General features: G+C 59.8%; 49 protein-coding genes and 6 pseudogenes (1 of these 55 running past the window's edge). 36 read left to right on the top strand and 19 right to left on the bottom strand.

Translation table 11 applies throughout. From position 1 onward, the window contains the following. Both AXW79_RS05715 and metK read right to left on the bottom strand, forming a co-directional pair. Positions 1-126: the 5' portion of a SprT family zinc-dependent metalloprotease gene (locus tag AXW79_RS05715; protein ID WP_005316946.1), read on the bottom strand. 408 nt of this gene lie to the left of the window's left edge; the window shows 126 of its 534 coding nt (coding positions 1-126); the start codon lies at positions 124-126; its stop codon lies beyond the left edge, outside the window. Between the two features lie 68 nt (positions 127-194). Next, positions 195-1,346 carry a methionine adenosyltransferase gene (metK, locus tag AXW79_RS05710; RefSeq protein ID WP_005316943.1) on the bottom strand — a complete coding sequence of 384 codons (1,152 nt, stop codon included), beginning with the start codon at positions 1,344-1,346 and terminating at the stop codon, positions 195-197. Between the two features lie 342 nt (positions 1,347-1,688). Between metK and tkt the strand changes: the two genes are divergently transcribed. Both tkt and AXW79_RS05700 read left to right on the top strand, forming a co-directional pair. After that, positions 1,689-3,680 (top strand): transketolase, encoded by a 1,992-nt coding sequence (gene tkt / locus AXW79_RS05705; RefSeq protein WP_005316941.1) that lies wholly within the window; start codon positions 1,689-1,691, stop codon positions 3,678-3,680. A gap of 568 nt (positions 3,681-4,248) precedes the next feature. Continuing rightward, positions 4,249-4,452, top strand: coding sequence for a hypothetical protein (locus AXW79_RS05700; RefSeq protein ID WP_151287688.1), 204 nt, complete (start codon positions 4,249-4,251; stop codon positions 4,450-4,452). A gap of 93 nt (positions 4,453-4,545) precedes the next feature. Here the strand turns inward: AXW79_RS05700 and AXW79_RS05695 are convergent, their stop codons facing one another. The 3 genes from AXW79_RS05695 to AXW79_RS05685 all read right to left on the bottom strand — a co-directional run bounded on the left by AXW79_RS05695 (position 4,546) and on the right by AXW79_RS05685 (position 9,316). Continuing rightward, positions 4,546-5,811 (bottom strand): RidA family protein, encoded by a 1,266-nt coding sequence (locus AXW79_RS05695; RefSeq protein WP_005316936.1) that lies wholly within the window; start codon positions 5,809-5,811, stop codon positions 4,546-4,548. Positions 5,812-6,623: 812 nt separating this feature from the next. Then, a complete protein-coding gene (locus AXW79_RS05690) occupies positions 6,624-7,745 on the bottom strand; it encodes an anhydro-N-acetylmuramic acid kinase (RefSeq protein ID WP_005316935.1) in 1,122 nt (373 codons plus the stop codon). A gap of 248 nt (positions 7,746-7,993) precedes the next feature. Then, complete coding sequence (locus tag AXW79_RS05685; protein ID WP_005316934.1) at positions 7,994-9,316, bottom strand: peptidoglycan DD-metalloendopeptidase family protein; 1,323 nt, start codon at positions 9,314-9,316, stop codon at positions 7,994-7,996. A gap of 110 nt (positions 9,317-9,426) precedes the next feature. Here AXW79_RS05685 and tyrS point away from each other — a divergent pair, with 110 nt between their 5' ends. Beyond that, positions 9,427-10,626, top strand: coding sequence for a tyrosine--tRNA ligase (gene tyrS / locus AXW79_RS05680; protein ID WP_005316933.1), 1,200 nt, complete (start codon positions 9,427-9,429; stop codon positions 10,624-10,626). Positions 10,627-10,975: 349 nt separating this feature from the next. Here the strand turns inward: tyrS and AXW79_RS05675 are convergent, their stop codons facing one another. Genes AXW79_RS05675 through AXW79_RS05660 form a run of 4 tightly spaced genes read right to left on the bottom strand, consistent with a single transcriptional unit; the run spans position 10,976 to position 14,155 of the window. Beyond that, positions 10,976-12,151 (bottom strand): hypothetical protein, encoded by a 1,176-nt coding sequence (locus AXW79_RS05675; RefSeq protein WP_005316932.1) that lies wholly within the window; start codon positions 12,149-12,151, stop codon positions 10,976-10,978. Continuing rightward, the gene (locus tag AXW79_RS05670) at positions 12,151-12,522 is read right to left on the bottom strand and encodes a GtrA family protein (RefSeq protein WP_005316930.1); all 372 of its coding nucleotides are present in this window, start codon (positions 12,520-12,522) and stop codon (positions 12,151-12,153) included. Before AXW79_RS05670 ends, AXW79_RS05675 begins: the two co-directional genes overlap by 1 nt. After that, positions 12,519-13,553 (bottom strand): glycosyltransferase family 2 protein, encoded by a 1,035-nt coding sequence (locus tag AXW79_RS05665; RefSeq protein WP_005316928.1) that lies wholly within the window; start codon positions 13,551-13,553, stop codon positions 12,519-12,521. The genes AXW79_RS05670 and AXW79_RS05665 overlap by 4 nt, the downstream gene beginning before the upstream one ends. A 56-nt stretch (positions 13,554-13,609) precedes the next feature. Beyond that, positions 13,610-14,155: a hypothetical protein gene (locus AXW79_RS05660; RefSeq protein ID WP_005316926.1), complete on the bottom strand. Its 546-nt coding sequence runs from the start codon at positions 14,153-14,155 to the stop codon at positions 13,610-13,612. 326 nt (positions 14,156-14,481) lie between these two features. On the opposite strand from AXW79_RS05660, the pseudogene AXW79_RS05655 reads away from it, so the two are divergent. From AXW79_RS05655 to AXW79_RS05640, 4 genes and pseudogenes are all read left to right on the top strand, one after another. Then, positions 14,482-15,252 (top strand): annotated as a pseudogene (locus AXW79_RS05655) (substrate-binding periplasmic protein). Between the two features lie 80 nt (positions 15,253-15,332). Then, complete coding sequence (locus AXW79_RS05650; protein WP_005316924.1) at positions 15,333-16,817, top strand: L,D-transpeptidase family protein; 1,485 nt, start codon at positions 15,333-15,335, stop codon at positions 16,815-16,817. Positions 16,818-16,966: 149 nt separating this feature from the next. After that, complete coding sequence (locus tag AXW79_RS05645; RefSeq protein ID WP_005316921.1) at positions 16,967-17,512, top strand: DUF882 domain-containing protein; 546 nt, start codon at positions 16,967-16,969, stop codon at positions 17,510-17,512. A gap of 117 nt (positions 17,513-17,629) precedes the next feature. Continuing rightward, the gene (locus AXW79_RS05640; RefSeq protein WP_005316919.1) at positions 17,630-17,881 is read left to right on the top strand and encodes a hypothetical protein; all 252 of its coding nucleotides are present in this window, start codon (positions 17,630-17,632) and stop codon (positions 17,879-17,881) included. Between the two features lie 96 nt (positions 17,882-17,977). On the opposite strand, the gene AXW79_RS05635 is transcribed toward AXW79_RS05640, so the two are convergent. Next, the gene (locus AXW79_RS05635; protein WP_005316916.1) at positions 17,978-18,592 is read right to left on the bottom strand and encodes a trimeric intracellular cation channel family protein; all 615 of its coding nucleotides are present in this window, start codon (positions 18,590-18,592) and stop codon (positions 17,978-17,980) included. Between the two features lie 140 nt (positions 18,593-18,732). Continuing rightward, the gene (gene cysZ / locus AXW79_RS05630; RefSeq protein ID WP_011898471.1) at positions 18,733-19,497 is read right to left on the bottom strand and encodes a sulfate transporter CysZ; all 765 of its coding nucleotides are present in this window, start codon (positions 19,495-19,497) and stop codon (positions 18,733-18,735) included. Between the two features lie 108 nt (positions 19,498-19,605). Here cysZ and AXW79_RS05625 point away from each other — a divergent pair, with 108 nt between their 5' ends. The 3 genes from AXW79_RS05625 to ligA all read left to right on the top strand — a co-directional run bounded on the left by AXW79_RS05625 (position 19,606) and on the right by ligA (position 26,233). Continuing rightward, on the top strand, positions 19,606-22,980 hold the full coding sequence (locus AXW79_RS05625; RefSeq protein ID WP_005316912.1) for an AAA family ATPase: 3,375 nt from the start codon (positions 19,606-19,608) through the stop codon (positions 22,978-22,980). Between the two features lie 15 nt (positions 22,981-22,995). Continuing rightward, positions 22,996-24,138, top strand: coding sequence for a cell division protein ZipA (zipA, locus tag AXW79_RS05620; RefSeq protein WP_005316910.1), 1,143 nt, complete (start codon positions 22,996-22,998; stop codon positions 24,136-24,138). 100 nt (positions 24,139-24,238) lie between these two features. Next, positions 24,239-26,233, top strand: a complete 1,995-nt coding sequence (gene ligA / locus AXW79_RS05615; RefSeq protein WP_005316908.1) for an NAD-dependent DNA ligase LigA — start codon at positions 24,239-24,241, stop codon at positions 26,231-26,233. Positions 26,234-26,300: 67 nt separating this feature from the next. Here the strand turns inward: ligA and AXW79_RS05610 are convergent, their stop codons facing one another. Next, positions 26,301-27,272: an ABC transporter substrate-binding protein gene (locus tag AXW79_RS05610; RefSeq protein WP_005316906.1), complete on the bottom strand. Its 972-nt coding sequence runs from the start codon at positions 27,270-27,272 to the stop codon at positions 26,301-26,303. A gap of 443 nt (positions 27,273-27,715) precedes the next feature. Here AXW79_RS05610 and nrdD point away from each other — a divergent pair, with 443 nt between their 5' ends. The 4 genes and pseudogenes from nrdD to AXW79_RS22095 all read left to right on the top strand — a co-directional run bounded on the left by nrdD (position 27,716) and on the right by AXW79_RS22095 (position 30,915). Continuing rightward, positions 27,716-29,833: an anaerobic ribonucleoside-triphosphate reductase gene (gene nrdD, locus AXW79_RS05605; RefSeq protein WP_005316904.1), complete on the top strand. Its 2,118-nt coding sequence runs from the start codon at positions 27,716-27,718 to the stop codon at positions 29,831-29,833. A 54-nt stretch (positions 29,834-29,887) separates the two neighbouring features. After that, complete coding sequence (locus AXW79_RS05600) at positions 29,888-30,163, top strand: hypothetical protein (RefSeq protein ID WP_005316902.1); 276 nt, start codon at positions 29,888-29,890, stop codon at positions 30,161-30,163. A 2-nt stretch (positions 30,164-30,165) separates the two neighbouring features. Further along, positions 30,166-30,678, top strand: a complete 513-nt coding sequence (gene nrdG, locus AXW79_RS05595; protein ID WP_005316900.1) for an anaerobic ribonucleoside-triphosphate reductase-activating protein — start codon at positions 30,166-30,168, stop codon at positions 30,676-30,678. A gap of 100 nt (positions 30,679-30,778) precedes the next feature. Then, positions 30,779-30,915 (top strand): annotated as a pseudogene (locus tag AXW79_RS22095) (YqaE/Pmp3 family membrane protein). A 103-nt stretch (positions 30,916-31,018) separates the two neighbouring features. On the opposite strand, the gene AXW79_RS05590 reads toward AXW79_RS22095, so the two are convergent. The 5 genes from AXW79_RS05590 to slyA form a co-directional block, all read right to left on the bottom strand. Then, positions 31,019-31,378, bottom strand: a complete 360-nt coding sequence (locus tag AXW79_RS05590; protein WP_005316896.1) for an MliC family protein — start codon at positions 31,376-31,378, stop codon at positions 31,019-31,021. Between the two features lie 123 nt (positions 31,379-31,501). Further along, positions 31,502-32,260, bottom strand: a complete 759-nt coding sequence (locus AXW79_RS05585; RefSeq protein WP_005316893.1) for a substrate-binding periplasmic protein — start codon at positions 32,258-32,260, stop codon at positions 31,502-31,504. Positions 32,261-32,415: 155 nt separating this feature from the next. Beyond that, entirely contained in the window at positions 32,416-33,444 is a 1,029-nt protein-coding gene (locus AXW79_RS05580; protein ID WP_005316891.1) for a DUF2955 domain-containing protein, read from the bottom strand. Positions 33,445-33,454: 10 nt separating this feature from the next. Next, entirely contained in the window at positions 33,455-34,510 is a 1,056-nt protein-coding gene (locus AXW79_RS05575) for an HlyD family secretion protein (protein ID WP_005316888.1), read from the bottom strand. Position 34,511: 1 nt separating this feature from the next. After that, complete coding sequence (gene slyA / locus AXW79_RS05570) at positions 34,512-34,985, bottom strand: transcriptional regulator SlyA (protein ID WP_005316886.1); 474 nt, start codon at positions 34,983-34,985, stop codon at positions 34,512-34,514. A 320-nt stretch (positions 34,986-35,305) separates the two neighbouring features. Here slyA and AXW79_RS22090 point away from each other — a divergent pair, with 320 nt between their 5' ends. From AXW79_RS22090 to AXW79_RS05550, 5 genes and pseudogenes are all read left to right on the top strand, one after another. Continuing rightward, positions 35,306-35,497 carry a hypothetical protein gene (locus AXW79_RS22090; RefSeq protein ID WP_011898473.1) on the top strand — a complete coding sequence of 64 codons (192 nt, stop codon included), beginning with the start codon at positions 35,306-35,308 and terminating at the stop codon, positions 35,495-35,497. A gap of 556 nt (positions 35,498-36,053) precedes the next feature. Beyond that, positions 36,054-37,363: pseudogene (locus AXW79_RS05565) on the top strand (2-hydroxycarboxylate transporter family protein). Between the two features lie 10 nt (positions 37,364-37,373). After that, positions 37,374-38,924, top strand: a complete 1,551-nt coding sequence (gene maeA / locus AXW79_RS05560) for an oxaloacetate-decarboxylating malate dehydrogenase (RefSeq protein ID WP_005316880.1) — start codon at positions 37,374-37,376, stop codon at positions 38,922-38,924. Positions 38,925-38,941: 17 nt separating this feature from the next. After that, complete coding sequence (locus AXW79_RS05555; protein ID WP_005316878.1) at positions 38,942-40,510, top strand: ATP-binding protein; 1,569 nt, start codon at positions 38,942-38,944, stop codon at positions 40,508-40,510. 3 nt (positions 40,511-40,513) lie between these two features. Further along, positions 40,514-41,206: a response regulator gene (locus AXW79_RS05550; protein WP_043150928.1), complete on the top strand. Its 693-nt coding sequence runs from the start codon at positions 40,514-40,516 to the stop codon at positions 41,204-41,206. A gap of 106 nt (positions 41,207-41,312) precedes the next feature. Here AXW79_RS05550 and AXW79_RS05545 read toward each other — a convergent pair whose 3' ends face one another. Beyond that, positions 41,313-42,221, bottom strand: a complete 909-nt coding sequence (locus AXW79_RS05545; protein WP_005316873.1) for a LysR family transcriptional regulator — start codon at positions 42,219-42,221, stop codon at positions 41,313-41,315. Positions 42,222-42,317: 96 nt separating this feature from the next. On the opposite strand from AXW79_RS05545, the pseudogene AXW79_RS22085 reads away from it, so the two are divergent. The 16 genes and pseudogenes from AXW79_RS22085 to AXW79_RS05470 all read left to right on the top strand — a co-directional run. Continuing rightward, positions 42,318-43,061, top strand: a pseudogene (locus tag AXW79_RS22085) (aldo/keto reductase); the annotation flags it as partial. Between the two features lie 34 nt (positions 43,062-43,095). Beyond that, positions 43,096-44,079, top strand: a pseudogene (locus AXW79_RS05535) (sigma-54-dependent Fis family transcriptional regulator); the annotation flags it as partial. A 329-nt stretch (positions 44,080-44,408) separates the two neighbouring features. Further along, complete coding sequence (locus AXW79_RS23620; RefSeq protein WP_005316867.1) at positions 44,409-44,717, top strand: hypothetical protein; 309 nt, start codon at positions 44,409-44,411, stop codon at positions 44,715-44,717. Further along, entirely contained in the window at positions 44,671-45,708 is a 1,038-nt protein-coding gene (locus AXW79_RS05530) for a GGDEF domain-containing protein (protein ID WP_227534418.1), read from the top strand. Before AXW79_RS23620 ends, AXW79_RS05530 begins: the two co-directional genes overlap by 47 nt. Before the next feature lie 147 nt (positions 45,709-45,855). Then, complete coding sequence (locus AXW79_RS05525) at positions 45,856-46,266, top strand: VOC family protein (protein WP_005316862.1); 411 nt, start codon at positions 45,856-45,858, stop codon at positions 46,264-46,266. A 102-nt stretch (positions 46,267-46,368) separates the two neighbouring features. Next, complete coding sequence (gene phoB, locus AXW79_RS05520; RefSeq protein ID WP_005316860.1) at positions 46,369-47,058, top strand: phosphate regulon transcriptional regulator PhoB; 690 nt, start codon at positions 46,369-46,371, stop codon at positions 47,056-47,058. 8 nt (positions 47,059-47,066) lie between these two features. After that, complete coding sequence (gene phoR, locus AXW79_RS05515) at positions 47,067-48,362, top strand: phosphate regulon sensor histidine kinase PhoR (RefSeq protein ID WP_005316859.1); 1,296 nt, start codon at positions 47,067-47,069, stop codon at positions 48,360-48,362. 176 nt (positions 48,363-48,538) lie between these two features. Then, a complete protein-coding gene (locus AXW79_RS05510; protein WP_005316856.1) occupies positions 48,539-49,513 on the top strand; it encodes a PstS family phosphate ABC transporter substrate-binding protein in 975 nt (324 codons plus the stop codon). A 164-nt stretch (positions 49,514-49,677) separates the two neighbouring features. Then, the gene (locus AXW79_RS05505) at positions 49,678-50,484 is read left to right on the top strand and encodes a M48 family metallopeptidase (protein ID WP_011898477.1); all 807 of its coding nucleotides are present in this window, start codon (positions 49,678-49,680) and stop codon (positions 50,482-50,484) included. After that, a pseudogene (locus AXW79_RS05500) lies at positions 50,472-50,986 on the top strand (N-acetyltransferase family protein). The gene AXW79_RS05505 and the pseudogene AXW79_RS05500 overlap by 13 nt, the downstream one beginning before the upstream one ends. A gap of 110 nt (positions 50,987-51,096) precedes the next feature. Then, positions 51,097-52,032: an ROK family protein gene (locus tag AXW79_RS05495; protein WP_005316850.1), complete on the top strand. Its 936-nt coding sequence runs from the start codon at positions 51,097-51,099 to the stop codon at positions 52,030-52,032. 41 nt (positions 52,033-52,073) lie between these two features. After that, positions 52,074-52,820 carry a copper homeostasis protein CutC gene (locus AXW79_RS05490; RefSeq protein WP_005316848.1) on the top strand — a complete coding sequence of 249 codons (747 nt, stop codon included), beginning with the start codon at positions 52,074-52,076 and terminating at the stop codon, positions 52,818-52,820. Between the two features lie 181 nt (positions 52,821-53,001). Next, a complete protein-coding gene (locus AXW79_RS05485) occupies positions 53,002-53,613 on the top strand; it encodes an FKBP-type peptidyl-prolyl cis-trans isomerase (protein WP_005316846.1) in 612 nt (203 codons plus the stop codon). Positions 53,614-53,754: 141 nt separating this feature from the next. Then, entirely contained in the window at positions 53,755-54,636 is an 882-nt protein-coding gene (locus AXW79_RS05480; protein WP_043150931.1) for an ABC transporter ATP-binding protein, read from the top strand. 94 nt (positions 54,637-54,730) lie between these two features. After that, positions 54,731-55,744 carry an ABC transporter permease gene (locus AXW79_RS05475; protein ID WP_005316842.1) on the top strand — a complete coding sequence of 338 codons (1,014 nt, stop codon included), beginning with the start codon at positions 54,731-54,733 and terminating at the stop codon, positions 55,742-55,744. Then, positions 55,741-56,055 carry a DUF2845 domain-containing protein gene (locus AXW79_RS05470; RefSeq protein ID WP_005316840.1) on the top strand — a complete coding sequence of 105 codons (315 nt, stop codon included), beginning with the start codon at positions 55,741-55,743 and terminating at the stop codon, positions 56,053-56,055. The genes AXW79_RS05475 and AXW79_RS05470 overlap by 4 nt, the downstream gene beginning before the upstream one ends. Before the next feature lie 55 nt (positions 56,056-56,110). On the opposite strand, the gene AXW79_RS05465 is transcribed toward AXW79_RS05470, so the two are convergent. Then, positions 56,111-56,326 carry a DUF1107 domain-containing protein gene (locus AXW79_RS05465; RefSeq protein WP_005316839.1) on the bottom strand — a complete coding sequence of 72 codons (216 nt, stop codon included), beginning with the start codon at positions 56,324-56,326 and terminating at the stop codon, positions 56,111-56,113. A gap of 208 nt (positions 56,327-56,534) precedes the next feature. Between AXW79_RS05465 and yfcD the strand changes: the two genes are divergently transcribed. Continuing rightward, complete coding sequence (gene yfcD, locus AXW79_RS05460; RefSeq protein ID WP_005316838.1) at positions 56,535-57,017, top strand: NUDIX hydrolase YfcD; 483 nt, start codon at positions 56,535-56,537, stop codon at positions 57,015-57,017. Positions 57,018-57,112: the final 95 nt, after the last annotated feature.

The raw sequence follows: 57,112 nt of genomic DNA, 5'->3' as shown, positions 1-57,112 counted from the left end.
GCCCCGCATATTGCAATAAATGCGCGGACGGGCAAAGGTGCGACCGAGGCGCGCCTCGGCCTGCACGAAACAGGCGTCGACCCGCTGATGCAGCAGTTGTTCGAGATGAGCAGGGGTAGCAGACATGGGATTTCCGTCGGTCAGCAGACAAGCAAAAGGGGAGCCAGGCTCCCCTTTTATCACAACTGAGTGCCTTAGAGGCCAGCGGCGGAGCGCAGCAGCTCGGCCTTGTCGGTCTGCTCCCACGGGAACTCTTCGCGACCGAAGTGACCGTAGGCAGCGGTAGCCTGGTAGATGGGGCGCTTCAGATCCAGCATCTCGATCAGGCCATACGGGCGCAGTTCGAAGTGCTCGCGTACCAGCTTGACCAGCAGATCCTCGGCCACCTTGGCGGTACCGAAGGTTTCGACGCTGATGGAGGTCGGCTCGGCCACGCCGATGGCGTAGGAGATCTGGATCTCGCAGCGATCCGCCAGACCGGCGGCGACAATGTTCTTGGCCACGTAGCGGGCAGCGTAGGCGGCAGAGCGGTCAACCTTGGACGGATCCTTGCCTGAGAAAGCGCCACCACCGTGACGGGCCATGCCGCCGTAGGTGTCGACGATGATCTTGCGACCGGTCAGACCGCAGTCACCCATGGGGCCGCCGATAACGAAACGGCCGGTCGGGTTGATGAAGTATTTGGTGTCCTTGTTGACCCACTCGGCCGGCAGCACAGGCTTGATGATCTCTTCGCGCACCGCTTCCACCAGATCCTTGTGGCTGATGGATTCACTGTGCTGGGTAGAAAGCACAACGGCATCCACACCCAGGATCTTGCCTGCGTCGTCGTAGGCGAAGGTCAGCTGGCTTTTGGCATCCGGACGCAGCCACGGCAGGGTGCCGTTCTTGCGCACTTCAGCCTGACGCTTCACCAGCAGGTGAGAGTAAGTGATGGGGGCGGGCATCAGCACGTCGGTTTCGTTGGTGGCGTAGCCAAACATCAGGCCCTGGTCACCGGCGCCCTGCTCCAGCGGATCGCTGCGGTCAACACCCTGGTTGATGTCAGGGGACTGCTTGCCGATGGCGTTCAGCACGGCGCAAGAATCTGCGTCGAAGCCCATGTCGGAGTGGGTGTAGCCGATGTCACGCACTGTATCGCGCACTATCTCTTCGATATCGACCCAGGCAGAGGTGGTTACTTCACCGGCTACCATGACCATGCCGGTCTTGACCAGGGTCTCACAGGCGACACGGGCCTTGGTATCTTGCTTGAGGATGGCGTCCAGTACCGCATCGGAGATCTGGTCCGCAATCTTGTCGGGATGGCCTTCGGAGACCGACTCGGAAGTAAACAGCTTTGCCATGATGGGATTCTCAGCTTGTCTGGGGTTATCGCCACAGCAATAACCGGGTGATGATAGGATGATTGTAGAGGTATCTACATCTGGACGTCCATTTTAGTTAGCGCCCTTCTCGATTGCCAGCACTATTTTGGTTTTGCCCCGTGCTGGCCGAACAAGATACGTGCTTTACCCCATTTGGGGTGCAAGCCGATGACAACTCAATCGTTTGCCCTGGCAAGAAAAGCGATTGAGCTCCCAAAGCCACTTTATTCGCCCAGATAATATTTGCACCGCACGCCCCCTGCTGGGACAATAACGCGCCTTAATCTTGGCCATCAAATGAAGCAATCGCAGGAGATACAGATGCCTTCTCGTAAAGAGCTTGCCAATGCCATTCGCGCATTGAGTATGGATGCCGTTCAAAAAGCCAACTCCGGTCACCCGGGCGCCCCCATGGGAATGGCGGATATCGCCGAAGTGTTGTGGCGCAGCCACCTCAAGCATAACCCGAACAACCCCAAGTGGGCCGACCGCGACCGTTTCATTCTGTCTAACGGCCACGGCTCCATGCTGCTGTACTCTCTGCTGCATCTCTCCGGTTATGATCTCTCCATCGACGATCTGAAAAACTTCCGCCAACTGCACTCTCGCACCCCCGGCCACCCCGAGTACGGTTATGCGCCAGGCATCGAAACCACCACTGGCCCGCTGGGTCAGGGCATCACCAATGCCGTGGGCATGGCGATCGCCGAAAAAGCCATGGCCGAGCAGTTCAACCAGCCGGGTCACGACATCGTTGACCACTACACCTACGCCTTCATGGGCGACGGCTGCCTGATGGAAGGCATCTCCCACGAGGCTTGCTCCCTGGCAGGTACCCTGCAACTGGGCAAACTGATCGCATTCTGGGATGACAACGGTATATCCATCGACGGTCACGTTGAAGGCTGGTTCACCGACGACACCCCCAAGCGTTTCGAAGCCTACGGCTGGCACGTGATTGCTGCCGTTGACGGTCACAGTCCGGAAGCCATCAATGCCGCCATCGAAGCCGCCAAGGCCGAGACCGGCAAGCCGACCCTGATCTGCTGCCGCACCATCATCGGCTACGGTTCACCGAACAAATCTGGTTCTCACGATTGCCACGGCTCACCGCTGGGCAACGACGAGATCGCCGCCGCCCGTGCCTTCCTGAAGTGGGACCACGCACCGTTCGTCATTCCGTCCGACATCGCCGCCGAGTGGAACGGTCAGGAGAAGGGTACCAAGCTGGAAGCCGACTGGGCTGCCAAGTTTGCCGCCTATGAAGCCGCTCACCCGGCGCTGGCTGCCGAATTCAAGCGTCGCACCGCAGGCGAGCTGCCGGCCAACTGGGCCGCTGAATCTGCCAAGATCATCGAGACCCTGCAAGCCAACCCGGCCAAGATTGCGACCCGTAAAGCGTCCCAGAACTCTCTGGAAGCCTTCGGCAAGCTGCTGCCCGAGTTCATGGGTGGTTCCGCTGACCTGGCCCCGTCCAACCTGACCATGTGGTCCGGTTCCAAGTCTCTCACCCCCGAGAGCGCGGCAGGCAACTACATTCACTACGGTGTGCGCGAGTTCGCCATGTCCGCCATCATGAACGGTATCGCCCTGCACGGTGGTTTCATCCCCTACGGCGCCACCTTCCTGATGTTCATGGAGTACGCCCGCAACGCCCTGCGTATGGCCGCCCTGATGAAGCAGCGCGCCATCTTCGTTTACACCCACGACTCCATCGGTCTGGGTGAAGATGGCCCGACTCACCAGCCGGTCGAGCAGATCGCCTCCCTGCGTCTGACCCCGAACATGAGCACCTGGCGCCCATGTGACCAGGTTGAATCCGCCATCGCCTGGAAGCACGCCATCGAGCGTATGGACGGCCCGACTGCGCTGATCTTCTCCCGCCAGAACCTGCCCCAGATGGACCGTACCGCCCAGCAATTGGCCGATACCGCCAAGGGTGGTTATGTGCTGAAGGATTGTGCCGGTACGCCGGAACTCATCCTGATCGCCACCGGTTCCGAAGTGGAGCTGGCCGTGGCCGCCTATGAGCAGTTGACTGCCAAGGGCCGCGCCGTGCGCGTGGTTTCCCTGCCAGCCACCGACGTGTTCGACGCCCAGTCTGCCGAATACAAGGAGTCCGTCCTGCCGTCTTCCGTCACCAAGCGCGTGGCCATCGAAGCGGGCATCGCCGACTACTGGTACAAGTACGTGGGCTTTGGCGGCAAGATCATCGGCATGACCACCTTCGGTGAGTCTGCACCGGCCGAGCTGCTGTTCAAGGAATTCGGCTTTACCGTGGAAAACGTGGTTGCGACCGCAGAGTCCCTGTAATAGCTAAATATTGGGCTGGTTTGGCCCAATAGCTGGAATAACAAAGCGCCCTCCATCGAAAGATGGGGGGCGTTTTTTATAAGAGAATTTTATTCTATGGGAGACATGGTCAACCCTGAGTGAATAATTCAGTTTTACAACTTAGTATGTTGGCGACCTCCAATTTATCGGTATGGCTGCATTTATTTGGTGCCATACGATTCCGTTCATAATATGCTGTGCATCTGAATGGTGATTAATCCGCATTCGTTGCAGTATCGTTTCCAGTGATATAGGGCAGGCGAGTTATTTGTCGTTCGATCATGGTAGTGAGTGATTTTTAAGTAAATCAGGTGATTTACAGCATTTTAAAAAGGATGGGGTATTTACAATGGCTTGTTCTGTATTGATTGATAAGTCAGAGGGAAAGCTGAAGATAAATTCTGATTCGTATGATTTGAACAGGATCTCTGATGTATAAGTAAAAGTGCTTACATGGAAGGATAAACAAATAAACATGTTATTGTTCGGGTTAATTACATCCAGTATCCTTTTCTACTTTATACCGACTGAAGCGCAGGGGAAGGGAATGACGTTGTTTCTCCCCGCAGTCACTTTTCTGGCAGGAATGGTGATGGCTATGGTCACCAGTACAAAATACGTATTCAGACTCGAATTCAAACACGCCGATGAAACCGGCGTGCAATGGATCACTGCTGCCAAGAGCAGAAATGCGCGGGAGTATGAGATCTTTAAATTGAAAGAGGTGGAGCTTAAACAAATTCTCGGATAACTAAGGAAAATTTTAAGCATAAGGTCGTCAATGTTGACACCCGATAAAAAGACACCGGCTTATCCGGTGTCTTTTTATCATTTAAAGCAAATCTTACACCTGCGGCGGGGTACTTTCCGCATTGGAGAGTACTGCATCCATCTGCACCAAGGCGCCGGCGGGCAGCTCGCTCACGCCAATGACGGTGCGGGCGGGCAGATAGCTCGGGAAATAGCGGGTATAGACGGCATCCACCTCGGCCAGATCCGCGATGTTCTTCACCTGAATATTGACCTTGACGATATCGTCCATCACATGGTCGATGCTCTCGACGATGGCCTTGATATTGCTGAGGCACTGGGCGGTCTGCTCTTTGACACAACCAGTCAGGATCTTGCCGGTGGTGATATCCAGCGGCAGTTGAGCGGCCAGATGGTTGTAGTGGGAGAAGGCGACAGTCTGGCAATGGAGCGGGCTGCGTGGTGCCTTGTCGGTATTGCGGGCAGCGATCACCAGATTGTGACGGTCTTCTACCAGTTGCGGCGGTGTGCCGTCACCGTGGGAGATGACCGCATCCATCTGCACCCGGGCACCCATTGGCAGGGCAGTTGCGCTGATCACGGAGCGGGCCGGCAGATAGGCGACGGCGCGGGCAATGGCGGAGTCCGGGAAGAAGGTGGTGTAGACCTCGTTGACGGCGTCCAGATCCGCGAGGCTGGTCAGGTAGATGTTCACCTTGACGATGTCGTCAAACGGCACATCGATGCTTTCCAGCACGGTCTTGATGTTGCGCAGACACTGACCTGCCTGCTCCTTGATACCACCGGCGACCAGCTTGCCCGAGGCGGCCTCGACCGGCAGCTGTGCACCTATGTTGTTGTAGTGGGAGAAGGCGACGGTATGGGTCGAGAGCGGGTTGTGCGGTGCCTTGTCGCTGTTGCGGGCCAGTTTCACCAGGGCGCAGGGCGCCTGCGGGAAGGTGCCTTCGCCATTGGAGATGATGGCGTCGATCTGCACCTGGGCATCCAGCGGCAGGGCGGCCACGGCGAGTGTGGTGCGGGTCGGCAGATAGCCCGGGAAGAATTCGCGATAGACGGCGTCGACCGCTTCCAGATCCGAAATGTCTTTGAGGAAGATGGTGGCTTTGACCATATCGTCCATCACGTGGCCGATGCTCTCTATGATCGCCTTGAGGTTATTCAGGCACTGTCTGGCCTGTACCTTGACGTCGCCACTCACCATCTTGCCAGTCTTGGGATCGACCGGCAGCTGGGCAGAAATATTGTTGTAATGAGAGAAAGCCACCGTCTGGGTGTAGGGGCCCAGATCCTGGGGGGCATGGGTGGTATTTCTTGCAGCCTTGATGATGGTGCCACTCATAGATATTCCTCTTTTTAGTATTCATTGTTAACTCAGGTACAGGTTCGTCCCATCCGAGTGCGCCAGCAGGTGCATCCCCGGTTATATATTTAATCCACTCAATAGCTGAATGGGATAAGAGAGGAAGGGACAGGGTTGATTATTTCAGACGAGGCGATTCTATGAGTGGCCATCAGGGGATGCAAACCAGTGATTGCGTTTCTATGAGATGGCTCAACGCTTGGAAATATAGCTGTTTTGCTATTCAATTCAGGGTGAATACGATTCCTGGGTGGATCAAACAGGTCTGGTGTCGCAGGCGAGCCCGTGTGGACTGGGTTCTTCCCCTGGCGGGGGAGGGGGCTGTGCTGTGAACGAGGCGTTAAAAACATGCGCCATCTTGCGGTTAATCGATTTTATTGTGCATAGATATGTATTTTTAAGCGTTTTGTGCATCTATCCTGTCTGCTAAAAATATGCTAGCCCAAGGTCATCCAAAGACTAATAAAGATGTGGCTGAAATATAATTCAATATATTGCATAGGCGATATTTTAATATTGCGTTCGAATAGCCGCTTGTTCGCTGATCCTGATGATATTTATCGCGCCAAATAGAGAGATAAATATGCCATAAGGGTGCAGTCGTCCTGTTGGCGGCTCGTGATAGTGGGGCCAAATGCTGGCTTACCCGCTTGGGCGACGCAGATCGGGCAGCCAGTGTTACTTATCCGGCGGGGTAGAGGGCCGTGCGATTGGCGACCGTGTATGGGAGGGCAGCTTGCCCTCCCTTGCTGGCAGTGATCGGGGTAATAGGTGGTGCTCCCAGTTGGCGATCAGGCGGGATAGAGGGCACCCAGGACGGCAAGACGGCTGGCACCGGTAACGGCGGGCAGGTTGCCGGGTTTGCGGTGGATAAAGCGCTGTGCCAGCCAGGCAAATGCCGCTCCCTCCATCCAGTCGGGGGCAATCCCCAGCTCGGTCGTGCTGGCGATGCGCCAGCCGGGCAGCAGGTTGGCCAGCTCCGCCAGCAAGGGGCCATTGTGAGCACCGCCACCACAGACGAAGAGCTCGGTTTTGGGCTGGTTGATCCCGGGGGATTCGGGAGGGACGGGCAGCTGACGAGCGATACTGTGGCAGGTGAGCGCCTGCAGGGTGCGCTGCACATCCACGGGGGCGTATGTACTGCCCGCCAGCTCGCCATCGAGCCAATCCAGGGTAAACATCTCCCGCCCCGTGCTCTTGGGCCACGGGGCGGCGAAGTAGGGGTGAGCCAGCAGCTTTTCCAGCAGCGCCGGTATCAGCTGGCCGCTGGCGGCCCATTTGCCTCCGGCGTCATAGCTGCCGCCGTGGGGCTGATGGCGGCGATACCAGCCATCGAGCAGGGTGTTGGCAGGGCCGGTATCAAAACCATACACCCCGCCCGCGTTGCCTGGCAGCACCGAGATATTGGCGATGCCGCCTAGGTTCAGCACCACCCGCAGCACGCCGGGCTTGGCAAACAGCGCCTGATGGAAGGCGGGCACCAGCGGGGCCCCCTGACCACCGAGCGCCATGTCCATGGTGCGGAAATCGGCGATGACGTCGATGCCGGTCAGCGCCGCCAGCAGGGCGGCGTTGCCGATCTGCAGGGTAAACCTAAGCTGGGGGCGGTGACGAATGGTCTGGCCGTGGCTGCCGATGGCGCGAATAGCGGCAGGGGTAAGGCCCGCCTTGGCGAGCAGGGCATGAGTGGCGGCGGCAAATTCCTGCGCCACTTGGTGGTCGGCGACCCCCAGCCTGTCTATCTCGTTGTCGCCGGGCGTACAGAGGGCATGAAGCGCATGCGCCATGTCGGCAGGCCAGGGGTGGCAGAGTGCTGCTTCGACCCGTAGTTCATCCCCGTCCATCATCACCAGCACGGCGTCGATACCATCCATGCTGGTGCCGGACATCAGCCCAATGTAGCGCTCAATCATGGTGTCTCCTAAATTGCGGGTAGGAAAAGAGAGTGAGAGAGGATAGAGAAGGTCACGGCCTCAATCCCATGCACATTCCGGTCCCCGACATCAGACCGAGATCGTGCTCACTCATGACAGCTCCTTATGTGTCGAGAAACCTGACCAGAGAGAAGGGATAACGGCATCGCTGCCATGCTCTCTTCCGGCTCCCTGTATCAACCCGACAGCATGTGCTTTCACGCCATATGGCTCGGCAGAGGCGCGGCTTAATTGTCGCGACCGTCCCGCTTGTTCTGGGCCAGCTGCAGCTCGGGTTTGTCGAGTTGGTCGAGTTTGGCCAGTTGCGGCGTTGCCAGCAGTTTGAAGTTGGCCAGCTCCCGCCCTGTGAGGGTCTCGGCCTGCGGCAGATTGAGGGTGCGCGGGTTCTTGTGAATGCCGCCCACCACAAATTCATAGTGCAGGTGCGGGCCTGTTACCCGACCTGTGCCCCCCAGGGTGCCAATGGTCTGCCCCTGTTTCACCCGCTGACCTTTATTGACGGTGCGTTTGGAGAGGTGCAGGTACTTGGTCACATAGTTGCCGGCGTGCTTGATGAAGACATAGTTGCCGTTGAACTGGTTGTAACCGGCCGCCACTACGCTGCCGCCGCCCGCCGCCATGATGGGGGTGCCCACCGGTGCCACATAGTCGATGCCATTGTGGGGACGCACCTTGCCGGTGACCGGGTGCAGGCGGCGCGGATTGAAGTTGGAACTGATGTATTTGAAGTTGACTGGCGCGCGCAGGAAGCTTTTGCGCATCGCCTTGCCTTCCGGTGTGTAGTAGTTGCCATCATCGTTCAGCACGGCGCGATAGATGGCACCCTGGTTGATGAACTCGGCGGCCAGAATGTCGCCGGAGGCCACTCGCTCGTCATCCTGGAATTTTTCCTGATAGACAACCCGAAAGCTGTCCCCGGGTTGCAGGTCCTGTGCGAAGTCGATATCCCAGCCGAAAATGGCGGCGAGATCCATGATCTGATCTTCGGTCATCCCCGCCTCGACGGCAGCCCCCCAGAAGCTGGAGCGTATCTCGCCTCGGGTAACCTGCTCGCGGGTATCGAGTTCCAGCTTGACCGGTTTGGCCACGAAGCTCTCGGCCTTGCGGCTTACTTTCAACGCCTGTTCCAGGCTGTGGGGGTAATAAAGGCTGTGCAGATCGCCATTTTTGGTGAGCTTGAAGGTGAGTTCTTGCCCGGGACGCAACATGCGCAGGGGGTCGCTGCCGTCGAGTTGATCGATCAGGTGCAGATCCGTGGTGCTGAGCCCCAGCCGCTGGAAGATGACGCCCATGTTGTCGCCACGGCGCACTTTCACCTGTTTGGTGACATAGCTCGGCTTGGGCGGGATAGCCGCTTGCCCGGCTTGTGCCAACAGATCGTCGTCGTCCGGTTGCGGCTCGGCGGCTAGCTCGTTGCTGTTTTCATCGACCCGGGTGGCGACTGCCCGTTCGCTTGGCCAGGCCGCCAGCATCATCACCATGATGCTCAAAATCAGCACCATCTTGCGGTGCCAGGTGGGAAGAGAGTTGAAGGCGTTCCAAATGACCATGAGAAGCTGACGAAGTCGGGCAGAATGAGCGGATTTTACAGTCTTTCCAATTAGCTCGCCATTCCAGTAATATGTTTGGCCCTGTGGAATCGTGATTGGAGTGTCAAAAAATGTCCCAGCTCGAGGTGGCGCTAGCCGAGATCAAGCGCGGAGCGGAAGAAATTCTGGTTGAAGAAGAACTGGTTGCCAAGTTGAAGGAAGGGCGCCCGCTGCGCATCAAGCTGGGGATGGACCCGACGGCTCCCGACATTCACCTGGGTCATACCGTGATCCTCAACAAGCTGAAGACCTTCCAGGATCTGGGTCACGAGATCATTCTGCTGATCGGCGATTTCACCGCCATGGTGGGTGATCCCTCCGGCAAGAACAGCACTCGTCCGCCGCTCTCCGAAGAGGCCATCAAGCACAACGCCCTCACTTATGCGGAGCAGGCGTTCAAGATCCTCGATCCCGCCAAGACTCGCATCGAGTACAACTCCAGCTGGCTGGGCGAGCTGGGTGCGACCGGCATGATCAAGCTGGCGGCCAAGCAGACCGTGGCCCGCATGATGGAGCGCGACGACTTCAAGAAGCGCTACACCGGCGGCCAGTCCATCGCGATTCACGAATTCCTCTATCCACTGCTGCAAGGCTATGACTCGGTTGCGCTCAAAGCGGACGTCGAGCTCGGCGGTACCGATCAGAAGTTCAACCTGCTGATGGGCCGCGAGCTGCAAAAAGATGCCGGTATGGCCGCCCAGTGCGTGCTGATGATGCCGCTGCTGGTCGGTCTGGACGGCGTCAAGAAGATGTCCAAGTCCGCCGCCAACTACATAGGCGTGCACGATGCCCCGGGCGAGATGTTCGGCAAGATCATGTCCATCACAGATGACCTGATGTGGAACTACTACGAGCTGCTCTCCTCTCGTCCCTTGGCCGAAATTGAAGAGTTCAAAGCCGGTATCGCCGCGAACACCCTGAATCCCCGTGACGTGAAGATCTGGCTGGCGAAAGAGATCATCGCTCGCTATCACGACGAAGCGGCAGCGGAAGCGGCCCACGAAGATTTCACCCAGCGTTTCTCCAAGAACGCCATTCCGGACGAGATGCCGGAAGTCGAACTGGCGCTGGAAGGTGACGGTCTGGCCATCGCCAACCTGCTCAAAGACGCCGATCTGGTGGCCACCACCTCCGAAGCACTGCGTATGATCAAGCAGGGCGCGGTCAAGCGTGACGGCGAGAAGCTGGAAGATGGCAAGGCACTGGTAGGTACCGGCACCGCCGTCTATCAGGTCGGCAAGCGCAAGTTTGCCCGGGTCACCGTCAAGTAAGCCAGCCTCTCTACGAGACTTGCTTTGTAGTTGTCTCCCGAGCACTGCCTGTGCTCGGGAGACAGCACTTGCAAGCTGTCCCATCGCGACGGTTTGCAAGATAACTCCCCCTTCTTGCTGGCTGTCTACCCCTCTCTCGCCTCTTGCTGTCTGACTTGCCTTGTTCGTTTGCTCTCATGCCATCCGCGGCGTCGGAGAACACCTGCGCGTTTCACGATAGGAACAGGGTGGGTGATGTCTTGTTTACCCGCCTTCAGCCAAGGCTCACTTCTCCCGTCGATTTATGAAGACCATAAAAAATGCCGGTCAAGTGACCGGCATTTTTGGACATGGCGTTGGGCGCGTTACATCAGACGGTAAAGAACTTGAAGTTGACGAAGGCCACAGCGATGAAGGAGGCCACCATGCCACTGATGCAGAGCACGGCCGGGCGCATGGCTGGCCAGCGATGGGTCAGCAGGATAATGGCCAGCAGGGTCGGGTAGAGACCGAACATGTAGCGTGGCATGGCGTTGAGGCCCGTCATCAGCGGTATGGTGCAGCAGATGAACATCAGGGTGGCTTCGGCCCAGCGCTTCTGGCTGAACAGGTAGAGATTCAGGCACCAGCCGAAGATCACCATGATGGAGAGGTAAGCCTTGCGCCCGCCCAGTTCGAAGCCGCTCAGCCACCAGTCGAGCGGGCTGTCCATGTAACGACCCCAGGCCACCTGGATATGTTTGAAGGCCAGCGCATCACCAGTGAGGTGATAGAGGTAGACCATATAGGAAAACAGGCCGAGCGGAATGAGCCAGAGGGTGAATACCACTTTGAGGGCGCGTTCGGTGAAGCGGAAGAACTCCCGCCAGCCGTAGGCCTGCAGCGCCAGGATCAGCACAGGGAAGACCATCATCACACCCAGATTGCGGGTGCCGGAGATGCAAACGCCGAGTACTGCGACCATCAGCCATTGTTCCCGATAGGCAAACAGGAACATCCCCAGCATCAAGGCCATGAACATCGACTCTGTATAACCGGAGACGAAATAGGCGGAGAAGGGGGAGAAGGCGAGCAGCCAGACTCCGAAGCGGGCAGTCTCGTCACCCAGCTTGAGCTGGCGCAGCACCAGCAGCATCAGCGGCAGGCTGGCGAAGAAGGCGATGTTGGCCACCAGCATCAGGCCGATCAGGCTCTCGACGTTGAGCAGGTTTGACAGCGCACCTGACAACATCGGATAGAGCGGCATGAAGGCCCAGTTGGCCGCATTGCCCTTGCTGAGCCAGCGCGGGTAGAGATCGTAGCCGTTTTCGATGATGCGCTGGAACCAGACGCAGTCGAACTGGCAATAGGCTTGTAGCGGACCTATGTCGGTGGCGCCGTAAAGCTGGACACCGAAATAACCCATGCCATAGAGGGCAACCCGACTCAGCAGGAAGGCGGCGATGATCATCAGCCAGTCACGGCTGCTGATGGCCAGTGACGGGCGATAGGGAGCCTGACTGCTGGGAGTCGAGCTGTCGGGAGTCAACGTTGTAATGTCATTCATCAGGCAAATACCCAGACGCGAGAGAGGATATAGGTGAGCACTGTGACTGTCAGCGTGGCGATCACCACAGGCAGCAGACCAGAAAGACCCGCAAACAGCAGACCGCTCAATATCAGGTTTCTCACCGCCAGCGAGAAGAGGGCAACCAGCAAGAACTTGCCGATGGCACCCTGTTTCTGGAAGGTGATGTAACGATGGCCAAAGAATGAGAACCAGAAGGCAATCATGAAGGCGATGGTGGTAACCCAGTGTTCAGAGATGGCGGGCCAGGTATGAAACAGCGCGATAGAGGTACCAAGGTCGACGAGGGTTGCCCCCCCGCCGACCAGACCGAACCGGAACAGGCGCCAGAATTCCTCGCGGGAGATCATTGAGGCGCTTGCTCCTTCTTGTCTTGTTGCTGTTCTGTCTCTTGCTGTGTGTCAGCGTCCTGCTGCTTGTCTGCCTCCGGCTTGGCATACTGGCCATAGATCCCTTCGATGAGATAGATGGGACGCTGTTTCACTTCCACAAACATGCGACCTATGTACTCGCCAATGATGCCAAGAGACAGCAGTTGGATGCCACCAAGGAACAGCACCACTGACATCAGGGAAGCATAACCGGGTACGTCTATCCCGAAGAAAACCACCTGGGTGACGATCTTGAGGATGTAGAGGAAAGCAACGAAGGAAACACCGACCCCCACATAGCTCCACACCCGCAGCGGCCAGCTGGAGAAACTCATCAGGCCATCGAGGGCGAAGTTCCACAGCTTCCAGTAGTTGAACTTGGTTTCACCGGCGTGACGGGCCGGGCGCTCGTAAGGAACGCCCACGGCACGAAAGCCGGCCCAGGCAAACAGACCCTTCATGAAGCGGTTGCGCTCTGGCAGTTGCTTGATCGCCTCGACCACACGGCGGTCGATCAGACGGAAGTCACCTGCGTTCTCCGGCAGCTTGGTGCTGGTGGAGAGGGCGTTGAAGAAACGGTAGAAGCCACCGGCGGTGACACGCTTCATCGGGGTATCGGCACTGCGGTCCACCCGTATGCCGTAGACGGTGTCATAGTCACCGGTCTGCCACAGCTTGACGAACTCCAGGATCAAGGAGGGGGGATCTTGCAGATCCACGTCCATCGGTACTATGGCATCACCTTTGGCATGATGCAGACCGGCGGTCATGGCCGCTTCTTTGCCGAAGTTGCGCGCCAGGTTGACCAGGGTCACCCTGGGATCGCGGGTGATGGCTCGCTCGATCACTTCACGGGTGCTGTCACGGCTGCCGTCGTTGACGAACACTATTTCCAGCCGATCCTTGAGAGGCGCCAGTTCGTTATCTATCGCGTTGATGAAGGCATCTATGCTCTCTTCCTCGTTGTAAACGGGAACGATCAGAGAGAGTCGAAAATCGGCATGCGACATGAAAACTTCCTTATTTGGAAAATTATTTTATAAAACAACGTATAGGAGAGTACGTCTTACTGGGCGACGGTCAGGCGTACCGACTGGACATTGAGGGGGGTCGGTGCGGACAGCGCCAGGAAGTTAGGCCGTTTCGGGTCCGACGTCAGAGAGTCGCCCGGCAGATTGAGCCGGATTTCGTTGATGCCAGCCTTGGCCAGGCGGACTGTCGTGGTGAAGTCATGACCCAGCGCCACCTTGAGCAGGGTGCCTGCCTGCGGGCTGTTGACCCTGGCCTGTATGGTCAACTGTTCAGGCTGAGCCTGATGCTTGGGCAGCACGAAATAGAGGCCACCCTGGCCGCTGAGTTCGGTGCCTTCGCTGCTTGGCTTCTTGGCCCAGCCTGCGCTGGAGAGAAAGCGGCTCGGCCTGGTCAGGTTGAGCTCGTTGCCGGGCTGATAGGTCATGCTGGAGTTGTGCTCCCAGAAGCGGGTCTTGCCTTCCAGGTAATAGAGTTTGTAGGCCAGGCTCACGTTGGGGTGGGCAGCCAGATAGAGGGTGTAAAGGTAGAAACCACTCAGTGCCATGATGGCAGTCAGAAAACCGAACTTTTTGTACGTCATATCACTCTCTACGCCTCACGATTGGTAGGCTGATTTCGCGCATATGCTAATCCAATTGCAAAAAAAGCATAGTGGATCACAAAAATATATTTGGTCACATATTAACCCCTTTCGAGCCCGTACTCCAAATGCTCCCGGTTTGCCCTGTTTATGGCTTGAACAAGCCCGGTGCCGCACCGGGTCTGGACTGATTTCATGGCCGAGTCCCTGTGGGGATAAACCCGCCCCGCGTAGAGTACCGATGGATAAGAATCGCTGTGGCAGGATCTGTCGCCATTTGACCAAGGGCGATTTATGATGGGGCATCGCGTTGTCAAGGATGACTCATGAAGCTGACACTCTTCTGCTGGGCGCTCTGGTTGCTCTCTCCGGCGGCATCGGCAAACAGCTTGTGCCCCTCTCCACTGCGGGTCGGTTTTGACCATTGGCCACCGTATCACTATTACGACAGCGCGACGACGGATGACAAGGTGCTGAAAGGTTTTGCCGTGGAAACACTCAATGCCATGCTCACGCGACTGGGTTGTTAGGTCACCTATGTGGAGCGGCCCTGGAAGCGGATACTGCACGATCTGGAACTGGGCTCGCTCGACATCGCCATGGAGGCATACTCCAACAAGGAGCGTGCTCGCTATGCCTGGTTTTCCGATGGCTATAATCCGGGGCGCAGTGTGCTCTGGGTCCGCAAGTCCTCTTCCTACCCTGAAAGCGATTTGGCGAGTTGGCTGGCCAGTGGTCATATTCTCGGGGTGACCAAGGATTACTACTACGGGGCCGAGACGGCCGACTTGTTGCGCCGTTATGCTGATCAGGTAAGCGTGGTCAATGATCATCAAAATTATGGCAAGCTGGTGCTCGGCCGGATCGACGGTTTTCTCGGGGATATTCTGGCCACGCCCTGGGGTCTGAAAGAAGAGGGGCTAAACGATCTGATCGTGCCTCATGTCATGGCCGTATATGAAGCACCCACTTTTTTCATGTTCAGCAAACAACGGCTTTCACCGGCGTTTGTCAGGGCGTTCAATCGGGAGCTGGCTGAATTTAAAGCAACCAATGAGTATGACGTTATCTGGCGGCGCTACGCGCCCGCCAGCTAGTAAAGTCGCTGGCATTCACGCATCATGAGCGCCTTGACCGCAGGGTCTGGCAGTTGAAGTGAACCGATCTTGAGGTAAGCATGGGGAAGAAGTATTGGCTGGCGTTGGCAAACCTGATCTGGCTGGGCTGCTTGCCAGCGGCAATGGCGCAGGCAAGCGAAGGACAGGTGTTGGTAACCCAGGCTGCGGTGCAGCATGACTGGTATCAGAACAGTACCGCAGAGCAGGCTCGCCTTGAGTTGGAGCTCCAGTTGCAGGAGGCCGTACTGGCCCAGTTGCACCCTGACTTCTTCAGTCTCTGGAAGAAGCTGCAGCCCAAGCCGGCCGATCAGCGTGGCGCCCTTTATGATGAAGTTTTTGGCAAGCTGGCCCGTTTTCAGCAGGCCTGGCGTGCCATGGATCTGGTCGCCCGCGAGCAGATGCAAACCCTCAAGCTCAATTTGAACCAACCGTTGGCACACGAGCCTGTTGGTGACAATCTGCTGGATCAGGTCAAGCAGCTCAGACCCCAGGTCGCCGAGTATGAGTCGGTGCGCGAGGAAGTGCGCAAACTGCTCGCCATGCCAATGGCCAAGCAGTGGCCGACCCTGACCATGCCGACCCTGCGGGCGGGTGAGGCATCCCCTGAACTGGGGCAGATCCGTACCATCCTCAACGAGCTGGGGGATGGCGCCCCCCGTCATGACGACGCCACCTATGACGTTGACACCCAGCAGGCCATCAAGCAGTTCCAGCGCCGCCACGGTCTGACCGCCGATGGCATCATTGGTCGCCAGACTCGCACCTGGCTCAACACCGGGCCGCAAGTGCGTGCCAGCCTGCTGCTGCGCAACCTGTGGCGTCGGGATCTGGTGGATCATCTCTCCGGTGCCCGTTACGTGCTGGTCAATATTCCTGACTACCGTCTGAGTGTGGTGGAGTCCGGCAACGAGGTGTTTACCAGTCGAGTCATCGTTGGCAAGGAGCAGCGGGCAACCCCCATACTCGCCAGCGAGATCCGCTCCATAGTGCTCAACCCGCCCTGGCATGTGCCGCGTTCCATCCTGAGCAAGGATATTCTGCCCAAGCTGGGTCGGGATCCTGCGTATTTGAATCGCGAGCAGTTCGAAGTGATCGACGGCGAAGGCAACCCTGTGCAGTTCACCGAAGAGGGCTGGTATCAGGCGTTGGCCGCCGGTTTCCCTTATCGCCTGCGGCAAAAGCCCGGTGATCACAATGCCCTGGGGCGCTACAAGTTCTATCTGCCCAACAACGACGCCATTTATCTGCACTCCACTCCGCGCAAGGCGCTGTTCGAGCAAGGGGCTCGTGCCTTCAGCTCCGGTTGTATCCGGGTGGAGCACGCAGACGATCTGGCCGAGTTGCTGCTGGCGGACTCCCGCTACCAGCCGGACAAGGTGGCTAGCATACTGAAAAATACCCAGACAAAGTGGTTGCCGCTGACCACCCCTATCCCGGTATTTACCGTCTACTGGAGCAGCTGGATCGACGAAGAGGGTCGCCAGCAACTGCGCAATGACATCTATGGATTTGATCGAGTCAGCTTCCAAAGTCGCCTGCTGTGATCCTTGCCACAGAGTGAAAAGCCCGGCCCTTGCCGGGCTTTTTCATTGGTGCTGACGGTTTGACATGAGAGGGTTCGAAAGGTAGTTTCAAGCACCTGTATCAAATTCACTCAACAGTGTCGCTTACATCTGCGATGGACGAACTCCTTATGCTGGAACAAGAGATAAGTCGACGTCGCCTGCTGCTGGGGGCTGGGTGCCTGCTGGGGGGAGCCATGCTCTCATTCCCTGCCATGGCGAGCCGCAGTACCTCAGGACGTGAACTCAGTTTTTTCAATCTCAATACCGGTGAGCGGGTGCAGGCCAGTTATTGGGAGAATGGTCGCTACCTGCAAGACGGGCTGGCCGAGCTCAATCATATTTTCCGTGACTATCGTCGCAACGAAGTGTTCAACATCGACAAGAAGCTGTTCGATCAGCTCTATCTGTTGCAGCACAAGCTGGGCCGCAACGGCGAAATCCAGCTTATTTCCGGCTACCGTTCGCCGGCGACCAATCGCCAGAAGCGCAGTAAGAGCCGCGGCGTTGCCAAGCACAGCTATCACACCCTGGGTCAGGCGGTGGATGTGCGGATCCCGGGTGTTCAGTTGGCCCATTTGCGCAAGGCTGCGCTCAATCTCAAGGTGGGTGGAGTGGGCTACTACCCGAGCGACAACTTCGTTCATCTGGACACCGGGCCCGTCCGCAGCTGGTAGTCGTTGGCGGCAGCCGGCGAGCGACACCTCGCCTCTATGGCGGGCTGCAGCGCCTGGTCACTGGCAAAGAGGGGGGCCGAGCTGTTAGGCTCCGGACACTATCCAGAGGAGAACCAGATGAAACATATTTTGCTCGGGGGCATGATTGCCCTGCTGCTGACCGGTTGTGGCAAGCTCAATCGCGAGAATTACGACAAGTTGAAGATGGGGATCAGCTACGCGGAAGCGAGCACCATACTCGGCAAGGCAGAGCGCTGCGACGATGCCTTGGGCACCACCAGCTGCATCTGGGGAGAGGAGGGCAAGAACATCAAGATCCGCTTCATCGCCGACAAGGCAACCTTCTTCAGTTCGGAAGGGATTAACTGAGTCGTGTACGCACTCAGTGTCTCCATACAAAAAAGCGCCTGTCAGGCGCTTTTTTGTTGTCTGCAATCCGAACTGCTTCGCCAGAAACTGGCGCGCTCAGTGGGTTGCGTACTGATAGTGGAAGGTGGGCAATCCCCACTTGAATCGTACCGCCAGCAAGCGCAACACGAAGCCGATCCCGATGGCACCAAAGGCGGCCCAGTCGTTGGGCAGGCCCTGATCCAGCGCCAGGCAGTAGATGGCGGCGGTGATCAGCGAGATGGCAGCATAGAGCTCCCGGCGAAACACCAGGGGAATGCGCTGGCAGAGCAGGTCTCGCAGTACACCGCCAAAGGCGCCGGTGACCACCGCCATGATGCAGGCAATGCCGATGCCATGGCCCATCTCCAGGGCCCTAGCGGCGCCGAAGATGGAGAAGACCACCAGTCCCAGCGCATCGAGCGCCAGGAACAGCTTGCCGAGGTAGCGCATCAGCGGTGCCGATATGACGGCGGCCATGGCCGCGCCTGCCACCAGCAGCACATATTCCGGATGTTCAACCCAGAGCAGGGGATAGTGCCCAAGCAACACATCCCGGATGGTACCGCCACCAATGGCCGTTGCCGAGGCGATGATCACCACGCCAAACAGATCCATCCGTCGCCGACCCGCAGCCAGTGCGCCAGTCATTCCTTCGGCCACCAGGCCCAGCAAGAAGAGTGTATGTAACATGAGATATCCCAGGGTGCGAGAAAGGCCCGCATCCTATCAATTCAAGCTATATGGGACAAGGAATGAAGGCTATTCATTATTTTTTATAATGCAAAAAGTAAAAGGCACCGACGAGGTGCCTTTTTTCATTGGGGCAGGGATCAACGTTTGAGCTGTTCGGCGCGGTAGTGGTCCACCCACATGGCGGTGGCACCACAGATGGCGACCGGCATCACAAAGAGGTTCACCACCGGAATGGCGGAGAAGAGGGTGACCAGGGCACCGAAGCTCAGGCACTTGCCGCGGCGCTGCTTCAAGGCATCGCGCATTGTGATGAAGCTTATCTTGTGGTTGTCGAACGGATAGTCGATGTACTGAATTGCCATCATCCAGGCGCTGAACAGGAACCAGAGCACGGGGGCCAGGGTCTGCCCGACCACGGGGATGAGGAACAGGATCAGGCAGCCGATGGCCTTGGGCAGGTAGTACTTCAGCTTGGTCCATTCACGGCCGAAGGTGCGGGGCACATCCTTGACGATATCCAGCATGCCGGTGTCGCTGACTACCTCGCCGGTGAGGGTCTGTTCCACCTTCTCAGCAAGCAGGCCATTGAAGGGGGCCGCTATCCAGTTCGCGACCGAGCTGAACAGGAAGGAGAAGACCACCAGTATGGTGACCAGAGCGATGGGCCAGAGCAGATAGTCCAACCAGCTGAGCCAGCTGGGGATCTGCTGGTGCAGCCAGCCGAACAGACCATCGAGCTGCAACAAGAGGGCGTAGAAGGCCCCGGCAAACAGCACAAAGTTGACCAGCAGCGGGATCAGCACAAAGGTGCGGATGCCCGGTTGGCGAATGAGGGAGAAACCGCGCAGGAAGTAGTCTGCGCCGCTGATTGAGTCTTTGACCATAGGGGGTGATTGGCTCATCTGAGCTCCATCTGTTCATGGGAAAGTGCCAGCATATTACAAACAAGGTTTGGATTTGGTAAAGTCGCCTGCCCGCCTTCTCTTTATTTCGTTACCCAATAGGCCTCCATGCGTCTGAAATTGATCAAACTCGCCGGTTTCAAGTCGTTTGTCGAGCCAACCCGCATCGAGTTCTCGGCCGACATGACCGCCGTGGTGGGGCCCAATGGCTGCGGCAAGTCCAACGTGATCGACGCCGTGCGCTGGGTGCTGGGGGAGAGTTCGGCCCGCCATCTGCGCGGCGAGAACATGACGGACGTCATCTTCAACGGCTCCATCAACCGCAGCCCTCACGGTCGCGCCTCGGTGGAGCTGGTGTTCGACAACCCCCACAACCGGGTACCCGGTGAATTTGGCCGCTTTACCGAAATCTCGGTGCGCCGCGAGGTGCTGCGCGACGGCTCCAACCATTACCAGATCAACGGCCAGAAGTGCCGCCGCAAGGATGTCACCGACCTCTTCCTCGGTACCGGCCTCGGGCCGCGCAGCTACGCCATCATAGAGCAGGGCACCGTCAGTCGGCTGGTGGAGTCGCGCCCCGCCGATCTCAAGCTGTTCATGGAGGAGGCGGCGGGTGTCTCCCGCTACAAGGAGCGGCGACGCGAAACCGAGCAGCGAATCCGCCATACCCAGGAGAATCTGGAGCGGCTCGGCGACATTCGCGGTGAGCTGGGCTCCCGCCTCGAACATCTCAAGGCCCAGGCCGAGACGGCCGAACGTTACAAGCAACTCAAGAGCCGTTCGCGCGCCGCACGGGCCGAGCTTATCGGTTCCGAACTGTGGGCGCTGGAGACTCGCCTGGGTGAGGCCAAGGCCGAGCTGACTCAGGCCGAACAGGCGCTGGCAGCGCTGGATGCCAAGCGCACCCAGGATGAGGGGCGTCACGTCACCCTGTCGGTGGCCCGCCAGGAGGCTCAGGCCGAGCAAGCGAGCCGCCAGCAACAAATTTTTCTCGGTGGCCAGGCCATCGCCCGCCTCGAACAGCAGCAACTTCATCAGACCGAGCTTGGTCGCGACTGGCAGATCAGGCGTCAGGCGCTTGGCGAGCGGATAGAGGGCATCAGGGCACAACTGGCGAGCCAGCAGGAACAGCTGACCGAAGGCACCCTCAAGGGGGAGCAGGAGTCGGCGCGACTCGAACAGTGTGAGCAGTTGCTCACCGAGCAGCAGGGGTTGCGTCTTGTCGCCGGCGAGCAGCTGGAGCAGGCGCGTCAACGCCAGCAGCAGTGGCAACAACAACTCGGCCAGTTACGGGGGCAGCTCAACCAGACTCGTGCCCAAGTGAACGGTCTGCAGGAGCTGCAAGCCAAGACACGGTTGGCACGGATCAAGCTGGAGGATGAACGCGCAGGTCCACTCGGCGGGGAAGGGGAGTCGTTGCAGCCCGGGCTAGACGCCCTGGCGTCCGAGCTGGAATGCTCCCGGGCTCGCCACGCCGAGCTGGAGCAGCAGTGGCAGGCCAGCGTGGCTCGCCATGAAGAGTGCAAGTTGCAGCAAAGCCAGCAGAGCGGCCTGCTGCGGGAGCTTGAAGCCCGTCTCACCACGCTTGACCAAATTTTGGGGGAGCAGATGGTGGGCGCCACCCTGGCGGATCGGCTGCAGGTGGCGCCCGAGTGGGCACAGGCGCTTGACAAGGTGCTCGGCCGCTGGCTCACCGCCCAGCCCAGCGACGAGTGCAATCTGGCGCAGAACGGGCTCTGGATTGGTCCATCCCGACCTGCGGTGGCAGGTACCCTGGCTGCTCGGCTTGAGGGCGCGCATATTCCCGCCTTCCTCAACGCCATCTGGCTGGTTGAAGATAGAGATGCTGCGCTGGCCCGCCAGCCTGGCCTCCTGGCTGGTGAGTCGGTACTGACCCCGACGGGAGACTGGTTTGGCCCTAACTGGGCCGATCTCGGCCAGGGCGGGGCACTCGGCACTCTGGCCCTGCTCGGTGAACGTGAGCGGTTACACACAGAACTGGCGGCAGGCCAGCAGGCCCTTGGCCGGTTGAATGAACAACTGGGAACTGCCGATGCCACGCGCGCCCAGCTGCACAGTGCCTTCGAACTGAGCCAGCGTACAGTGCGCGAGCAGGAACAGCAGTGGCAGCAACTGCGTGAAGCCTGGAGCCTGCGGGAAGGCAAGCGCCAGGAGCGGTTGCAACGGCTCGGTCAGCTTGGCGAAGAGCTGACTAGGTTGGACAAGGAGCAGGCCGACGAGGCGCAGCGGCTGGCAGCGGCATTGCAGCAGCTTGAGCTCGATGAGGAGCGGCTTGGCGAGTTGCAGGAACAGGGTGAGCCCTTGACCGAGTCGCTGCAGCTTGCTCAGGAGCGAGTCACTCATGCCGAGCGGGCGGTGGAAGAGGCGCGTCTGCGCCGTGAGCAGCAACAAGCCAGCTGCCAGCGCTGGCAGCTGGAGCAGCAGAATCAGAGCCAGCTCATCAGCCTGCGGGAGCAGGAACTGGCCCGACTCGGGCTGGAATTGGCCGAACTCAAGGAGCCAGGGGCCACGCCGGGTCAGGATCTGTCGCCCCTGCTGGTCGAGCAACGCAACCTCGAAGCATTGCAACTTGCCTGCCATCAAAGGCTGGCAGAGTTGGAACGACAACTGACCGAACTGGAACAGGCACGCAGCGTTGATCACAAGCAGCTGCTGACCTTGCAGGAGAAGCTGGCGACCCTGAGGCTGGAGCGCGAGCGCAACCTGACCCGCCGTCAGGGGTTGCATGAGCAGTTCGAGGAGCTGGGAGTACGGCTGGTGGATCTCGATCAGGCTGTCTTGATCGCCGCCGATCGCGGCAAGTTGCGTCAGGAGATCCAGACGCTGGAGGCTCAGGTGGAGGCACTTGGCGCCATCAACCTGGCGGCGCTGGAGGAGTACGAAGAGGCGAAAACCCGCTCAACCTACCTGGAAAGCCAGTGTCAGGATCTCGAGCAAGCGCTGGAAACCTTGAGCCAAGCCATTAAAAGAATTGATAAAGAAACACAAATACGCTTCCGTGACACTTTCGATAAGGTCAACGAAGATTTAAAATCCCTCTTTCCAAAAGTGTTTGGGGGAGGCAGTGCCTGGCTTGAGCTGACCTCGGATGATCTTTTGGAGGCCGGAGTGAGCATCATGGCAAGACCTCCGGGTAAGAAGAATGCTACCATTGCCCTGCTTTCCGGGGGGGAGAAGGCGTTAACCGCACTTGCGCTGGTTTTTGCCATCTTCAGACTCAACCCAGCACCATTTTGTCTGCTGGATGAGGTGGATGCACCGCTCGATGAAGTGAACGTCGGTCGCTTCTGTTCTCTTGTCAAAGAGATGTCGAGCACAGTACAGTTCGTTTACATCAGTCATAATAAGGTCTCCATGGAGATGGCTGAGCAGCTGGTTGGCGTTACGATGCAAGAGCCCGGGGTTTCTCGCATTGTGTCGGTCGATATCGGTGAAGCCGTCGCTTTGGCTGAGCAAAACTAGAAAGAGAAGCAGCTAATGCAGGAATTGCGTTACATCTTGGTTGCCCTGGGCGGTATTGCTATTGCGGCATTGCTCATTCACGGGTTGTGGAGCAACAGAAAGAATCGTCAGGCACCGATCAAAGAGAAACCTCTGGGCCGGATGGAATCCAAATCACGTGGTCGCGACAGTGACGCCTTCGACAACGATGGTGTCGGTCAGGTGCGTGTGGTCAGCGGTAGCCGTCGTGCCGAGCCCAAGCTCCACAGCGAGGAGGCTCGCCAGCCGGATGTCAGCCGCCGTGCGCCCGTCACCGCTTTCGATGACGAGGATGACGAGGTCGAGCTGCCAACCCCTGTGGTGCGCAAGCCTGCCGCTCGCCCGGTTGCCCCGCCCCCCGTCTACGAAGAAGACGAGGAGGAGTTCGAGGAGCCCATCGCCGAGACAGTAGAGGAAGTGCCTGCCGCCCCGGTGCGCAAGCCCGCCCAGGTGATCCGTCGTACCCCGGTACACCGTTCTCGTTCCCAGCGCGAGCCGCTGCTGCAACAGCTGGATGATGAACCTCTGGTCGAGCCGGCCTACGCGACCGCACCTACCTTCGGTGCCCGCGAACCTGCTCATGTGCCAGCGCCTGAGTACAAGCCGCAGCCCCGTTATGTGGCCCCAGAGCCTGCCTACGAGGAGCCTGCCTACGAGGAGCCTGTGTATGAGGAGCCCGTTGGTGAGCCGTTGATGGATACCCAGCCGGTCGAGAAGATCTGGCAGGATGTCTATGTCATCAACCTGATGGCGCGCCCCGGTCACGATTTGGAAGGGGCGACTCTGCTGGCTTCCCTGATGGCGCTGGGCTTCAAGTTTGGTGAAATGGATATTTTCCATCGCCACGAGGATCTCAACGGCAAGGGTGAAGTGCTCTTCTCCATGATCAACATGGTCAAGCCGGGCACCTTCAATCCGTACCGGATGGAGCAGTTCAACACCCCGGGTGTCTCCCTGTTCATGCAGCTGCCGCTGCGCAGCAATGCAGCCTTTGCCTTCGAGCACATGCTGCAGGCTGCCGACCAGCTGGCCAGCGATCTCGATGCCATGTTGACTGACATGGATCGCAGCCCGCTGAGCGACGAGACCATAGCCCGTTACCGGCACGAACTGGCCGCCTATGAGGCCAATCGAGACTAAGACTCCACGGGGTCGAATACATCAAAAGTGCGGTACCCAGGTGCCGCATTTTTGTTTGTGCGGTTAACTTATTATTCCAACCACAGTCCGAGACTTTTCCATGAGCGAAACCCTCTCCCGCCACCGTCAACTGTGTGATCTGCTGACCGAATACGGTCATCAGTACTATGTGCTGGATAACCCCACCGTCCCAGACGCCGAATACGATCGCCTGATGCGGGAACTGATCGCGATCGAGAGCGAGCACCCAGAACTGAAAACCTCTGCCTCCCCGAGTGTTCGGGTTGGTGGTCAACCCTTGACTGCCTTCAGGCAGGTACGTCACGAGATCCCCATGCTGAGCCTGGACAACGTCTTCAGCAGCGAAGAGTTGCAGGCGTTCGAGCAGCGCATGAAGGATCGCCTGAAGCGGGAGATAAGCTTCACCTTCTGCTGTGAGCCCAAGCTGGACGGTCTGGCGGTGAGCCTGCTCTATGTGGATGGTCAGCTGGTGCAGGCCGCTACCCGGGGTGATGGCGCAACCGGTGAGGAGATCACCGAGAACGTGCGCACCATCAAGGCGATCCCGCTCTCCCTGCGCGGCAGCGACTGGCCCGCCCGGCTGGAAGTCCGTGGCGAGGTATTTATGCCCAAGGCCGGTTTCGAGGCGATGAATGCCAAAGCACTGGCCGCTGGCGAGAAGGTGTTCGTCAACCCGCGCAATGCCGCGGCTGGCAGCCTGCGTCAGCTCGATTCCCGCATCACCGCCAGTCGCCCGCTGAACTTCTACGCCTATGGCGTCGGGGTGGGCGGCGATCAGCTGGGGGATTCCCATTTCGGCCGCTTGTGTCAGCTCAAAGCCTGGGGCCTGCCCATGAGCCCGGAGGTGAAACTCAAGGAAGGCGCGGCCGGATGCCAGGCCTTTCACGACGATATTCTGGCCCGCCGCGGCGAGCTGGCCTACGAGATAGACGGCGTGGTTTACAAGGTTGACGCCATCCCCCTGCAAGAAGAGCTGGGCTTTGTGGCCCGCGCTCCCCGTTGGGCCACTGCCCACAAGTTTCCGGCCCAGGAGGAGATGACACTGCTCGAGAATGTCGAGTTTCAGGTGGGTCGTACCGGTGCCGTGACTCCGGTTGCCAAGCTTAAACCCGTGTTTGTCGGTGGCGTTACCATCTCCAACGCCACTTTGCACAATGCCGACGAGATTGAACGCCTTGGTGTCATGATCGGCGATACCGTGATCGTGCGCCGGGCCGGGGACGTGATCCCGCAGATAGTCGCCGTGGTGGAGGCGCAGCGCCCCGTTGATGCCCGCGAGATCCTCTTTCCTACCCAATGTCCGGTTTGTGGCTCGGCGCTGGAGCGGCTGGAAGGGGAAGTGGTCACCCGCTGCTCTGGCGGCCTGTTCTGCGAGGCGCAGCGCAAGGAGGCGATCAAGCACTTCGCCGCCCGCCGTGCCATGGACGTGGATGGCCTCGGCGACAAGATAGTGGAGCAGCTGGTGGACAAGGGGCTGGTGAAGACCCCGGCCGATCTGTTCAGCCTCAACGCCATTCAGCTGGCCGGGCTCGAGCGGATGGGGCAAAAATCGGCCCTCAATCTAGTGGCGGCCATCGATGCGGCGCGCAGCACTACCCTGCCCCGCTTCCTGTTTGCGTTGGGGATCCGCGAAGTGGGGGAGGCGACAGCGCTGAACCTGGCCAACCATTTCCTCACTCTGGATGCCCTGCGTGCCGCCTCGGTGGAGCAATTGCTGGAAGTGGCCGACGTGGGGGACATAGTGGCCAAGCACGTCTACTACTTCCTGCGCCAGCCCCACAACATTGAGGTGCTGGCCGCTGGTATCCACTGGCCGGCCATCGAGAAGAAGGAAGCAAGCGAGCAGCCGTTTGCCGGCAAGACCTTTGTGCTGACCGGCACCCTCAACCTGCTCTCTCGCAACGATGCCAAGGCGGCGCTGCAGGCGTTGGGGGCCAAGGTAGCCGGGTCTGTGTCGGCCAAGACAGATGTGCTGGTGGCGGGGGAAGCGGCCGGTTCCAAGCTGGCCAAGGCCCAGGAGCTCGGCATCACCATCTGGACCGAAGAGCAGTTACAGGCAGCCCTTCAGTCATGATCTGGCGATGACGATACACTGAAAACAACAAACCCGGCCATCCAGCCGGGTTTGTTGTTTCAGGGCGTTAGTCGCGCCACTGGGTTTTGCCTTGCCACTTCTCTGGCACCGTCAGCTGCCAGCGGGCCAGCTCCTGCTTGCTGAACACATACTCGCCCCGCACGGCGGCACGGGGGGCCAGCATTCTGGGCTGGGCTCCCGCCAGTATGGCGTTGACGAGCTCTGCTGCTTTCGCTCCCTGATCGCGGCCATCCAGCACCAGGCCACCTATGGCCTTGCCCGTACCCACCGAAAACTCCCAGAAGCAGAACAGGGGCACAGGGCTGTGCACACTGGCCCAGGCCAGGACTGTCTGTTCGCTCACATGTTTGCCTGTATCGTCCACCAGCGTGTGGTAGAGACCGATGAAGATGGCGTCGTAGCCATTTTTTTTGGCGTTGAGCACAGCCTCCTGCCAGAGGCTGTAATCGCCGATGAGCTGGCTGTTGACCCGGGTATGGCCGACCCGCAGATCGGTCTGGGTCTTGAATTCATCTTCAATGGCGGTGAGCGCCACGTTGCTGGAATCAAACAGCACCAGCGCCTTCTTGATGCCGCCCATCAGCTGACTCATTTCGCTGATGTTGCGTTTGAGCAGGGGGCGCTCCAGCACGCCCGTGACTTTGGGATGGCCGACCAGTCCCTTGTGGCGCGGGTTTTCGTTCATGCCGAGAAACACCACGGGCGTACCGAGGGAGGCGATCTCGTTGGCCAGATAGTTGATGGCGTTGTCGTCGCCGAGCACCACCAGATCGGGCTTGAGCTGCCGGTAGAAGGCCAGTGCCTGCTCGGCCATCAGGTCGAACTCGTCATGGGGGCGGCGCTTGGTATCCATGTAGAAGTGGCTGATGTGGTGCTTGCCGTTCAGATGGGTTTGCAGGCTGGCGTTGTAACTCTGATCCCACAGGTATTCGGCGTGATAGCTGCTGATCACCAGGATCTCGGCCGCCCACAACCGGCAGGGCAGGAGGCACAGCAGCAGTAGCAGGGTCTTGGCCATATCGGGTCCCGTCGATGGCAATGATATTCCACTCATTATGCCTGTTTTACGCCAGACGTGTCCTCGTCAGCCACTGTCGCAGGAGGGGATTTTTTTCTGTCACTGTCCCGTCGAACGCCAGCCCGCACCAGGCTTGAGAATAGCCTTGTATGGGGCTGTTTTTCACTGGTCGGGAACTGTGCCACTCGCCTCAAAACCTGTTCTGGATCAAGAAATGAGGCTGCGCTTTGGTGCCTAATAGACACCACATATAGGGATGTATTCATATAAAACACCTATATGTTGTGTTGTTAAGCTGTGTACAAGCTGTTCTCTTCTCATCGTCAGCCTTGGCTTGTCAAGCCAAGGCTGAATTTATTTGCGCCCAGGACGAGGCGTGGAGAAGGGCACCAAACAAGGGTAAGCCGAAGGCGATAGCCTGGCCTTTTAAACGGGGAAAACGCATGAAACCGGTTGTGATCAAACGTGATGGATGTCGCGCACCATTCAATGCCCAGCTGATTGCCGAGGCAGTGGGCCGAGCGGCAGAGGCGGTCAGTCAGGCCAATCCGACCCTGGGTGAGCGCGTTGCCGCCGCCGTTACTCAGGAGCTGGAAGGGCGTGGCGAGGTGGATATCCACGAGATCCAGAACCGGGTCGAGAACCATCTGATGGCTTCCGACGACAAGGCCATCGCCCGTGCCTATATCGAGTATCGTCACGACCGGGATCAGGCTCGCGAGGCCCGCGGCCGGTTGGCTCAGGAGATCCGTGGCCTGGTGGAGCAGACCAACGCGGCCCTGCTCAACGAGAACGCCAACAAGGATTCCAAGGTGATCCCGACCCAGCGCGATCTGCTGGCCGGTATCGTCGCCAAGCATTACGCCACCAGCCACATGCTGCCCCGCGACGTGGTGCAGGCTCATGAGAGCGGCGATCTGCACTTCCACGATCTCGACTACTCTCCCTTCTTCCCCATGTTCAACTGCATGCTGATCGACCTGAAGGGGATGCTGACCCACGGCTTCAAGATGGGCAATGCCGAGATAGACACCCCCAAATCCATCAGCACGGCCACCGCCGTGACCGCCCAGATCATCGCCCAGGTGGCGAGCCACATCTATGGCGGCACCACCATCAATCGCATCGACGAGGTGCTTGCCCCCTATGTAACCATCAGTTGGCAGAAACACAGGGAAGTGGCCGAGGAGTGGGTGATCAAGGATGTGGACGCCTACGCCATGGCCCGTACCGAGAAGGAGTGCTACGACGCCTTCCAGTCGCTGGAGTACGAGGTCAATACCTTGCACACCGCCAACGGCCAGACTCCCTTCGTTACTTTCGGCTTCGGCCTTGGCGACAGCTGGGAGTCCCGCATGATACAGGGCGCCATCCTCAGCAACCGCATCGCCGGCCTTGGCAAGAACAGAAAGACCGCCGTGTTCCCGAAACTGGTGTTCGCCATCAAGGATGGTCTCAACCACAAGCAGGGCGATCCCAACTACGACATCAAGCAGCTGGCGCTGGAGTGTGCTTCCAAGCGCATGTATCCGGACATCCTCAACTACGACCAGGTGGTCAAGGTGACCGGTTCCTTCAAGACGCCTATGGGCTGTCGCTCCTTCCTCGGGGCTTATGAGGAAAATGGCGAGCTGATCCACGAAGGGCGCAACAACATAGGGGTGGTCAGCCTCAACCTGCCGCGCATTGCCCTGAAATCCCGTGATGAGGCGGACTTTTGGGATCGTCTGGATGCCGCCCTGCGAGTTGCCAAAAAGGCGCTCATGTATCGCATCGAGCGGCTGGATGGCGTCAAGGCGCGGGTCGCGCCGATCCTCTATATGGAAGGGGCCTGTGGCGTGCGGCTCAAGGCCGACGACAACGTCAGCGAGATCTTCAAGCACGGTCGTGCCTCCATCTCGCTCGGCTATATCGGGGTACACGAAACCATCAACGCCCTGTTTGGCACCGATGTCCATCTGTTCGACAGCGATACCTTGCGCCAGAAGGCCGTCGCCATCATAGCGCGGCTCAAGGCGGCCACCGACGAGTGGAAAGAGGAGACAGGCTACGGTTTCAGTCTCTACTCCACCCCGAGTGAGAACCTCTGCACCCGTTTCTGCCGCATCGATGCCAAGGAGTTTGGTGTGGTGGCTGGCGTGACCGACAAGGGTTACTACACCAACAGCTTCCACCTCGACGTGGAGAAGCAGGTCAACCCGTACGACAAGCTGGACTTCGAGGTGCCCTATCCGCCCATCGCCAGCGGCGGTTTCATCTGCTACGGCGAGTACCCCAATATCCAGCACAACCTGGAAGCGCTCGAAAACGTCTGGGACTACAGCTATGACAAGGTGCCCTACTACGGCACCAACACGCCCATTGACGAGTGCTATGACTGCGGCTTCACCGGCGAGTTCGAGTGCACCTCCAAGGGCTTCACCTGCCCGCGCTGTGGCAACCACGATCCGGCCAAGGTGTCTGTGACCCGCCGTGTCTGCGGCTACCTCGGCAGCCCGGATGCGCGCCCTTTCAATGCGGGCAAGCAGGAAGAAGTGAAACGCCGCGTCAAGCATATGTGAATCGATAGAGAGACTCCCTGTGTAGCAGGGAGTCTCTCTTTGAGGGAATGTGAAATGTTTCTGAAGCCAATGTCGGAGCAGTTATTACAGCAATGGGTCAGTCTAGACTCTTGGCATGAAGGTCATGACAGCGACACTAGAGTCTTCTATCGCTTTATTCATGCCTATGTTGAAGAACATGGTTACGAGCTTGATGAAGCTCTTCTTCGGGAAAAAATTCTGTTTATCTTGGACCGTCGTGAAGATGACGATTTCCAAAGACTTGCCTGTGAGAGGGTAGGTTTTATGCGGAATGTATTGGATTACCTTCAATTCACAAAGAATCTCTAAGAATGCACTACCACCAATACTACCCGGTCGATGTGATCAACGGGCCCGGCACCCGCGCCACCCTGTTTGTGTCGGGTTGCGAGCATCAGTGTCCGGGTTGCTACAACCAGAGCACCTGGCGGCTCGATGGCGGCAAGCCGTTTGATGAGGCCATGTGCGATCGCATCATCCAGGATCTCAACGACACGCGCATCAAACGGCGTGGTCTGTCGCTCTCCGGCGGCGATCCGCTCCACCCCGCCAACGTGCCCCAGGTGCTGGCGTTGGTGAAGCGGGTGCGGGCCGAGTGCCCCGGCAAGGACATCTGGTGCTGGACCGGCTATCTGCTCGGCGAACTGTCAGAGGCCCAGCGCGAGCTGGTCGCCCTGCTGGACGTGCTGGTGGATGGCAAGTTCGAGAAGGCGCTGGCAGATCCCGGTCTGCTCTGGCGTGGTAGCAGCAACCAGCAGATCCACGACCTCAAAGTCTGGCGCGAGCAGTTGGGGGAGCGGATCCCCTGTTTGACTCAGGTGTGAGAGCCGCGAGTGGGCCCTTGTTTCGTTTGCAGTTGAGGTCAAGGCTGTTTATGGTGAGTTCATCCCGAACCGTGAAACATCTTTGACGAGGAAGTGCGAGATGAACAATCTGCTCAAGATACTGCTGGCCATCTTTTTGCCTCCGGTATGCGCCTTTATCCAGGTAGGCTTCAGCCTGCACTTTTGCCAGGTATGGTGCATGCGCTCTGGCTGGTGATCAGCGACAAGCGTGGCTGAACGAGGAAAACGGACACAAGTTGCACACCATCGCTGTGCAGATGGTCTCTTGTCTGGATACAGAGGTTAAATAGCAAAATCCCGGCCAGGCCGGGATTTTTCATTACTGCTGTTTGCAGTCGTTGTAGACGCTCTGCCACTCGCCGTTCTTGTCGCGCATTTCGACGAAGCCTTCATTCCCCTTGTTCCACCAGACGGCCTCATGCTCATCAGTATAGCGGGCGCCGGAGGCTGAAATGGTTTGTGGCAGCGTGTAATCCTTGCCATCTGGCAGTGCCAGTTTGATGAAATTCAGGCTCTGGTCGGAGAGGGCAAAGTAGCTCACTTGCACCTTCTTGTTCTGCTCGCACTGATAGGTGATGGGCTCGCCGCCGGTCACGCTCAATGTGGAGGCTCCGCGTTCGCAACCGCTCAGCAGAGCCAGGGTCGTGATGCCCAGCAAGAATATATTGGCGTGTTTCATCTTGAATTCTCCATCGGTGTCATCCGGGCTCGAGCCTAACAGGTTGAGGAGAAGGTTCAATGCTCAATTGTCTCTATTGCGTCTATATGCGTCCTGAGGCGGCGCACAGGGGGCGAAATACATTCAATGCAGGCCCAGGCTGTGCTCAAAGTCGCGTACCAGCGTCTCATAGGTGCCGTTGTTCTTGATCTTTTGCAGCCCTTCCTCGAAGCGTTTTGCCATGGCTTCTCCCTGGGGATGGGCACGGGAGAAGGCGAGCCAGAAGCCATCGGTGGAGATCTTGCCTACCTTGACGACACGGCCGGTCAGTGCTTTCTGCTGGATCTTGAGATAGCCAGGCATCTCGTTCATCAGTATGTAGTCGACCCGTCCGCGTACCAGCATCTCTATGATCTGGGCATCTGATTTGGCCTGAAAGCGGGTGATCCTGGGGTTATCCATGAAATCGGTGGGATAGGTGTAACCCAGGGTAATGCCCACCGTCTTGCCCTCCAGGGCGGTGAGTTTGAGGTCATGGTGCCCGCCGCCTGCGAGGGCGAAGATGGCGAGATCCTCCTCGAACATGGGGGTCTCGTGCCAGTGGTACTGATAGCGGTTCTCCTCTGTGATGGTGGCATTGAAACAAGCCAGCACCTTGTCGCTCTTGGCTTCGTGCATGCAGCGGGCGAAGAGAATGGTACGAAACTCAAGCGCTATGCCCTCGATGGCGAACACCGCTTTCACCAAGGCCGGTGCCAACCCCTGTGGTTGGCCGCTCTCCTTGTCCAGCGCGCAATAGGGGGCCCAGTCATCTTCGGCTGCGACAAGCACTGGATTGGCCCAGACGCTGCTCATCCCGAGCAAAAGACCAAACGCCAGCCAGCTTCCGGGTACTCGTGCCATTGTGTGTCTCCTGCTGCTATTGCGAACGGCTCTTGCAAGCATAGTGGCTGCAGTCACAAGACCCGCGGGGCCTGCTTGCAAAATGCAGACAAAAAAACGCCCCGGTAGGCATAACGGGGCGAAAAGCAGCACATCCTTGAGCTAACAACAGGGGGTCAATAGCCGAAACGAGTGGCCTCGAAACGGTTAAGCAGTCGGTGAATGAGATAGCAGGCCAGCAGGGTGGCAACGATGGCAAACAATATGCTGCTGACTCGATAGAGTGCGCTGAATACCAGATCGTTGCCCGGCGTCAGGTACTGGCCAAACAAGATGCCGAGAGTGGTGAGGGCGCCAAAGCCGACGCCAGAGCCGCTGGCCTCCTTCACATGGGCGTAGCTGAACAGCATGGCTCCGAGCCAGAGCATGGGGGCGACCAGCAACAGCAAACCTGACCAGTCGTAGAGTACCAGCTGGCTGACGAGACCAAAGCTCACGCCGAGCAGTGTGCCCATGGCCCGTTTGCGGGCATAGCTCAAGGCCCCGTTCCAGTGCATGGGAAACAGCAGCAGCAGTGTGGTGGCCTGAGCAGACATGGAGTCACGCAAGTCGAAGATCTGGAACACTATGAAGGAGAGGGTGGCTATGCTGGCTCCGAGCAGGGCCTCGTGCCTCATCCGGTGCGGTGCCTTGGGGGCCGCCGCAGGCTTGGGCCGCTCCTCTACATCCGGGATCAGCGCCGTCATCAGGTAGGCGATGAGTACCGACAGTATGCTGGCCCACAGGTTGCTGAAGATGAGGTCGTTCAGATCGGTCTGCGGGTAGCTGGCAAAGTGCAGCATTATGCTCAGACTCAGCACACCGTTGGCCCCGAACAGAAACAGGCTGCCCCGTGACATGGCGGCGAAACGGTAGAGAAACAGCAAAAAGGCGATGGGGATCATCAGGCCGGGATGACTGCCAAACAGCCCGCCCAGCAGACCGACTTCCACCCCGCAGATGACGGCGGCAGCGATCAGCTGGCGTGCCGCATGGCCGTTCATCACTGGCACCATGCCCAGCAGCAATACCGGTGTCACTGTGTAGAAGACGCCGTAGTTCCAGCCAAACAACTTGCAGAGCAAAAAGCCGGTGGTGCTGCCAAAGGCGATGCGCAGACATTGACGCAGCTCGTTGGCGGTGAGGGGCCTGTGCCACAGATTCATCGCTGCCACCTTAGTAGATATAGTGCAACAGGCTGAGCAGACGGATCTGGCCGCGGGCAAACAGCGCGCTTAGCGCGTTGTCCGGCAGCAGTTGCACTGTGGCGCGGGCGCCAGCCGGCAGGTGTGCCGGCAACTGCTCAAGGGTCAGATGCAGGCGCAGGCGCTGGGCATCCCGGACCCAGCGATCCGATTCGGTGGGGCTGGCCAGCAGGCCGTTGGCATCGAACTGGCCGGCGCTGACGCCGGCATCCAGGCTGGTGACCCGTGCTGGATAGAGCTTGCCCGGCTCGCCATCGAAGGCGACCAGTGCCTGGCTGTCCGTGTTGACGTGGCGCAGACTCTTCTCGCGAAAATCGGCGATGATGTCTACTTGCTCGGAGACCAGCGCCAGCAGCGGCGCACCCGCCGCGGCGAAGCTGCCCGGCTTGAGTTGCAGGTTGGTGATGATGCCATCCTGGCTGGCGTGCACCTGACTGTAGGCGAGGTTGAGCTCGGCCTGGGCCAGGTGATTGCGAGCCTGGCGCAGCAGCAGGTTGTCGTCACCGTGCAGACCGCGGTTCACCTGGGCCTGAGTCATGCGGGCCTTGCTGGCCAACAAGTTGGCCTGGGCGGTGCGAAATGCGCTGTCGGCGTCGTCTTTTTGCTGCTCAGAGACCATGTGGCGACGATAGAGGGCGTCGATACGCTCCGCTTCCCGCAGCTTCAGGGAGGTCTGGGTTTGCAGCGAGCTGAAATCGGCGGCGGCGGCGTTGAGGGTGGCGTCGAGCTGGCGGTTCTGTTGCTCGGCCTGAGCCAGCGCGAGGCGGGCCTGTTCGACGGCCAGTTCAAACGGGGCGGGATCGAGTGAGAACAGCAGATCCCCCTGTTTGACATGCTGGTTGTTGCCAACAGCAACCTGTATCACCTTGCCACTGACCTGGGGGGCCATCTTGGTCACGACACGGGTAGCCATGGCTTGCGGGGTGAGCGGCATCTTGATGTCAGCCAGCAGAAAATAGCCAAAGGCCAGAATAAAGGCGCCCATGGCCCATTTTATCCAGCGCTTGAATTGTTGATCCGGGGTCATCTTATTCTCTCTCTTCACTCTGTGAACCTATCTTGCCGAGGGCGTTGGCACAGATGCGGTGCACTATGTCTTCAAATTGTTCCAGCTCCCGCTGGCTGATGCCGGCGAGCAGTTCACGGCGTCCATCCATGATGCGATCTTCTATCTTGTCGAGCAGCGCCTTGCCAGCCGGAGTCAGGGTGACGATGCGGGCCCGTTTGTCCTGGCTGCAGCAATGGCGTTCGACCAGTCCATGCTCCTCCAGCTGACCCAGAGTGCGCATCAGGGACGGCAGCTCTATCTCCAGCGCTTCGGCAAGGGTCTTCTGGCTGAGATGACCACCGAGGCGGCTGAGTTTCCAGAGCGCTGTCCAGCGTGGATGGGTCAGACCCAGGGGCGCCAGTTCCAGGTCTGCCACTGTGCGCCACAGTCGATGCAGTCGTCCGACTCGTTCGGCGAGGGACAACTCGCGCAACATTTCCAGATCCTTCATCATGAGGTGCTCTCCATTTACTTAGCCTGCTAAGCATTGTAGTTATTTAGCAGGCTAAGTAAATGGTGTGATCAAGATCTTGTTTATGAAAATGATGGGGGAGCTTCTTATGGGGCTTTACTTGGTCAGTGAAGGGGGTCGTAAGGGGCTGTCTGTGTCTGAAATACGCACAGGGTGTGCCAAATCGGGTGAAATACTCTGGCTGGAGAAATAAACACCGGCCTGCTGGGGTGGCAAAAATAAGGAAGGCATCCCGTTTACTATTATTTTCTGGTCAGCAAGGTGTCATATAAATTCGGCAGTCTGTTTTTTATCCACTAATATTGATGGGTCAGCTAAACAGGGAGACGATAGCTGTGGAACGATATGAATCGGGTGACGCCCATTTCTCAATCGAGAGTCTGCTGGTCGATGTCGAATATACTGCCGAAATCCATTATGGCTTCAGCCGGGAAGGAAGCGATATCTGTCATGAATTTGACCCTGCCAATATTCCATTGTTATTAGCAGAATAAGCCAACCGAACAGGTTTAAATGAGATGCTGGCTGTCAAGGTGTGACTGACAGGTGGGTACTCTTTGCTCCATCGGCCCAGTCTTGTCAGTTGAAAACGCACGCTATGGCGCTGTGTTGATAGTGTATCTCCGTCATGACATACAAGTTGCCAGTCATCCTTGCCAGCACTGTTTCCACCTGCATACGGGTGGGTCATGTCAGTTGCGCGATCGTCAGGATCATGGCCTCTCTGATATTGATGATCAGCATGAATATGACGCGACTGTCATCAGCCTGTAGCCCGTTTACTCCCTCTCTTTCCATGGATAACACTTAATCTGAGCCTCACCATTGTCAGCCAAGTGATGGTCAAACCTTGTCCGCATCCGTTTATTTCTGTGTGTATATCCAAGTTTTCAGGTGTTGTGAATGGGGACGCTATCTTGTATTGGACGACGGCATCGTCCTCATAGCGTTTAAGATTTTAATGTTTTTATATGTCTTTGTAGCGGGGCTAACCGACAGGCAGAGGGCGGATCACTAGAGTAGCGCCACCTCACACGCTGGAGCATAACAATGAAAAACCTCTCTACCCCGAAAGCCGCCCCCTGGGGCAGTCAACAAATAGCCGGCATGCCCATGATGATCTTCCTCGGGCTTGCCACCTGCGTGCTTTTCTCCGGCTGGAACGGCTCACTGCCGCTCGGCATGGTGGGCGCCCTGGCACTGATGTTCGTGCTGGGCACCCTGCTCTGCGAGCTGGGCGAGCGCATCACCCCCATACGTGAATACCTGGGAGGTGGCACCATACTCGCCATTTTCGGGGGGGCAGCTCTGTTTGAATACAGGATCCTGCCGGTCGAGGCGGGTCAGGTGATCATCGGCTTCATGAAGGAGGGGGGCTTTCTCAACTTCTTCATCGCCAGCCTGGTGACGGGCTCAGTGCTGGGCATGAGCAGTGCTCTGTTGAAAAATGCCGCCATGCGTTACCTGCCGGTGATCCTGTGTGGTGTTGCAGTGGCGCTGCTGAGTGTCGGTCTGGTCGGTTCCCTGATGGGTTATGGCTTCAAGAATGCGGTGCTGCTCATAGGTTTGCCCATCATGGGTGGTGGCATGGTGGCATGGGGGCCGGTGCCGTGCCCCTGGTGGAGATCCTCTCGGGCCCGATGCAGATGTCCAGCGCCGACCTGCTGTCACGCATGGTGCCTGCCGTGGTGATCGCCAACACCCTGGCCATTCTGGTGGGCACTCTGCTGGTACGCCTGGGCCGCCGCTACCCTTCCCTGACCGGCAATGGCCAGCTGATGATCAATCAGAGCAGCCAGAATGTGGCCGAAGAGCAGGTCCAGGCGCCGACGCTGGAGAGCCTCGGCATGGGGCTCTTCATCAGCTCCAGCATGTTCGTGCTGGGTTCACTGCTGGGCAACTTCATCCCCATGCATCCCTTTGCGCTCATGATACTGGCGGTGGCCTTCATCAAGGTGAGTGGCGTGCTGCCGCGCCGTTACGAGCAGGCGGCCGCCGACTGGTACCAGTTCGTCGTGACCAATCTGACGCCCTCCCTGCTGGTGGGCATAGGGGTCGCCTATACCAGCATCCCGGAACTCATCAGCGCCTTTTCCATCAGTTACTTCGTGCTGGTGCTGGTGACAGTGGTCGGCGGCGCCCTGGGGGCGGCCCTGGTGGGGCGCATGATAGGTTTCTATCCCATAGAGGCGGCCATCACAGGTGGTCTGTGCATGGCCAACATGGGGGGCACGGGTGACGTGGCCGTGCTGTCGGCGGCCCAGCGCATGAAGCTGATGCCGTTTGCCCAAATATCTTCCCGTCTCGGGGGCGCCGTCATGTTGATCCTGGCCACCCTGCTCATCTCGCTGCTGGCATAAGGAATCGACAATGAACGACATCATGATGGGCACCAGCCTGCCCTATGCCGAACGCAAGCGACAGGGCCTGATGGGGCGCATGCCTCACAAGGAGGAGTCCCTGGCCCAGCAACGGCGCCGTATCTACCGTCTGGTCTCTGCCATGCAGAGCCCGTTCGACCAGCACCTGCTGCTGCGCCAGCTGCAAGAAGACAACCCTGTGCTGTTTTACGATCTGGTGCGCCACCACCTGCCGGAGCTCTTGCCCATCATTTACACCCCGGTAGTAGGGGAGGCATGCCAGCGCCACAGCGACCTCTATCTGCGCAGCCACGGTCTCTACCTCTCTTGGCATGACAGGGACGATCTGGACGCCATCTTCGCCGCAGTGGAGCAGGAGGTGGATGTCATCGTCATCTCCGATGGTGAGCGGGTGCTGGGACTCGGCGATCTCGGCATCGGCGGCATGGGGATCTGCATCGGCAAGCTGGCGCTCTACTCCGCCGCTGGCGGCATCAACCCGGCGCGCACCCTGCCGCTGTGCGTCGATGTGGGCACCAACAATCCCGAGCTGCTGGAGGATGACTCCTACCTCGGCTGGCAGGCCAACCGGGTGGATGGTGAATCCTATTACCACTTCATGGACAAGGTGGTGGCAGCCATTCGCACGCGCTGGCCCCAGGTGGTGTTGCAGTTTGAAGACTTCGCCGGCAAGCATGCCGCCAATCTGCTGGCTCGTTATAGAGACGAGCTGTGCATGTTCAACGACGACATCCAGGGGACGGCTGCGGTGGCTTCGGCCTGCGTGCTGGCAGGCTTGCAGCAGGCGGGCACTACTCTGGCCGACACCCCCGTGCTCATCGTCGGCGCCGGCTCGGCGGGGTGCGGCATCGCCGCCATGCTGGCCCGGCTGGCGGGCAGCCCGGAGCGGGTGCAGCTGTTTGATCAGGACGGGCTGGTCTGCCTGGATCGCGCCAATTTGACTCCATCCCAACGACCTTTTGCCCGTCCGGCGCAAGAGGCTTGCGCCGAGCTGCCTGCGCTCATTGAGCGGCTGCGCCCCGGCGTGCTGATCGGGGTGAGTGGCCAGGGCGGGCTCTTTACCGAGGCCGTGCTCGGAGCCATGGGAGAGGTATGCGAGCGCCCCGTGATCCTGCCGCTCTCCAACCCGACCCGCAGTGCTGAAGCGACGCCGGAGCAGGTATGGCAGGCCACCGCTGGCCGCGCCCTGCTCGCTACCGGCAGCCCCTTTGCCCCAGTCACTGTGGCGGGGGAGGCGAGGGTGGTCTCCCAGTGCAACAACGTCTATGTCTTCCCCGGCATTGGTCTGGGGGCCTGCGCCGTCAAGGCGCGCCGCATCAGTGACGGCATGCTGCAGGCGGCGGTGCGGGCCGTGGGCGCCTATCCGCTGGCCGAGGGGCGATTGTTGCCTCCCATCGAGCAGGTGGGGGAAGTAGCCCGCGCGGTCGCAAGGGCGGTGGCGCTGACTGCCCGCGACGAAGGGCTGGCGGATTTTGGCGGTGATCCCGCGCCACTGATTGACCAGACCTGGTGGCGCCCGCACTATTGGTCCGCTTCCTGATGTTGCAAGGCTAATCGATGAAACTGCGCCACCAACTGGTCACCCTCTCTCTGGGGCTGTCACTGCTGCTGATCGTGATCCTGGGCAGTCTGCTCGCCCTCTTTATCCGCCACCTGCTGGAGAGCAATCTGCAGGAGAATGGCGCCGATCTGGCGCGGGTGCTGGCGGCGGACAGCCGTGTGGTGCAGGCCTTGCAGCAGGGCAGCGATCCCGGTTTGCGCGACTATGTGGAGGGGATCAGCAATCGTACCGACGCCGCCTACATGGTGGTGACCGACGAACACGCCCGCCGCCTCAGTCACCCCTCGCCCGAGCTCATCGGCGGTCTCTTCCGTGGTGAAGATATCTGGCCGGCCCTCCATGACCGGCTCAGCTACTGCTCAGAGGACGAGGGCACACTCGGCCCGGCCATCCGCTGCTTTGCGCCCGTGCTCGGGCCCGATGGCCGTGCCATGGGGGCCGTGGTGGTGGGTTACCTGATGCGGACTGTGGAAGGCATCTATCTGGAGCGGATCGCCCTGCTGGTAAGCGCCATCCTTGCCGTGCTGGGGTGTGGTCTCTTGCTGGCGCTCTGGGTGCAGCACCTGTTGCGCCGCACCCTGCTGGATCTGGAGCCCGAGGCCATCGTCAATCGCTTCGTGCTGCAAGAGCTGGTGCTGGAGCACATCTCAGAGGGGGTGATAGCGCTCGACAACAGGGGCAACATCCGCATGCTCAACAGCGCCGCCTTCTATCAGCTGCGCCTGCCGGGCACAGGGCGTCATGCCCTGCTGGGGCAGCCGCTCGCCGAATTGTCGCCGCCGCTGGCACCGGCCCTGACCCAGGTCGAGACCGAGCTTGGCTTTACCGTGCACGGAGAATCCTTCGTGGGCCGCTGGCAGGCGGTGGAGGGCAAGGTGCCCGGGCGCCTGCTGATCTTCAGTCGCCCCGAAGTGACCGGCAGCCTCGGCATGCAGGTGACCCATCTGCGCCAGTATGCCGAGATGCTGCGGATGCAGACCCACGAGTTCGCCAACAAGCTGAGCAGCCTCTCCGGCCTGTTGCAGCTTGGTCATGTGGATCAGGCGGTGGAGCTCATTCAGCAGGAGAGCGAGGCTTGCCAGACCATGTTGCAGGGTCTGTTGCGAGCCATCGAGGACAAGCCGGTGGCGGGGCTCATTCTCGGCAAGTTCAGCCGGGCGCGGGAGCTGGGGGTGGAGCTGGTGCTGGATCCCGACTCGGCGCTGGCGGAGTATCCGGCGGCCGTGTCGGCGGATCTCATCACCCTCATCGGCAACCTGCTGGACAACGGCATTCGCGCCGCCTGGGCGCGGCGCAAGGTCTGTCCACCGCGAGTGCTGATTTCTCTCAACGATTTTGGTCGCCGGCTGGTGATCGAGGTGGAGGACAGTGGTGAAGGGGTGGACGAGGCGCTGGCGGATCATCTGTTTGATTACGGCATCAGCCGCCAGACCGGCGATCACGGGGTCGGCCTCTTCCTGGTCAAGGAGACGGTGGCCAGGCGAGGGGGTGTGATAGAATGGCGCCGCACCGCCGAACAGACAACCTTGTTCGGTATCTACTTGAATAAAAACCAATTGGTGTGATCTATGGAGCCCATTTTCACTCTGGTGATCGAGGATGACGAACGGATAGGATCCATTCTGGCCGAGCTGGTCTCCTCCACCCCCGGATTTTCCCTGCTGGGTCGGGCCGAAAGCCTGACCCAGGCCGATCTCATGATGCGTGCGACCGAACCACAACTGCTGCTGGTGGACATCTCATTGCCTGATGGCTCGGGCCTCGAGTGGGTGAACCGGCTGCGCAGCCATAACCGCGAGGCTTACGTCATCATGGTGACCGCCTCCTGCGACGTTGAGACCATACAGCAGGCCCTCAACCTGGGGGTGCAGGATTACATCATCAAGCCGCTGCGGCTGTTTCGCATCCAGCAGAGCCTGGACGAGATCCTCACCCTGCACAGGCGCATCTGCGAGCGCGGCTCTCTGGAGCAGAGCGATCTGGATCGGCTGATGGGCAAGGGACGCCCCCAGGCCAGGGAGGTGCGCGATACCCCCAAGGGGATCGATGCCATCACGCTGCGCCAGGTGCTGGAGCTGCTGGCGGGCGAGCCGGATACCGCATTTTCTACCGATACGGTGGCGCTGCGGCTGTCGCTCAGCCGAACCACGGCGCGCCGTTATCTGGCGTATCTAGAGTCCGAAGACAGGGTCGATGTGGACCTCAACTACGGCCAGCGTGGCCGGCCGGAGCGGCGCTACCACTGGCGCCGGGGCAACTGAGCCGGCGTTTTTTGCGCTCAAATGCAATGCAAGAAGGGAGCCTCGGCTCCCTTCTTGCTGTCTGCCTGTTGCCATATGCTTTGCAGCCCTTCCTAACCAGCCTTGTTCACAGTGCGCCCAGGGGGAAAGGGTGGAGGGCTGATTCGGCCTCTTCAAACAGCTGGATCAGGTGATCCGCGACGGCCCGTACCCGTCTGGAGTGGGCGAGATCTGTGTGGATCACCAGCCAGATCGGCTGATCCACCCCCAGCTCGGGCAGGAGGCAGACGAGGTCCGTCTCTTTGGCCAGATAATGGGGCAGTACCGCCAGCCCGAGACCGGCGGTGGCAGCGGCCAGCTGGGCCGACAGAGTATTGGTCTCCACCCTGCAGGGGCGCCCACGCAGCATGCGCGCAATCCATTTGGCGGCGGGCAAATGGCCGTGGGATTCCCCCCAGCCGATAAAAGCATCCTCATCGAAGCTGGCGGCATCTGTGCCCGGATGACGGCTATCGACATAACTGCTGGCCCCATAGAGGCCGAAGCCCAGGGTGCCCAGCCGCTTGATGGTGACGTTGCCGGTGTCAGGTTTGGCCATGCGCACGGCCAGATCGGCATCGCGCCTGTGCAGGTTCACCGTTTGCACGCCTGTGACCAGCTCCACCCTCAGATCGGGATGAATGGCAAACAGCCTGGCCAGAGAGGGAATAATGAGCGGATTGGCCAGATTGTCTGCGGTGGCAAGGCGTACGCATCCGGCCACTTGCCCCTGCTGTTGCCCGGCTTCGCCAAAGGCATGCCCGGCATGTTCCAGCGCCTCGGCCCGCGCCAGCAGGGCCTCACCATCGTCGGTCAGTCGATAGCCGTGCTGATGACGACTGAACAACGGCAGACCCAGTGCCGACTCCAGGCGATCCAGCCGTCGAGAGACGGTGGCAATGCCCATGTCAAGGGCGAGGGCGGCGCCACTCAAGGTGCCGCTGCGGGCGATGGCCAGAAAGACCCTAGCGTCATCCCATAGCAAGAGAGCGTTCATGTATCTTCCAAAATCGGAAAGCTGACTACCAATTCAGTCTATACCTGAATCATATTCGGAAGACCATACTGACCTCCATCTTGTAAGGAGAAATGTATGCAACGACGAACACTGGGCACTGATCTGGACGTATCCGCCATGGGCCTCGGCTGCATGGGCATGAGTGAATTTTATGGCCCGCGGGATGATGAGCAGGCGCTGCGGGTGCTGGCCCGGGCCGTCGAGATGGGGATCGATTTTCTCGACACTGCCGACATGTATGGCCCGCACCACAATGAAGCCCTGATCGGCCGCTTCCTGGCGACCCACGGAGCCGGGGTCAAGGTCGCCACCAAGTTCGGCATAGTGCGTCAGAGCGGCGAGTACAGGCGCACTTTGGACAACAGCGTCCAATATGCACGGCAGAGCTGTGAAGCCTCGCTGCGCCGGCTCGGGGTCGAGCAGATAGACCTCTACTATGTGCATCGCATCGACCCGGCGCACCCCATTGAAGAGACGATGGCAGGGCTGGCGCAGCTGGTGCAGGAGGGCAAGATTGCCGGTGTCGGCCTGTGCGAGGTCAGCGCGGCCACCTTGAGGCGCGCCCATGCCGTGCATCCGGTGGCGGCGGTGCAGACGGAGTATTCCCTCTGGACGCGGGATGTCGAAGCCCAGGTGCTGCCAACCTGCCGCGCGCTGGGCATTGGCCTGGTGGCGTACTCCCCCTTGGGGCGCGGCTTTCTGACCGGACGTTTCCAGCAGGATACGGTGTTTGAAAAGGGTGACTTTCGGGCCAACCTGCCGCGCTTTCAACAGGAAAACATCGCCACCAACCGTTCGCTGGTGGAGGTGATCATGGCCCTGGCGGCACGCAAGCAGTGCACGACGGCGCAGATCGCCCTGGCTTGGCCAGCACAGGTTCGATGGCCAGCAGTTGCTGCGCGAACACCGTGGCCTGCGGTTGGTGTCAGAGCCGGTTGTGGCGCACCGGCAAACAGCGCAACAAGGGTCGGCACAGGTGCCGCTCAAGATGCTGGAGCGCGGCATCTCGCTGCTTGTCGAGGGGGAGACCGGCAGCGGCAAGGAGCACCTGGTACGTGCCCTGCACCGCCAGTCGAGCCGGCAGGAGAGGCCCCTGGTGTGCGTCAACTGCGGCGCCCTGCCGGCAGATCTGGTAGAAGCCGAGCTGTTTGGTTATGTGGGCGGGGCCTTCAGCGGTGCCCGCAGCCAGGGCAGTCAGGGTTATCTGCGCGCCGCCCACGGCGGCATCCTGATGCTGGATGAAATCGGCGAGTTGCCGCTGCTGGCGCAGACCCGGCTGCTGCGGGTGTTGCAGGAGCGCAGCGTCACCCCGGTGGGCAGCCACAGACCTGAGCTGGTGGATTTCTGGCTGGTCAGCGCCAGCCACCGGGATCTGGCGGCCATGGTGCAGGCCGGGACGTTTCGCGAGGATCTCTATTACCGAGTCTGCGGCTGGCGCCAGCAGCTGACACCGCTGCGGGCATGGCCACAGGGCGAGCGCCAGGGATTGATCCGGCGCCTGCTCTCGGAGATGGACCCGGCCCTGCAGTTGACGCCGGAGGCGGAGCAGCAACTGCTGGCTCATCCGCTGCCCGGCAACGTGCGCCAGCTCAAGCAGGCGTTGGAGGTGGCCTGCGTGCTGGCGGAAGGACTGGGCTGGATTGTGCCCTCGCACCTGCATCTGCCCGCCGCATCGGCAGCGCCCTCGTCGCCGGCGAGTACCCACACCTTGCGCCAGCAGAACCGGCTGCGGGTGCAGCAGACCCTGGCGGATTGCGGGGGCAACGTGAGCGAGGCGGCGCGCCAGCTTGGCATCAGCCGCACCACCCTCTACCGGACGCTGCGTGAGGGACCCTGAGGGCTTTGTTGCTCGTCATTCCCCTTGGGCAAGATGAGCCATCAGGGCCCTTTTTATTGATTTCTCTTTATTTTTCATGGCATGGAGTGTTCTATCCTGAGATTCACAATCTGATTGGCAACTGCGTGGCTTTCCGGGGCGCCAACCTGGGGCCTCCCGCCTGGTACAGTACGGCTGCGCCTGATCCCGGAGTTGGTCCGGGTCTGTCTGCCGGTACCCGGCTGAAGAAATACGGTATGGCGCCGGTGTTGGCGCGTGTAATAACCACGGGATCCGGGCGTGCGGATCTCGGGGTATGGAGTCAGAGCACCTAGTCGGGTGGAGCCTATATGACCTTTTCCTATTCTCGTCTGGCCAATGTGTTGTTCTGGGTGTTGTTGGGGTTGAGCTTGCTGGCGATCCTGCTGTTTGAATTCGGGCCGGATCGGCGGCTCGACATGCTGGCCAATGCCCGCCTGTCGGTGGCGGTACAGGATGACAGGATCCATGGCGGCTCCTCTGTCACTACCTTGCTGTCTGCCGCCGGCCAGCAAAGCGGTTATCCTGCGCCGACGGACAAGCCAGCCATCGACTGCCAGTTGCGCGAAGGCTATGAGTACCCCTTCTGTGAACCTGAGTCTGCCGGAGCAGGGCATTGATCTCTCCCGCTTCGAGGGGGCACGCATCCAGCTGCAGGTCGAGGGGCCAGAGCCACAGTTTTGGCGCCTCTATCTGCGCAACTACCACCCGATTTACTCCCGGGCGGGTGATGCCACCTCCCACAAGTTCAACGAGGTGATCTTTCGTCCCGATGATTACGGGCGGCTGCAGGACGTGCCGCTGCGGGTCTTCACGCCGGCCACTTGGTGGATCCAGCAGTACCGCATTCCGCTGGCCCAGCAGGGGGAAGACCTGCGCCATGTCTACGCAGTGGAAATCGCCTCCGGCATCGGCATGCAGCCAGGCCACTACCGGCTGGTGCTGGAGCGGATGGAGTTCTATGGTCGCTGGGTGCAACCGGGAGCCTTCTATCGTCCCCTGCTGCTGAGCTGGCTGGTTTACGGCCTGCTGCTGTTCATGGTGCAGCACCTGTTGATGCGGGATCGATTGCGCAAGGCACGTGAGGCCAGACAGGTGGCGGAGGCGCGCAGCCAGAGCCTCTGCGAGCAGACCCTGCGCACCGAGGAGGAGGCCAGGTACGATCCCCTGACCGGCGCCCTCAACCGGTTCGGTGGCAACAAGCTGCTGGCCGAGCTCGGCGATATGCCCCTCTCTTTCATCTACATCGACATAGACCACTTCAAGCTCGTCAACGATGGCCATGGTCACCCGGTTGGGGACGAGGTGCTCAAGCACATGGTGAGCGAAGTCCTGCGCCACTGCGATAGCTTGTGCCGGCTGGTGCGCTGGGGCGGGGAGGAGTTCGTGCTGGTCTGCCTGCACTACGAACAGGCCCGTGCCAAGGCACTGGCGGAGCGGCTGCGAGCCGCCCTGGTGGCTTATCCGCACTGGCCCCTGGCGCTGTCCATCACGGCCTCGTTCGGGGTGGCGGAGCGGCGCGGGGATCCCCTGGAGCAGGTTCTCAAGCGGGCCGACGAGGCGCTCTATCAGGCCAAAAAGCGGGGTCGCAATCGGGTCGAGGTGGAATAGGAGGTGGAATAGAACGCAGGTCTGGCGGCTGGGGAAGGGCTGCTCCTTCGAGCGGGGCATTGCTGCTGGAGCCCAAGACTCCAAGCCGCTATGATGCGCGCCAGCCGGGGCGTTGGCCCCCTTCATTCATCTGCTGAGGTATTCCCCATGGCACAACACATTGGCGCTTTGGCCCTGCTGGTGGCCGACTATGACGAGGCCATCGCCTTCTTTACCCTGGGGTTGGGTTTTACATTGCTGGAAGACACTCCCCTCGATGAACCGGGTAAACCGGGTAAGCGCTGGGTGCGGGTTGCGCCTGCCGGCGCGCCCGGTGCGGCGCTCTTGCTGGCTCGCGCCGCCACGCCAGAGCAGCAGGCCGCCATCGGCCAGCAGGGCGGTGGCCGGGTATTTCTGTTCCTCGAAACCGACGATTTCTGGGCCGATTACCAGCGCATGCTGGACTACGGTGTTCATTTTTGTGAACAGCCACGTAGCGAGCCATACGGCATGGTGGTGGTGTTCGAGGATATCAGTGGCAACCGCTGGGACCTGCTGCAACTCACTGCTGCCAACTGAATCTGAAAACGTTTATCATCCCGCCTGTCATAAAGTCATAAAAGTGTCACAGAAAATTCTAATAATTGGCGCACCCATCTTCACACAGGAGAGAGAAGGTATATGGCTAAGCGAATTCTGGTGGTCGAGGACGAAGCACCGATCCGCGAAATGCTCTGCTTCGTGCTTGAGCAAAAGGGATACGAAACAATCGAGGCGGAAGATTACGCCGATGGACTGGCGAAGGTGTGTGAACCCTACCCCGAACTCATAGTGCTGGACTGGATGATGCCCGGTGGCAGTGGCATTCAGTTCATCAAGCAACTCAAGCAGGATGAGGTGACCCGCCAGATCCCTGTGGTGATGCTGACCGCCCGTGGTGAGGAAGAGGACAAGGTACGCGGCCTGGAGGCCGGCGCCGATGACTACATCACCAAGCCCTTCTCCCCCAAGGAGTTGACCGCCCGCCTGCACGCCGTGATGCGCCGCGTCTCCCCCACCTCGGTGGACGAGGTGATTGAGGTGCAGGGGCTCAAGCTGGATCCGGTTTCCCATAGAGTCAGTGCCGAAGAGAGGGCGCTGGACATGGGACCGACCGAGTTCAAGTTGCTGCACTTCTTCATGACTCACCCCGAGCGGGTGTACAGCCGCGAGCAGTTGCTCAACAATGTCTGGGGTACCAATGTGTATGTCGAGGACAGAACCGTGGATGTGCATATTCGTCGCTTGCGCAAGGCCATTGAAGAGACGGGTCACGATCGATTGATTCAGACGGTGCGCGGCGCAGGCTATCGCTTCTCAACCCGTCTGTAGAGGAAGTTATGTTGCAACCTTATGCCTGGCGGCGACAGTTGTGGCGGATGGCGTTCTTCTATACGCCTTTCGTTCTGGTCGGCTGGTTGACGAATACCCTCGCCCTTTGCCTGCTGGCAGCTACTGTGCTGCATCTGGGCTGGCACTATCGCTTCCAGAAGCGGCTGTCGGACTGGCTGTGGCACGATCGCAGCCTGGTTCCCCCCAACGGCAGCGGCAGCTGGGAGTATATTTTCAACGGCATCTACAAGTTGCAGCAGCGTCACCGGGCCCGTCGCCGCGAGCTGGCGGGTCTGATCCGCCGCTTTCGGGAGGGTGCCGAGGCTCTGCCCGATGCCGCAGTCGTGTTTCGCACCGATGGCAGCATCCTCTGGTGCAATCGACTGGCGGAGCAACTGCTTGGTTTTCGCTGGCCGGAAGATGCCGGTCAGCACATAGGCAACCTCATTCGCAATCCGGCCTTTGGTGCCTATCTGGGCAAGGGTCAGTATGATGAACCGTTCGAGATGAACTCACCCATCAATGAGGAGAAGTTTCTCGAGTTTCGCATCATGCCCTACGCCGAGGATCAGGCCATGCTGGTGGTGCGGGATGTCACCCGGCTGCGCAGCCTGGAGAAGACCCGCAAGCACTTCGTTTCCAACGTCTCCCACGAACTGCGTACCCCGCTCACAGTGCTCAAGGGCTATCTGGAGATGACCGAAGAGCCGCCGCCCCCCGCCCTGTGGGCCAAAGCGCACAGGGTGATGATGGAGCAGACCATCCGCATGGACAATCTGGTCAATCAGCTGCTCACCCTGTCGCGGATCGAGGCGGCTCCCTCGGTGGATCTCTCCCACCTGGTGGACATGCCCGCCATGCTGGGATTGCTGGAGCAGGAGGCGCGGGCGCTGTCGGGGGAGCGGGCACACCAGATTGAATTTCTGGTGCAACCGAACCTTTTCGTGCGAGGGGATAATGATCAGCTGCGCAGCGCCGTCTCCAACCTGGTCTACAACGCCATTCACTACACACCGGCGGGGCGCAAGATCAGCGTGGCATGGCGCAAACAGGGCGCCATGGCGCTGTTTGTGGTGGAGGATGAAGGAGAGGGGATTGCTCCCGAGCATCTGGCGCGGCTGACCGAACGTTTCTATCGGGTCGACAAGGCTCGCTCACGGCATACCGGCGGCTCCGGGCTCGGGCTCGCCATCGTCAAGCACGCCTTGAGCCATCACGACTGTCAGCTCGATATCGAGAGTCGGGTCGGTGCTGGCAGCCGTTTCAGCTTTCTCATTCCAGCCCGTATGGTCGTGGTTAAATAGTCTTTACCGACAATAAGTTAGCAAAAGAGAGGGCAGCGGAAGCTGCCCTCTCTTCATTTGGTCAAAACCCTTGTTGTGTCATTAAAGTGTCACATTAAATCCATAAATTTGTCACTGCCAGGTCAGATACTGGCGCCGTCTTAAGAACGGACCTTCTGTAACTTTGGAGAGATTGGATGAAACTCAACAAACTGGCTGGTGTAATCGGATTTACCGCAGCAACCCTGTTTTCTGTCAGCGCTCTGGCTGCCGGTGTGGATAAAGACCTGCTGGATTACACTCCGACCAGCGGCATCTCGGGCAACCTGTCCTCTGTCGGCTCTGACACCCTGGCCAACATGATGACCTTGTGGGCCGAAGAATTTAAGCGCATGTATCCCAACGTCAACGTGCAGATCCAGGCCGCCGGTTCCTCAACCGCACCGACTGCACTGACCGAAGGTGTTGCCCAGTTCGGCCCCATGAGCCGCGGCATGAAGTCCGGTGAGGAAGAGGCGTTCGAGAAGCGTTACGGTTACAAGCCCACTGCCATCCGCGTCGCGGTCGATGCCCTGGCCGTGTTCGTCAACAAGGACAACCCCATCAAGGGGCTGACCATGCAACAAGTGGATGCCGTCTTCTCCAGCACCCTCAAGTGCGGCGAAGCCAAGGCTGCCACCAAGTGGTCTGATCTGGGTCTGGATGGCAACTGGTCTTCCAAGGATCTGCAACTGTTCGGTCGCAACTCAGTATCCGGTACTTACGGTTACTTCAAGGAGCACGCCCTGTGTGATGGCGACTTCAAGAGCGGCGTGAACGAGCAGCCCGGTTCCGCTTCCGTGGTGCAGTCCGTCTCTGCTTCCCTGAACGGCATCGGTTACTCCGGTATCGGTTATGTCACCTCGGGTGTGCGCGCCGTACCGCTGTCCAAAGATGGCAAGACCTTCATCGAAGCCACCGCTGATAACGCCATCACCGGCAAGTATCCGCTGTCGCGTTTCCTGTACGTTTACGTGAACAAGCACCCGAACAAGCCGCTGGCCCCGATGGAGCAGGAGTTCGTGAAGATGATGCTCTCCAAGGCGGGTCAAAGCATAGTCGCCAAAGATGGTTACGTGCCTGTCCCGGCCAAAGTGGTCGAAGCCGACCTGAAGAAACTGGGCATAATGTAAACCGGTTTCCTCTCAAAGACGGGCCCCAGCGGGGCCCGTTTTCTTTTTAAGCAAGCCGGTAATGAGGGGATGTGACTGCTTTCGCCGAACCGGGCAATTTGTCGACTTGCGCCGGACGCCCGCATTTCCGAAAATAGGGCATCTTTATGGTGAAGGACACCTCCATGACATCTCCCCTGTTCAAGCTCGGCCTGGCGGCGCTCTGTTCTACCCTGCTGGCCAGTTGTGCCCAGTCTCCTACCGGTCGTAGCCAGATGCTGCTGTTTTCGCCCCAGCAGATGAGCAAGCTGGGTGCCGACTCCTTCGAGCAGATGAAAAAGCAGGAGAAGGTGAGCAAGGATGCCAAGCTCAATGCCTATGTCTCCTGTGTTGCCAAGGCGGTTACCGCCCAGGTGCCCGCCAGTTATGGCATCACCAGTTGGGAGGTGGTGGTGTTTGACTCCAAGCAGGTCAATGCCTTCGCACTGCCCGGTGGCAAGATAGGGGTCTATAGCGGCCTGCTCAAGGTCGCCAAGAATCAGGATCAGCTCGCCACCGTCATCGGTCACGAGCTGACCCACGTGCTGGCCCAGCACTCCAACGAGCGACTCTCCCGCAGCCAGCTGACCGGTCTCGGTCTGGCGGCGGCGGATATCGCCATGGGCAGCAGCGAATATCGCGGTGCCACCATGACGGCGCTGGGGCTCGGGGTCGAGGTGGGCGTCATGCTGCCCTATGGCCGCGAGCAGGAGAGCGAAGCGGACAGGCTGGGCCTGGACTTGATGGCCCGTGCCGGTTTCAATCCTGCCGAAGCCGTTCCCCTGTGGCAGAACATGAGCGCCGCCGCCGGTGGCAAGGCGCCGCCGCAACTGCTCTCCACCCACCCCAGCAACGAAAACCGGATCGCCGAGTTGCAGGCCCAGCAGGCCGAGGCCCGGCCACTCTATGAGCAGGCGCGCGCCTCCGGTCTGGTACCCCAATGCAAGGCATAAGCCTGCGCATGGCGCGGCTTGATGATGCCCCCGCCATGACGGTGATGCAGCGGGCCAGCTGGCCAGCTGGCTCGCTGCCTACGGTGAGGTGCTTGGCAACGACATGCTGGCCCAGCTGGCGGTGACCGAGCATCTGCAAATCTGGCGCAGCCGGCTCGCCGAGCCGGGCCCAAGACCCATGCTGCTCTGTCTGGATGAGGTGGTCATCGGCCTGCTCTACTGGCAGCTGGCGCAAGAGGGTGAATATCCCACCGCCTGGATCCGGGCGTTTTACCTCCACCCCGATCATTGGCGCCAGGGTTATGGCAAGCGGCTGTGGCAGGCGGTGGCCATGCAGATGCGGCGCGCCGGTTGTGAAGGCGTCAGATTGTGGCTGCTCGATGGCAATCGGGTCGGCGAGGGTTTTTACCTGCGTCGTGGCTTCGCCTTCGATGGCCAGGAGCGCACCCTGATGAGCCTTGGCCAGGCTTGCCTGCAACGGCAAATGTTCCGTTTGCTTTGATCCGGCTCCCGTTTTTCGCCCCCGATCACTTTATTTTTTTTGCGAATTAATACAATGTGCCCCTCTGGACAGGCTGAGGTGAGGCAACTCGCCGACAAGGGAGTGTGAGCATGTATTACGGCTTTGATATCGGTGGCACCAAGATAGCGTTCGCTGTGTATGACGGCGGCTTGAATCTCTGTCATGAGGAGCGCATGAGCACTCCCGGCAATGATTACGAGGGGCTGCAGCAGCTGATCTGCCAGCGGGTACTCGAGGCTGATGCCCGCTTCAGTGCAAGAGGCGCCGTAGGCATCGGCTTTCCCGGTATCCTCAATCGGCACGACCACAGCATAGTGGCGGCGAACCTGCCCTCCATCAATGGTCGCCATCTGGGCGCCGATCTGGCCGAGCGTTTGGGTCGTATGGTCAAGGTGGACAACGATGCCAACTGCTTTCTCTGGTCGGAGGTGCACCAGGGCGCAGCGGCAGGGGCAGACAGTGCGCTGGGGGTCACCATAGGCACCGGCATAGGTGGTGCCGTCTATCTGGCCGGCAAACTCATTCAGGGCCGTAACTGGCTGGCGGGGGAGATAGGTCACTACCCCTTGCCTGCGACCATGCTGATGAAGTATCCCGACCTGCCTCGTCCCCGTTGCGGCTGTGGCCGCCTGGTCTGTTTTGAAACCTATGCGTCCGGCAGCGGGCTGGAGCGGCTCTACCACCATTTTCACGGTCAGCGTGCCAGCGGCCACCAGATAGTGGAACGCTTCGAGGCTCATGAGCCTGATGCGGTGGCTACGGTCGACTGCTGGCTCGAGATCATGGCTGCCGGACTCGCTACCGCCATCTCTGTGGTTGATCCCGAGGTGGTCGTGCTGGGGGGCGGCTTGAGCGGTCTGCCCGCCCTGTACCAACAGTTGCCGCTGCGTCTGCCCGCCCTGTACCAACAGTTGCCGCTGCGTCTGCCCGGCCACCTGCTGCCCGGTGTCGCTCTGCCCGAGATCCGCCAGGCCCGCTTCGGCGGTGCCGGTGGGGTGAGGGGTGCGGCCTTGCTCAATTTATGAGATCAGATGTGCTGTCTGATCTCTCCAATAAAGGAGTCATCATGACCCGTCTTGAAATTTGTATCGACAACCTGGAATCCCTGTTCACCGCCCAGCAAGCCGGCGCGGATCGCATCGAGCTCTGCTCTGCGCTGGGGCTGGGTGGTTTGATCCCCTCCTATGGTTTCATGCAGCTGGCCGCCCGCCACGCCAGCGTCCCTGTCTATGCCATGATCCGTCCCCGTGCCGGGGATTTCTGCTTCAGCGAAGGGGAGTTCGAGATGATGCTGCAGGATATCGCCGCCGCTCGCGCCGCCGGGTTGCAAGGTGTGGTGGTGGGGCTGCTGGATGAAGAGGGGCGGGTGCCTGCTGCCCAGCTCAGGCAACTGGTCGCGGCAGCCGGTCCCCTTGGCGTCACCTTCCATCGTGCCATCGATCTCTGCTCCGACTGGCGTGCCGATCTTGAGGTCATCATAGCGGCCGGTTGTGAGCGGATCCTCACGTCAGGTCATGCACCGACCGCGCTGGCGGGGCTCGAGACCTTGCAGGCCATGCAACAGGCGCTGGCAGGCCGGGCCACCCTGATGCCAGGTGCCGGGATCAATGCCGACAACGTGCGCACCATCATCGAATTTACCGGGGTGAACGAGGTGCACATGTCCGGCATGGGCTGGCGCGGCGGTATGGTACCCCATGGAGTCAATATGGGTACCTCTGATGACGGCCGGGTCAATATCACCGACGGTGCCAAGGTAGCCGCAGTGCGGGCCCTGCTGGATCGCGCTGATGTCGCAGAAAGTGAGGTTTGAGTCCAAAGGCTCACAGCGCCATTGTGCCTGACAGGATCGCCGCCGATGGGCGGCGTTCGCACCTGACTGGTGTGAACTCGCTCCCACGGGCGGGGAAATCAGGGCGACCGGCGGCAGCACCTGGCCGAAAAGTCTGATATTATCCCGCCTCTTTATTACTTGGATCTGGAGCAACATCTCAATGTCCCAATACGACTCTATCGAACAGAAGGCCAGCTATGGCATCGGCCGCAACATGGGCGAGCAACTGGCGCAGCAAGCGTTCGCCGGTCTGGATATCCCGGCCCTGCAACAAGGTCTGGCAGATGCCCTGAATGGTCTGGAGTTCGCGGTCAGCCGTGACGATATCAATGATGCCTTCCAGGTTATCACTGCACGCATGCAGGAAGAGCAGGAAGCCGTTGCCAAGGCGGCCGCCGCCGATGGCGAAGCCTTCCTGGCTGACAACGCCAAGCGTGCCGACGTCAAGGTGACCGACTCGGGTCTGCAATACGAAGTCATGGTAGAAGGCAATGGCGCCGTGCCGGTGGCCGGTCAGTCCGTGCGCGTGCACTACCACGGTACCTTCACCCACGGTGGCGTGTTTGACAGCTCGGTCGCCCGTGGCGAGCCGGCTGAATTCCCGGTGACTGGCGTCATCGCCGGTTGGGTTGAAGCCCTGCAACTGATGCCGGTTGGCTCCAAGTGGAAGCTCTATATTCCGCAGGATCTGGCCTATGGTGCTCGTGGTGCCGGTTCCATCCCGCCCTACTCTGCTCTGGTATTCGAAGTGGAGCTGCTGGACATTCTGTGATCCGGCTGGCTTGATGCAAACGGCGACCTCAGGGTCGCCGTTTCTGTTTGAGGCTCCCCTGCCTGGCGGGCCCTTGTCGATAGACAATGTGCCTTTGCAAAAGATTTGGATATAGTCAGGGCTTCTCCTGGGAGACAAGTCATGGCAGCCATCATCGAAGTCGTCGATCTCATCAAGCACTTTCCCGGCGTCAAGGCGGTGGACGGGCTCAGCTTTGCCATTCCAGCCGGTTGCTGTTTCGGTCTGCTCGGCCCGAACGGGGCGGGCAAGACCACCACCATAGAGTTGCTGGAGGGCGTCCTCACTCCGGATAGCGGCCAGATCCTGTTCCATGGCGCCCCTCGCGGCCCCGATTACCGCTCCCGCATCGGCATCCAGTTCCAGCATACTGCGCTGCAGGATTTTCTGACTGTGCGCGATACCCTGCGCCTGTTTGCCAGCCTCTACCCCCATCCTTTGCCCCAGGCGCAGCTCATCGAGCTGTGTGCCCTGGGCGAATTCATCGACCGTGACAGCCGCAAGCTCTCCGGCGGTCAGCGTCAGCGCCTGCTGCTGGCGCTCGCTCTGCTCGGTGACCCCGAGTTGCTGTTTCTGGATGAACCTACTACCGGGCTGGATCCCCAGGCCCGCCACCACTTCTGGCAGCGCATCGAAGCGATCAAGGCCCAGGGCAAGACGGTGGTGCTCACTACCCACTACATGGATGAGGCGCAGCAGTTGTGCGATCTCATCGCCATCGTCGATCACGGCCACTTGCTCAGCCTGGATACCCCCACGGCCTTGCCGGCCCAGCATTTTGACGGTGTGCTGGTGCGATTACCGGATCACCCGGCCCTCGCCGGCCTGGGCTATCCGCTCCTGCCCCACGGCGATCAGGTGGAGCTGACCTGTCCCGACGTGGCACTCCTGCTGCCGCAGTTGCTCAGCCTTGGAGTCCCGCTGACCGGCATGCAGGTACGTTCTCCCAACCTGGAGGATCTCTTTTTGCACCTGACCGGCCATAGCCTGAGGAGTGGCGCATGAGCAGCATGACAAGATGCCGTGTTGGCACCCACCTCCATCCGCGAGACTTGCAGTGGTCGCGCCGCTCGTCAGCTTGGTGCACAAGGAGCGGAGCATGAAAGGCGCCATAAAACGGATCGGTGCGCTTTTTTATGCCCGCAATCTGGAGTTTGTGCGGGACAGGGCGGCCCTGGTGTGGAATCTGGCCTTCCCGCTGTTGCTGGTGATAGGTTTCTCCCTCATCTTCTCCGGCCCGCCCAAGCCGCTGGTGCAGATGGGGGTAGTGGGGGACTTGCCTGCTGCCTATGCGCCCCTGAACGCCATTCCGCTGCTCAAACTCATTCCCTATGACGATGAGCAAAAGGGGCGACTCAAGGTACGCCACCATCAGCTGGATCTGCTGCTCTCGCCCGGTTCGGGTCGCTACTGGGTCAACCCGGATGCCGCCCAGGGGGCGCTGGCCGAATACCTGCTGCGCCAGGCGATTTTTCAGCCACTGGTGAAAGAGACTCTGAGCGGTCAGGCGATCCGTTATGGTGACTGGCTGTTGCCCGGAGTGATCGGCATGAACCTGATGTTTTCCGGCCTGTTCGGGGTCGGCTTCGTCATAGTCCGTTACCGCAAGAACGGTGTGCTCAAGCGATTGAGGGCAACGCCGCTCTCCGCCGCCGAGTTTCTCTGTGCCCAGTTGCTGTCGCGGATCCTGATTACCCTGGTGGTGAGCCTGCTGGTGTTTCTGGTGGCCTACGGCCTGCTTGGTGTGCCCCTGCTCGGCTCAGGCTGGTTGCTGCTTCTTATCGCCCTGGTGGGCGGGGCCGCCATGGCGTCACTGGGTCTGCTCATCGCCGCCCGCATTCAGAACGAAGAGCTGGCAAGCGGCCTGCTCAACGTCATCAGCATGCCCATGATGTTTCTCTCCGGGGTCTGGTTCTCGCTGGAAGGGGCGCCGGTCTGGCTGCAACAGCTGGCGGCCTGGCTACCGCTCAGCCAGATCATCACGGCGGCCCGCGCCGTCATGCTGGAAGGGGCAGGCTGGGCCGAGGTGGCCGCACCGCTGGGCTGGGTTGTACTGTTTACCCTCTCTTGTCTCACCCTGGGCAGTGCCCTGTTTAAATGGAATAGCCAATGAAACGACCTCTGGATCTGGGGGCCGCCCTGGCCCTGCTGTTACTGAGCATACCGGCCAGTGCCGATGCCATGCGTTGCAAGAACGCCCTCATCACAGAGGGGGACAGCACAGCCGAGATGCTGCTCAAGTGTGGCGAGCCCATGCTGCGTGAAACCTTGACCCGCAACGAGGTGAACCAGTTTGGCAATCTGGTACAGGTCACATACGGTGAGCGCTGGACCTACAACTTTGGCAAGAATGCCTTCATGCGCTTTGTGACAGTGCGCAACGGTGTGGTCACCGACATAGAAAATGGCCCGCGCGGCGACTAGCCGGCGGGCAAAAACGTGTATGGAAGCAGACTACAAACAGAAAGGACTATGGAAGTTACCCCAACAGCAGGCTGGTGTGACGCAGGCCGCGAACCTCCAGATTGATCTGCCGGGCCAGACTCAGGGTCTGACGGCAGGTCAGGCTCTGCAGATTGATCTCTCCGCCGTTGAATTCGAATCGCCCCAGCGCCTCCACCATGAAGCTGCCGCGATGGAAGCTCTTGATGTAGCGGGCAATCTGGCGGGGAGACAAGTTCTTGAACACCTTCATCACAAAACACCTGTTGCTTGGACAGGGCACACTATGCCGTCCATGGGTGACACTAATGTGACATTTAATGAAGGTTTGTATGAATCCGTGTGACGACGGGTATCCGGGGAGCGTGTCTGTACCCATGAGGTGAAAAAGTGCTGCCATGACCCCTCCTTGCCCCGATATACTGCGGGCAATTGAACGACATGAGCGAAAGGGCCTGCGCGTGGAATGGGTGGATGTGGTTGATGCGGATAACCGGGTGATCGGGGTAGCCGAACGGGCCAGGGTGCGGCGGGAGAACCTGTGCCATCGCGCCAGTTATATTCTGGTGCTCGACCAGACGGATCGGATCCTGGTGCAGCGGCGCACCCTCAGCAAGGATTTCTGCCCCGGCATGCTGGATGCCTGCGCCGGTGGTGTGGTCACTATCGGTGAGGAGATGGAGCTCTCCGCCCGGCGCGAGCTGGCCGAGGAGCTGGGGATTGCGGATGTTCCCCTGCAGGGATTTGGCAGCTTCTACGCCGAAGGGGAGGGTTATCGGGTCTGGGGGGGCCTCTTCAGTTGCCGCTATCAGGGGCCGTTGCAGCTGCAGGCCGAAGAGGTGAGTGCGGTGCACTGGATGAGCCTGGCCGAGATTGCCGAGCGCGCCACCGAATTTACCCCCGACTCCCTGCTCGCCATCGCCACCTGGCAGGCGAGACGCTGACACGCTTCAGATAGTCTCCTCGCCAGAGACAAGACGGGCAGCCTGATGGCTGCCCGTTTGCATTTTTGCATCTGTGCATGTCTGCATCGCTGTGG

It is taken from the genome of Aeromonas salmonicida subsp. salmonicida, from assembly GCF_001643305.1.
GTDB lineage: Bacteria > Pseudomonadota > Gammaproteobacteria > Enterobacterales > Aeromonadaceae > Aeromonas > Aeromonas salmonicida.
Note: the sequence above shows the minus strand (reverse complement) of the source record. Positions and strands in the feature narration are given on the sequence as shown.

Bases quoted from the DNA above. Each gene is read 5' to 3' on its own strand.
- metK (WP_005316943.1), bottom strand. From the start codon at position 1,346: ATGGCAAAGCTGTTTACTTCCGAGTCGGTCTCCGAAGGCCATCCCGAC.
- tkt (WP_005316941.1), top strand. From the start codon at position 1,689: ATGCCTTCTCGTAAAGAGCTTGCCAATGCCATTCGCGCATTGAGTATG.
- AXW79_RS05700 (WP_151287688.1), top strand. From the start codon at position 4,249: ATGACGTTGTTTCTCCCCGCAGTCACTTTTCTGGCAGGAATGGTGATG.
- AXW79_RS05695 (WP_005316936.1), bottom strand. From the start codon at position 5,811: ATGAGTGGCACCATCATCAAGGCTGCAAGAAATACCACCCATGCCCCC.
- AXW79_RS05690 (WP_005316935.1), bottom strand. From the start codon at position 7,745: ATGATTGAGCGCTACATTGGGCTGATGTCCGGCACCAGCATGGATGGT.
- AXW79_RS05685 (WP_005316934.1), bottom strand. From the start codon at position 9,316: ATGGTCATTTGGAACGCCTTCAACTCTCTTCCCACCTGGCACCGCAAG.
- tyrS (WP_005316933.1), top strand. From the start codon at position 9,427: ATGTCCCAGCTCGAGGTGGCGCTAGCCGAGATCAAGCGCGGAGCGGAA.
- AXW79_RS05675 (WP_005316932.1), bottom strand. From the start codon at position 12,151: ATGAATGACATTACAACGTTGACTCCCGACAGCTCGACTCCCAGCAGT.
- AXW79_RS05670 (WP_005316930.1), bottom strand. From the start codon at position 12,522: ATGATCTCCCGCGAGGAATTCTGGCGCCTGTTCCGGTTCGGTCTGGTC.
- AXW79_RS05665 (WP_005316928.1), bottom strand. From the start codon at position 13,553: ATGTCGCATGCCGATTTTCGACTCTCTCTGATCGTTCCCGTTTACAAC.
- AXW79_RS05660 (WP_005316926.1), bottom strand. From the start codon at position 14,155: ATGACGTACAAAAAGTTCGGTTTTCTGACTGCCATCATGGCACTGAGT.
- AXW79_RS05650 (WP_005316924.1), top strand. From the start codon at position 15,333: ATGGGGAAGAAGTATTGGCTGGCGTTGGCAAACCTGATCTGGCTGGGC.
- AXW79_RS05645 (WP_005316921.1), top strand. From the start codon at position 16,967: ATGCTGGAACAAGAGATAAGTCGACGTCGCCTGCTGCTGGGGGCTGGG.
- AXW79_RS05640 (WP_005316919.1), top strand. From the start codon at position 17,630: ATGAAACATATTTTGCTCGGGGGCATGATTGCCCTGCTGCTGACCGGT.
- AXW79_RS05635 (WP_005316916.1), bottom strand. From the start codon at position 18,592: ATGTTACATACACTCTTCTTGCTGGGCCTGGTGGCCGAAGGAATGACT.
- cysZ (WP_011898471.1), bottom strand. From the start codon at position 19,497: ATGAGCCAATCACCCCCTATGGTCAAAGACTCAATCAGCGGCGCAGAC.
- AXW79_RS05625 (WP_005316912.1), top strand. From the start codon at position 19,606: ATGCGTCTGAAATTGATCAAACTCGCCGGTTTCAAGTCGTTTGTCGAG.
- zipA (WP_005316910.1), top strand. From the start codon at position 22,996: ATGCAGGAATTGCGTTACATCTTGGTTGCCCTGGGCGGTATTGCTATT.
- ligA (WP_005316908.1), top strand. From the start codon at position 24,239: ATGAGCGAAACCCTCTCCCGCCACCGTCAACTGTGTGATCTGCTGACC.
- AXW79_RS05610 (WP_005316906.1), bottom strand. From the start codon at position 27,272: ATGGCCAAGACCCTGCTACTGCTGCTGTGCCTCCTGCCCTGCCGGTTG.
- nrdD (WP_005316904.1), top strand. From the start codon at position 27,716: ATGAAACCGGTTGTGATCAAACGTGATGGATGTCGCGCACCATTCAAT.
- AXW79_RS05600 (WP_005316902.1), top strand. From the start codon at position 29,888: ATGTTTCTGAAGCCAATGTCGGAGCAGTTATTACAGCAATGGGTCAGT.
- nrdG (WP_005316900.1), top strand. From the start codon at position 30,166: ATGCACTACCACCAATACTACCCGGTCGATGTGATCAACGGGCCCGGC.
- AXW79_RS05590 (WP_005316896.1), bottom strand. From the start codon at position 31,378: ATGAAACACGCCAATATATTCTTGCTGGGCATCACGACCCTGGCTCTG.
- AXW79_RS05585 (WP_005316893.1), bottom strand. From the start codon at position 32,260: ATGGCACGAGTACCCGGAAGCTGGCTGGCGTTTGGTCTTTTGCTCGGG.
- AXW79_RS05580 (WP_005316891.1), bottom strand. From the start codon at position 33,444: ATGAATCTGTGGCACAGGCCCCTCACCGCCAACGAGCTGCGTCAATGT.
- AXW79_RS05575 (WP_005316888.1), bottom strand. From the start codon at position 34,510: ATGACCCCGGATCAACAATTCAAGCGCTGGATAAAATGGGCCATGGGC.
- slyA (WP_005316886.1), bottom strand. From the start codon at position 34,985: ATGATGAAGGATCTGGAAATGTTGCGCGAGTTGTCCCTCGCCGAACGA.
- maeA (WP_005316880.1), top strand. From the start codon at position 37,374: ATGAACGACATCATGATGGGCACCAGCCTGCCCTATGCCGAACGCAAG.
- AXW79_RS05555 (WP_005316878.1), top strand. From the start codon at position 38,942: ATGAAACTGCGCCACCAACTGGTCACCCTCTCTCTGGGGCTGTCACTG.
- AXW79_RS05550 (WP_043150928.1), top strand. From the start codon at position 40,514: ATGGAGCCCATTTTCACTCTGGTGATCGAGGATGACGAACGGATAGGA.
- AXW79_RS05545 (WP_005316873.1), bottom strand. From the start codon at position 42,221: ATGAACGCTCTCTTGCTATGGGATGACGCTAGGGTCTTTCTGGCCATC.
- AXW79_RS23620 (WP_005316867.1), top strand. From the start codon at position 44,409: ATGACCTTTTCCTATTCTCGTCTGGCCAATGTGTTGTTCTGGGTGTTG.
- AXW79_RS05530 (WP_227534418.1), top strand. From the start codon at position 44,671: ATGAGTACCCCTTCTGTGAACCTGAGTCTGCCGGAGCAGGGCATTGAT.
- AXW79_RS05525 (WP_005316862.1), top strand. From the start codon at position 45,856: ATGGCACAACACATTGGCGCTTTGGCCCTGCTGGTGGCCGACTATGAC.
- phoB (WP_005316860.1), top strand. From the start codon at position 46,369: ATGGCTAAGCGAATTCTGGTGGTCGAGGACGAAGCACCGATCCGCGAA.
- phoR (WP_005316859.1), top strand. From the start codon at position 47,067: ATGTTGCAACCTTATGCCTGGCGGCGACAGTTGTGGCGGATGGCGTTC.
- AXW79_RS05510 (WP_005316856.1), top strand. From the start codon at position 48,539: ATGAAACTCAACAAACTGGCTGGTGTAATCGGATTTACCGCAGCAACC.
- AXW79_RS05505 (WP_011898477.1), top strand. From the start codon at position 49,678: ATGACATCTCCCCTGTTCAAGCTCGGCCTGGCGGCGCTCTGTTCTACC.
- AXW79_RS05495 (WP_005316850.1), top strand. From the start codon at position 51,097: ATGTATTACGGCTTTGATATCGGTGGCACCAAGATAGCGTTCGCTGTG.
- AXW79_RS05490 (WP_005316848.1), top strand. From the start codon at position 52,074: ATGACCCGTCTTGAAATTTGTATCGACAACCTGGAATCCCTGTTCACC.
- AXW79_RS05485 (WP_005316846.1), top strand. From the start codon at position 53,002: ATGTCCCAATACGACTCTATCGAACAGAAGGCCAGCTATGGCATCGGC.
- AXW79_RS05480 (WP_043150931.1), top strand. From the start codon at position 53,755: ATGGCAGCCATCATCGAAGTCGTCGATCTCATCAAGCACTTTCCCGGC.
- AXW79_RS05475 (WP_005316842.1), top strand. From the start codon at position 54,731: ATGAAAGGCGCCATAAAACGGATCGGTGCGCTTTTTTATGCCCGCAAT.
- AXW79_RS05470 (WP_005316840.1), top strand. From the start codon at position 55,741: ATGAAACGACCTCTGGATCTGGGGGCCGCCCTGGCCCTGCTGTTACTG.
- AXW79_RS05465 (WP_005316839.1), bottom strand. From the start codon at position 56,326: ATGAAGGTGTTCAAGAACTTGTCTCCCCGCCAGATTGCCCGCTACATC.